This is a genomic window from Micromonospora terminaliae (assembly GCF_009671205.1).
GTDB classification, from domain to species: domain Bacteria; phylum Actinomycetota; class Actinomycetes; order Mycobacteriales; family Micromonosporaceae; genus Micromonospora; species Micromonospora terminaliae.
The window spans coordinates 4,141,665-4,197,124 of record NZ_CP045309.1; the positions used below are offsets into that span (position 1 = coordinate 4,141,665).

The 55,460-nt window shown below is 74.0% G+C and carries 58 protein-coding genes (2 of these 58 cut by a window edge); 11 read left to right on the forward strand and 47 right to left on the reverse strand.

Translation table 11 applies throughout. The annotated features are described in order from the left end of the window. From GCE86_RS18815 to GCE86_RS18835, 5 genes are all read right to left on the reverse strand, one after another. Nucleotides 1-269, reverse strand: partial view of a hemolysin family protein gene (locus tag GCE86_RS18815; RefSeq protein WP_204342554.1) — the 5' portion only. Its footprint begins 1,141 nt before the window's first position; the window shows 269 of its 1,410 coding nt (coding positions 1-269); the start codon lies at nt 267-269; its stop codon lies beyond the left edge, outside the window. Further along, nucleotides 245-718, reverse strand: coding sequence for an rRNA maturation RNase YbeY (gene ybeY / locus GCE86_RS18820; protein WP_154228181.1), 474 nt, complete (start codon nt 716-718; stop codon nt 245-247). Before ybeY ends, GCE86_RS18815 begins: the two co-directional genes overlap by 25 nt. An 18-nt stretch (nt 719-736) precedes the next feature. Next, nucleotides 737-1,795: a PhoH family protein gene (locus tag GCE86_RS18825; RefSeq protein WP_091269927.1), complete on the reverse strand. Its 1,059-nt coding sequence runs from the start codon at nt 1,793-1,795 to the stop codon at nt 737-739. Nucleotides 1,796-1,924: 129 nt separating this feature from the next. Next, nucleotides 1,925-3,301, reverse strand: a complete 1,377-nt coding sequence (locus GCE86_RS18830) for a serine hydrolase domain-containing protein (protein ID WP_154228182.1) — start codon at nt 3,299-3,301, stop codon at nt 1,925-1,927. 21 nt (nt 3,302-3,322) lie between these two features. Then, on the reverse strand, nt 3,323-3,673 hold the full coding sequence (locus GCE86_RS18835) for a histidine triad nucleotide-binding protein (protein WP_091269925.1): 351 nt from the start codon (nt 3,671-3,673) through the stop codon (nt 3,323-3,325). Between the two features lie 47 nt (nt 3,674-3,720). Between GCE86_RS18835 and GCE86_RS18840 the strand changes: the two genes are divergently transcribed. Then, the gene (locus GCE86_RS18840; protein WP_154228183.1) at nt 3,721-4,482 is read left to right on the forward strand and encodes an SDR family NAD(P)-dependent oxidoreductase; all 762 of its coding nucleotides are present in this window, start codon (nt 3,721-3,723) and stop codon (nt 4,480-4,482) included. Between the two features lie 145 nt (nt 4,483-4,627). On the opposite strand, the gene GCE86_RS18845 is transcribed toward GCE86_RS18840, so the two are convergent. The 3 genes from GCE86_RS18845 to hrcA all read right to left on the reverse strand — a co-directional run bounded on the left by GCE86_RS18845 (nt 4,628) and on the right by hrcA (nt 7,603). After that, nucleotides 4,628-5,362, reverse strand: a complete 735-nt coding sequence (locus tag GCE86_RS18845; protein ID WP_154228184.1) for a 16S rRNA (uracil(1498)-N(3))-methyltransferase — start codon at nt 5,360-5,362, stop codon at nt 4,628-4,630. A 1-nt stretch (nt 5,363) separates the two neighbouring features. Continuing rightward, entirely contained in the window at nt 5,364-6,506 is a 1,143-nt protein-coding gene (gene dnaJ, locus GCE86_RS18850; protein WP_208818134.1) for a molecular chaperone DnaJ, read from the reverse strand. A gap of 74 nt (nt 6,507-6,580) precedes the next feature. Continuing rightward, nucleotides 6,581-7,603 (reverse strand): heat-inducible transcriptional repressor HrcA, encoded by a 1,023-nt coding sequence (gene hrcA / locus GCE86_RS18855; protein ID WP_154228186.1) that lies wholly within the window; start codon nt 7,601-7,603, stop codon nt 6,581-6,583. Nucleotides 7,604-7,833: 230 nt separating this feature from the next. Between hrcA and GCE86_RS18860 the strand changes: the two genes are divergently transcribed. Next, entirely contained in the window at nt 7,834-8,475 is a 642-nt protein-coding gene (locus tag GCE86_RS18860) for a DUF4870 domain-containing protein (RefSeq protein ID WP_154228187.1), read from the forward strand. Nucleotides 8,476-8,520: 45 nt separating this feature from the next. Here GCE86_RS18860 and hemW read toward each other — a convergent pair whose 3' ends face one another. Then, a complete protein-coding gene (gene hemW, locus GCE86_RS18865; protein ID WP_204342519.1) occupies nt 8,521-9,744 on the reverse strand; it encodes a radical SAM family heme chaperone HemW in 1,224 nt (407 codons plus the stop codon). A gap of 19 nt (nt 9,745-9,763) precedes the next feature. Between hemW and GCE86_RS18870 the strand changes: the two genes are divergently transcribed. After that, nucleotides 9,764-10,549: an enoyl-CoA hydratase-related protein gene (locus tag GCE86_RS18870; RefSeq protein WP_154228189.1), complete on the forward strand. Its 786-nt coding sequence runs from the start codon at nt 9,764-9,766 to the stop codon at nt 10,547-10,549. A 121-nt stretch (nt 10,550-10,670) separates the two neighbouring features. Continuing rightward, complete coding sequence (locus GCE86_RS18875; protein ID WP_208818025.1) at nt 10,671-11,531, forward strand: hypothetical protein; 861 nt, start codon at nt 10,671-10,673, stop codon at nt 11,529-11,531. Between the two features lie 8 nt (nt 11,532-11,539). Here the strand turns inward: GCE86_RS18875 and GCE86_RS18880 are convergent, their stop codons facing one another. The 8 genes from GCE86_RS18880 to GCE86_RS18915 form a co-directional block, all read right to left on the reverse strand. Continuing rightward, the gene (locus GCE86_RS18880; RefSeq protein WP_154228191.1) at nt 11,540-12,181 is read right to left on the reverse strand and encodes an MOSC domain-containing protein; all 642 of its coding nucleotides are present in this window, start codon (nt 12,179-12,181) and stop codon (nt 11,540-11,542) included. A gap of 70 nt (nt 12,182-12,251) precedes the next feature. After that, complete coding sequence (locus GCE86_RS18885; protein ID WP_091269917.1) at nt 12,252-13,082, reverse strand: carbohydrate ABC transporter permease; 831 nt, start codon at nt 13,080-13,082, stop codon at nt 12,252-12,254. After that, the gene (locus GCE86_RS18890) at nt 13,079-14,065 is read right to left on the reverse strand and encodes a carbohydrate ABC transporter permease (RefSeq protein ID WP_154228192.1); all 987 of its coding nucleotides are present in this window, start codon (nt 14,063-14,065) and stop codon (nt 13,079-13,081) included. The genes GCE86_RS18885 and GCE86_RS18890 overlap by 4 nt, the downstream gene beginning before the upstream one ends. Continuing rightward, nucleotides 14,062-15,354 carry a sugar ABC transporter substrate-binding protein gene (locus GCE86_RS18895; RefSeq protein WP_154228193.1) on the reverse strand — a complete coding sequence of 431 codons (1,293 nt, stop codon included), beginning with the start codon at nt 15,352-15,354 and terminating at the stop codon, nt 14,062-14,064. Before GCE86_RS18895 ends, GCE86_RS18890 begins: the two co-directional genes overlap by 4 nt. Nucleotides 15,355-15,573: 219 nt before the next feature. Beyond that, a complete protein-coding gene (locus GCE86_RS18900; RefSeq protein ID WP_091269914.1) occupies nt 15,574-15,858 on the reverse strand; it encodes a GlsB/YeaQ/YmgE family stress response membrane protein in 285 nt (94 codons plus the stop codon). A gap of 258 nt (nt 15,859-16,116) precedes the next feature. Further along, nucleotides 16,117-16,404, reverse strand: coding sequence for a GlsB/YeaQ/YmgE family stress response membrane protein (locus GCE86_RS18905; RefSeq protein WP_091269913.1), 288 nt, complete (start codon nt 16,402-16,404; stop codon nt 16,117-16,119). Nucleotides 16,405-16,630: 226 nt separating this feature from the next. Then, nucleotides 16,631-18,508 carry a translation elongation factor 4 gene (gene lepA / locus GCE86_RS18910; RefSeq protein WP_154228194.1) on the reverse strand — a complete coding sequence of 626 codons (1,878 nt, stop codon included), beginning with the start codon at nt 18,506-18,508 and terminating at the stop codon, nt 16,631-16,633. Between the two features lie 109 nt (nt 18,509-18,617). After that, nucleotides 18,618-19,154 carry a DUF4240 domain-containing protein gene (locus tag GCE86_RS18915; protein ID WP_154228195.1) on the reverse strand — a complete coding sequence of 179 codons (537 nt, stop codon included), beginning with the start codon at nt 19,152-19,154 and terminating at the stop codon, nt 18,618-18,620. 53 nt (nt 19,155-19,207) lie between these two features. On the opposite strand from GCE86_RS18915, the gene GCE86_RS18920 reads away from it, so the two are divergent. Both GCE86_RS18920 and rpsT read left to right on the forward strand, forming a co-directional pair. Continuing rightward, entirely contained in the window at nt 19,208-20,188 is a 981-nt protein-coding gene (locus GCE86_RS18920) for a phosphotransferase family protein (RefSeq protein WP_244317017.1), read from the forward strand. A 141-nt stretch (nt 20,189-20,329) separates the two neighbouring features. Then, nucleotides 20,330-20,596: a 30S ribosomal protein S20 gene (rpsT, locus tag GCE86_RS18925; RefSeq protein WP_154228197.1), complete on the forward strand. Its 267-nt coding sequence runs from the start codon at nt 20,330-20,332 to the stop codon at nt 20,594-20,596. A gap of 255 nt (nt 20,597-20,851) precedes the next feature. Here rpsT and GCE86_RS18930 read toward each other — a convergent pair whose 3' ends face one another. From GCE86_RS18930 to pepN, 11 genes are all read right to left on the reverse strand, one after another. Then, nucleotides 20,852-21,313: a hypothetical protein gene (locus tag GCE86_RS18930; RefSeq protein WP_244317018.1), complete on the reverse strand. Its 462-nt coding sequence runs from the start codon at nt 21,311-21,313 to the stop codon at nt 20,852-20,854. Further along, nucleotides 21,310-22,290, reverse strand: coding sequence for a DNA polymerase III subunit delta (gene holA / locus GCE86_RS18935; protein ID WP_154228198.1), 981 nt, complete (start codon nt 22,288-22,290; stop codon nt 21,310-21,312). Before holA ends, GCE86_RS18930 begins: the two co-directional genes overlap by 4 nt. Before the next feature lie 145 nt (nt 22,291-22,435). After that, a complete protein-coding gene (locus tag GCE86_RS18940) occupies nt 22,436-24,787 on the reverse strand; it encodes a ComEC/Rec2 family competence protein (RefSeq protein ID WP_154230583.1) in 2,352 nt (783 codons plus the stop codon). Between the two features lie 77 nt (nt 24,788-24,864). Beyond that, a complete protein-coding gene (locus GCE86_RS18945; protein WP_420846472.1) occupies nt 24,865-25,890 on the reverse strand; it encodes a ComEA family DNA-binding protein in 1,026 nt (341 codons plus the stop codon). Between the two features lie 303 nt (nt 25,891-26,193). Continuing rightward, nucleotides 26,194-26,916, reverse strand: a complete 723-nt coding sequence (locus GCE86_RS18950; RefSeq protein ID WP_204342518.1) for an alpha/beta fold hydrolase — start codon at nt 26,914-26,916, stop codon at nt 26,194-26,196. Between the two features lie 53 nt (nt 26,917-26,969). Further along, a complete protein-coding gene (locus tag GCE86_RS18955) occupies nt 26,970-27,746 on the reverse strand; it encodes an SDR family NAD(P)-dependent oxidoreductase (protein WP_154228200.1) in 777 nt (258 codons plus the stop codon). Between the two features lie 172 nt (nt 27,747-27,918). Beyond that, nucleotides 27,919-28,770: a DegV family protein gene (locus GCE86_RS18960; protein ID WP_154228201.1), complete on the reverse strand. Its 852-nt coding sequence runs from the start codon at nt 28,768-28,770 to the stop codon at nt 27,919-27,921. Between the two features lie 48 nt (nt 28,771-28,818). After that, nucleotides 28,819-29,448, reverse strand: a complete 630-nt coding sequence (locus GCE86_RS18965; protein ID WP_154228202.1) for a histidine phosphatase family protein — start codon at nt 29,446-29,448, stop codon at nt 28,819-28,821. Further along, a complete protein-coding gene (gene rsfS, locus GCE86_RS18970) occupies nt 29,445-29,849 on the reverse strand; it encodes a ribosome silencing factor (RefSeq protein ID WP_030503099.1) in 405 nt (134 codons plus the stop codon). The genes GCE86_RS18965 and rsfS overlap by 4 nt, the downstream gene beginning before the upstream one ends. A 110-nt stretch (nt 29,850-29,959) precedes the next feature. Further along, nucleotides 29,960-30,556 carry a nicotinate-nucleotide adenylyltransferase gene (nadD, locus tag GCE86_RS18975; RefSeq protein WP_154228203.1) on the reverse strand — a complete coding sequence of 199 codons (597 nt, stop codon included), beginning with the start codon at nt 30,554-30,556 and terminating at the stop codon, nt 29,960-29,962. 101 nt (nt 30,557-30,657) lie between these two features. Continuing rightward, nucleotides 30,658-33,174 carry an aminopeptidase N gene (gene pepN / locus GCE86_RS18980; protein ID WP_154228204.1) on the reverse strand — a complete coding sequence of 839 codons (2,517 nt, stop codon included), beginning with the start codon at nt 33,172-33,174 and terminating at the stop codon, nt 30,658-30,660. Nucleotides 33,175-33,240: 66 nt separating this feature from the next. Between pepN and GCE86_RS18985 the strand changes: the two genes are divergently transcribed. Beyond that, on the forward strand, nt 33,241-33,459 hold the full coding sequence (locus GCE86_RS18985; protein ID WP_091269900.1) for a DUF397 domain-containing protein: 219 nt from the start codon (nt 33,241-33,243) through the stop codon (nt 33,457-33,459). A 10-nt stretch (nt 33,460-33,469) separates the two neighbouring features. Here GCE86_RS18985 and GCE86_RS18990 read toward each other — a convergent pair whose 3' ends face one another. Then, on the reverse strand, nt 33,470-33,859 hold the full coding sequence (locus GCE86_RS18990; protein WP_154228205.1) for a hypothetical protein: 390 nt from the start codon (nt 33,857-33,859) through the stop codon (nt 33,470-33,472). Between the two features lie 237 nt (nt 33,860-34,096). On the opposite strand from GCE86_RS18990, the gene GCE86_RS18995 reads away from it, so the two are divergent. Continuing rightward, a complete protein-coding gene (locus GCE86_RS18995; protein ID WP_154228206.1) occupies nt 34,097-35,344 on the forward strand; it encodes a cytochrome P450 in 1,248 nt (415 codons plus the stop codon). Here GCE86_RS18995 and GCE86_RS19000 read toward each other — a convergent pair whose 3' ends face one another. The 6 genes from GCE86_RS19000 to GCE86_RS19025 form a co-directional block, all read right to left on the reverse strand. Next, nucleotides 35,345-35,881 carry a dihydrofolate reductase family protein gene (locus tag GCE86_RS19000; protein WP_154228207.1) on the reverse strand — a complete coding sequence of 179 codons (537 nt, stop codon included), beginning with the start codon at nt 35,879-35,881 and terminating at the stop codon, nt 35,345-35,347. Between the two features lie 73 nt (nt 35,882-35,954). Next, a complete protein-coding gene (locus tag GCE86_RS19005) occupies nt 35,955-36,413 on the reverse strand; it encodes a hypothetical protein (RefSeq protein ID WP_154228208.1) in 459 nt (152 codons plus the stop codon). A gap of 2 nt (nt 36,414-36,415) precedes the next feature. After that, nucleotides 36,416-38,863, reverse strand: coding sequence for a molybdopterin oxidoreductase family protein (locus GCE86_RS19010; protein ID WP_154228209.1), 2,448 nt, complete (start codon nt 38,861-38,863; stop codon nt 36,416-36,418). A gap of 3 nt (nt 38,864-38,866) precedes the next feature. Further along, a complete protein-coding gene (locus tag GCE86_RS19015; protein WP_154228210.1) occupies nt 38,867-39,397 on the reverse strand; it encodes an HPP family protein in 531 nt (176 codons plus the stop codon). 63 nt (nt 39,398-39,460) lie between these two features. Continuing rightward, nucleotides 39,461-40,639, reverse strand: a complete 1,179-nt coding sequence (locus tag GCE86_RS19020; RefSeq protein ID WP_154228211.1) for a zinc-dependent alcohol dehydrogenase — start codon at nt 40,637-40,639, stop codon at nt 39,461-39,463. Beyond that, a complete protein-coding gene (locus GCE86_RS19025) occupies nt 40,636-41,277 on the reverse strand; it encodes an SRPBCC family protein (protein WP_154228212.1) in 642 nt (213 codons plus the stop codon). The genes GCE86_RS19020 and GCE86_RS19025 overlap by 4 nt, the downstream gene beginning before the upstream one ends. A 140-nt stretch (nt 41,278-41,417) precedes the next feature. On the opposite strand from GCE86_RS19025, the gene GCE86_RS19030 reads away from it, so the two are divergent. Continuing rightward, the gene (locus tag GCE86_RS19030) at nt 41,418-42,524 is read left to right on the forward strand and encodes a glycosyltransferase family 2 protein (RefSeq protein ID WP_239542882.1); all 1,107 of its coding nucleotides are present in this window, start codon (nt 41,418-41,420) and stop codon (nt 42,522-42,524) included. Between the two features lie 88 nt (nt 42,525-42,612). Here the strand turns inward: GCE86_RS19030 and GCE86_RS19035 are convergent, their stop codons facing one another. From GCE86_RS19035 to GCE86_RS19045, 3 genes are read right to left on the reverse strand one after another with little or no spacing between them, the layout of a single operon-like run. Further along, nucleotides 42,613-43,263 carry a DUF3618 domain-containing protein gene (locus tag GCE86_RS19035; protein ID WP_154228213.1) on the reverse strand — a complete coding sequence of 217 codons (651 nt, stop codon included), beginning with the start codon at nt 43,261-43,263 and terminating at the stop codon, nt 42,613-42,615. Continuing rightward, nucleotides 43,260-43,724: a phage holin family protein gene (locus tag GCE86_RS19040; RefSeq protein WP_154228214.1), complete on the reverse strand. Its 465-nt coding sequence runs from the start codon at nt 43,722-43,724 to the stop codon at nt 43,260-43,262. The genes GCE86_RS19035 and GCE86_RS19040 overlap by 4 nt, the downstream gene beginning before the upstream one ends. Nucleotides 43,725-43,755: 31 nt before the next feature. Next, entirely contained in the window at nt 43,756-44,538 is a 783-nt protein-coding gene (locus GCE86_RS19045; protein ID WP_154228215.1) for a hypothetical protein, read from the reverse strand. 198 nt (nt 44,539-44,736) lie between these two features. On the opposite strand from GCE86_RS19045, the gene GCE86_RS19050 reads away from it, so the two are divergent. Together GCE86_RS19050 and GCE86_RS19055 are read left to right on the forward strand one after the other, a co-directional pair. Beyond that, entirely contained in the window at nt 44,737-45,219 is a 483-nt protein-coding gene (locus GCE86_RS19050; protein ID WP_154228216.1) for a DUF4383 domain-containing protein, read from the forward strand. A gap of 124 nt (nt 45,220-45,343) precedes the next feature. After that, on the forward strand, nt 45,344-46,003 hold the full coding sequence (locus GCE86_RS19055; RefSeq protein WP_154228217.1) for a DUF6766 family protein: 660 nt from the start codon (nt 45,344-45,346) through the stop codon (nt 46,001-46,003). Nucleotides 46,004-46,012: 9 nt separating this feature from the next. Here the strand turns inward: GCE86_RS19055 and GCE86_RS19060 are convergent, their stop codons facing one another. The 9 genes from GCE86_RS19060 to GCE86_RS19100 form a co-directional block, all read right to left on the reverse strand. Further along, entirely contained in the window at nt 46,013-46,462 is a 450-nt protein-coding gene (locus GCE86_RS19060; RefSeq protein ID WP_154228218.1) for a GNAT family N-acetyltransferase, read from the reverse strand. A 70-nt stretch (nt 46,463-46,532) separates the two neighbouring features. Continuing rightward, on the reverse strand, nt 46,533-47,996 hold the full coding sequence (gene obgE, locus GCE86_RS19065; protein WP_154228219.1) for a GTPase ObgE: 1,464 nt from the start codon (nt 47,994-47,996) through the stop codon (nt 46,533-46,535). A gap of 88 nt (nt 47,997-48,084) precedes the next feature. Then, a complete protein-coding gene (gene rpmA, locus GCE86_RS19070) occupies nt 48,085-48,339 on the reverse strand; it encodes a 50S ribosomal protein L27 (protein WP_013288010.1) in 255 nt (84 codons plus the stop codon). Nucleotides 48,340-48,350: 11 nt separating this feature from the next. Then, on the reverse strand, nt 48,351-48,665 hold the full coding sequence (gene rplU / locus GCE86_RS19075) for a 50S ribosomal protein L21 (RefSeq protein WP_067312477.1): 315 nt from the start codon (nt 48,663-48,665) through the stop codon (nt 48,351-48,353). A 187-nt stretch (nt 48,666-48,852) separates the two neighbouring features. Further along, nucleotides 48,853-49,326: a hypothetical protein gene (locus GCE86_RS19080; RefSeq protein WP_154228220.1), complete on the reverse strand. Its 474-nt coding sequence runs from the start codon at nt 49,324-49,326 to the stop codon at nt 48,853-48,855. A 117-nt stretch (nt 49,327-49,443) separates the two neighbouring features. Continuing rightward, on the reverse strand, nt 49,444-52,455 hold the full coding sequence (locus GCE86_RS19085; RefSeq protein ID WP_154228221.1) for an Rne/Rng family ribonuclease: 3,012 nt from the start codon (nt 52,453-52,455) through the stop codon (nt 49,444-49,446). A gap of 131 nt (nt 52,456-52,586) precedes the next feature. Beyond that, a complete protein-coding gene (locus GCE86_RS19090) occupies nt 52,587-53,282 on the reverse strand; it encodes a TIGR03936 family radical SAM-associated protein (RefSeq protein WP_239542889.1) in 696 nt (231 codons plus the stop codon). A gap of 269 nt (nt 53,283-53,551) precedes the next feature. Beyond that, complete coding sequence (mycP, locus tag GCE86_RS19095) at nt 53,552-54,910, reverse strand: type VII secretion-associated serine protease mycosin (protein WP_154228222.1); 1,359 nt, start codon at nt 54,908-54,910, stop codon at nt 53,552-53,554. A 10-nt stretch (nt 54,911-54,920) separates the two neighbouring features. After that, nucleotides 54,921-55,460 carry the 3' portion of a hypothetical protein gene (locus GCE86_RS19100; RefSeq protein WP_154228223.1) on the reverse strand. Its footprint extends 924 nt past the window's final position, so the window shows 540 of its 1,464 coding nt (coding positions 925-1,464); its start codon lies off the right edge, out of view — the gene reads right to left on this strand; it ends in the stop codon at nt 54,921-54,923.

The following is a 55,460-nucleotide window of genomic DNA, read 5'->3' on the forward strand; positions in this document are numbered from 1 at the left end:
GCCAGCAGCCGGAGCAGGAGCAGCAGGTTGAGGTGGCGCACCACGTCGCCGGCGACGGCCTGGAGGGTACGCGCGCCGCGCGCGCCGTCCCGGGCCAGCTCGGCGGCGCGGGCCGGCGAGACGGCGGCCAGCGCCGCCTCGGTCATGGCGATGAGGCCGGCGAGCACCACCAGCCCCGCCGCGACGGCGAGGAGGGTGAGATCGGGCAGACCGGCGGGCGCACCGCCGGCCGCCAGGGTGGTCATCACTGCGACCGGGTCGACCGCCAGCTGGCCAGCAGTCGGGCCTGGAGACCGAACATCTCCCGCTCCTCCTCCGGCTCGGCGTGGTCGTAGCCGAGCAGGTGCAGCACGCCGTGCACGGTGAGCAGGTGCAGCTCGTCGGCCGTGGAGTGCCCGGCGGTCGCAGCCTGCTTGGCCGCCACCTCCGGGCAGAGCACGATGTCGCCGAGCAGGGCCGGCTCACCGCCGGCCGGGGCGCTCTCGCCCGGGCCGTGGTCGACGCTGCCCTCGTCCATGGGGAAGGCGAGCACGTCGGTCGGGCCGTCGCCACCCATCCAGCGGTGGTTCAGCTCCGACATGTAGTCGATGTCGACCAGCAGCACGGAGAGCTCGGCGAGGGGGTTGACCCCCATCTCGTCGAGGGCGTGCCGGGCGACGGCGAGCACGGCGTCGGTGTCGACGTCGGCGCCGGACTCGTTGGCGATCTCGATGGACAACTGTCTTCCTCTGGTGGGTTAGCGGCGCCGGCCGGCCCGGCCGCCCTGGGCGGTCCGCCCGGGCACGGCGTGCACGCTCTGCGCCTGCTGGTTCTCCCGCTCGGCGTCCCAGCGGGCGTACGCGTCGACGATCTCGCCCACCAGCTTGTGGCGGACCACGTCGGAGCTGGAGAGCTGGGCGAAGTGCACGTCCTCGACGTTGCCCAGGATCTCCCGGACCACCCGCAGGCCGCTCGTCGTGCCGCCGGGGAGGTCTACCTGGGTCACGTCACCGGTGACCACGATCTTGGAGTTGAAGCCGAGCCGGGTGAGGAACATCTTCATCTGCTCGGGCGTCGTGTTCTGCGCCTCGTCGAGGATGATGAACGCGTCGTTGAGGGTGCGGCCGCGCATGTACGCCAGCGGCGCCACCTCGATCGTGCCGGCGGCCATCAGCTTCGGGATCGACTCCGGGTCGAGCATGTCGTGCAGCGCGTCGTAGAGCGGGCGCAGGTAGGGGTCGATCTTCTCGTTCAGGGTGCCGGGCAGGAAGCCCAGCCGCTCCCCCGCCTCGACCGCCGGCCGGGTCAGGATGATCCGGTTGACCTGCTTGGCCTGGAGCGCCTGGACGGCCTTGGCCATGGCCAGGTAGGTCTTACCCGTGCCGGCCGGGCCGATGCCGAAGACGATGGTGTGCGCGTCGATGGCGTCGACGTAGCGCTTCTGGCCCAGGGTCTTGGGACGGATGGTGCGGCCGCGCCGGGAGAGGATGTTGAGCGTCAGGACCTCGGCGGGCCGCTCGCTGCCGCCCTGCTCGAGCATGCCGACGGTACGCCGGACGGCGTCAGTGGTCAGGGTCTCGCCTTTCTCGATCAGTTCGAGCAGCTCGCTGAAGAGGCGCTCGGCGAGGGCGTTGTCGGCGGGCGCGCCGGTGATGGTGATCTCATTGCCCCGCACGTGGACGTCACTGTTGACCGAGCGTTCGACGAGCCGCAGGATCTCGTCGCCCGCGCCGAGCAGATTCACCATGATCTTCTGGTCGGGGACCGTGATCCTGGTCTGCACCCGGGGCGGGCCGGGAGGTGGGGTGCCGGTCATAGGTCGGGCCGTCGGGCCCTACGCCACCTGCTCTCGAACTCGGCGCCGGGCCCTGCTGGCGCGGCGGTCGTGACTCCCATCGTATCGGGTCAACACCCGCGGCACCGCGCCCATTTCCGCGCCGGGAGATCAGTCACCGGCGCGGAAGTCGTACCCCTCGAAGGTCTCCTGGTGCCGGGTGAAGCGGTAGGTGGCCCAGTGCATCCGCACCACCGCGCCGCGCTCGTCCCGGGTCAGCCGGAGCAGCTCGCCCACCTCCCGGCCGGCGACCGTGCGGAACACGTCCGGCCGGTCCGGCAGCGGCGCGAACACCGCGGACGGCTTGCCGGCCGGGTCGTCCGCGCCCCGGGCGCGCAGCGCCCCGTCGTGCCAGGAGAAGACGTACTCGAAGCCCTCGCCCCACCACCGGCCGAGCAGGCCGCGCAGGTGCTCCGGGGCGGGCGCGCCGGGCTGCCACGGCTCGATGTCGGCCGGGTCGTGCTCGGCGGCGGCGGCGAGCAGCCGGTGCGGCAGCTCGAAGACCTCCACGCCGGTGCCGGAGGAACCCAGCACGGCGCAGCCCATCGCGCCGGCCGTGCCGTCCCCGCCGCGCCGGCCGTAGACGGCGGCCAGGAAGCCGGGCATCGCGCCGTCGTGCCCCACGTGCAACACCCGCGCCGGCTGCGGCACCAGGATCAGCCCCAGGCCGAACCCGCCGGACCAGAGGGTCTCGTCGGTGGTGGTCAGCGGCCAGCGCATCTCGTCGAGGGTGGCCGGCGCGAGCACGGCGCCGGCCGGGTCCAGCGCGGCCGGGTCGGCCAGGAAGGCCGCCCAGCGCGCCATGTCCGGCGCGGTGCTCCAGAGCTGCGCGGCGGGGGCCACCGCGCCGAAGTCGGTCGGCGGCTCCGGCCGGGCCTCGTCGGAGTACGCGTCGACCAGGAACCCGGTGGCCGCCCGGTCGCCGGGCGTGGGGCCGGTGGCGTTCAGCCCCAGCGGGGCGAGCACCCGCTCGGCCAGCACCTCGGCCCAGGTGCCGCCGCGCAACCGGGCGACCAGCTCGCCGAGCAGGGCCATGCCGAGGTTGGAGTAGTGGTAGCGCCGCCCCGTGGGCAGCACCCGCTCCACCCGGGCCAGGTCGGCGAGCAGCTCGTCGACGCCGGGCGCGCGCAGGCTGTCCCAGACGTCGCCGTGCGGCTCACGCTGCAGGCCCGCGGTGTGCGACAGCAGCCGGCGTACGGTCAGCTCGCCGTGCGCCGGCAGGTCGAGGTGCCGCCCGATCGGGTCGTCCAGGTCGAGCAGCCCCTCGTCCCGGCACTGCATGACCAGCACCGAGGTGAAGGTCTTCGTGACCGAGCCGATCCGGAAGACCGTCTCCGGCGTGAGCGGGGTGTCGTTGCCGGTCCCGCCGACCGCGCAGGTCCAGAGCGGCCGGTCGGCCCGGTGCAGGGCGACCGAGACCGCCGGGATCCGCCCGTGGGCCTGCGCCTGCCGCACCATCCGGCCGAGCCGGTCCTGCACCGTGATCATGGGGCCAGTCTAGGCAGCGGGTCAGCGGCAGAGCATCGGGCCGAGCGGCGCACCGCCGAGCAGGTGCGCGTGCACGTGGAAGACCTCCTGGCCGCCGTACGGGCCGGTGTTGAACATCAGCCGGAAGCCGTCCACCGTCAGCCCCTCCTCCTCGGCCACCACGGCGGCCGTGCCCAGCAGCTCACCGGCCAGCCCCGGGTCACCCTGAGCCAGGGTGGCCACGTCCGCGTAGTGCTCCTTCGTAATCACCAGCACGTGGGTGGGCGCCTTCGGGTCGATGTCCCGGAAGGCCAGCGTGGTGGCGGTCTCGCGGACGATGGTGGCCGGGATCTCCCCGGCGACGATCCGGCAGAACAGGCAGTCGGTTCCCATCGGGGCATGGTAAGTCGTCCCGTACCGGCTGAGGCATGATGTGCCGCGTGACTTCTCGGGCGGTGCTGGTGACGGGAGCCTCGCGGGGCATCGGGCGCGCGGTGGCGCGGGCGTTCGCGGAGGGCGGTGATCGGGTGGCGATCCACCACCGGGACTCCGCCGAGCTGGCCGAGGCGCTGCGGGCGGAACTGCCCGGCGACGGCCACGTCGTGGTCCGCGCCGACCTGGCCGACCCGGACGCGGTCCGGGCCATGGTGGACGAGGCGGCGCAGCTCCTGAGCGGCCTCGACGTGCTGGTCAACAACGCCGGTGTCTACGGCCCGCGGGACCTGCCGCACCCGGTCTTCGGCAACACCTACGACCAGTGGCAGGAGCAGTGGCGCCTGGTGCTGGAGACCAACCTGACCGGCGCCGCGAACGCCACCTGGTGCGCCGCCCAGCACATGCGCGAGCGGGGTGGCCGGATCGTGAACGTGTCGTCCCGGGGCGCCTTCCGGGGCGAGCCGGAGCAGCCCGCGTACGGGGCCAGCAAGGCCGGGCTCAACGCGCTCGGCCAGTCGCTGGCGCTGGCCCTGGCGCCGTACGGCATCGCGGTGGCGACCGTCGCGCCGGGCTTCGTGGCGACCGACATGACCACCACCCACCTCAGCGGCGAGCGGGGCGACGCGATCCGCGCCCAGTCCCCGTTCAACCGGGTGGCCCGCCCCGAGGAGATCGCCGCGGCGGTGCACTGGCTGGCCAGCCCCGAAGCGGAGTGGGCGTCAGGAACGATCGTCGACCTGAACGGCGCCTCCTACCTCCGCACCTGACGAGCCTCCCCCACCCCACCCCACCCCGCCCCGTCGATCATGGAGTTGTGGCGCCCGGTTCGACCCCTTTGCGACCTTCGAGAGCTGCCACAACTCCATGATCGTCCGGCGGAGGGGCGGGGGCGGGGGCGGGGGCGGGGGCGGGTTACCAGCGGGACAGGCGGGTCGACAGGACGCTCAGGGCGGCTACGCCCGCTGTTGAGGTGCGGAGCACTGACGGGCCCAGGCGGACCGGGTGGGCGCCGGCCGCCTCGAAGGCCGTGAGTTCGGTGTCGGTGATGCCGCCCTCGGGGCCCACCACCAGGACGATCTCGCCGGTGTCGGGCAGGGCGGCCGTGGTCAGCCGGTCGCCGGCCTCCTCGTGCAGGACGAACGCGGCGGCCGCACCGGCGATCCGCCGGGTCACCGTGGTGGTGGACTCGTCGGGCGTACCGGCCACCACCGGCAGCCACGGGCGGCGGGCCTGCTTGGCCGCCTCCCGGGCGGTCGCCGACCACTTCTCCCGGGCCCGTACGCCCCGGTCACCGCGCCACTGCGTCACCGAGCGGGACGCCGCCCAGGGGACGATCTCGTCCACCCCGACCTCGGTCATCGCCTGCACGGCCAGCTCGCCCCGGTCGCCCTTGGCGATGCCCTGCACCACGACGAGCCGGGGGACGGGCGCGTCGGCGTACCCCCGGGAGGTGACCCGGAGGTCGAGGGTGCCCCGGCCGACGGCCGTGACCACGGCGCCGGCCGTGCCGCCCCGCCCGTCGGCGAGCAGCAGCTCCTCGCCGACGCGCAGCCGCTGCACGGTGGCCGCGTGGTGCCCCTCCGGGCCGTCCAGCGTCAGCGTGTCACCGGTCGGCAGCGCCTCGACCAGGAACAGCGGCGCCGACACCTCAGGCGTGCCCGTTGAAGGCGTCGCGCATCCGGGAGAAGAAGCCGCCCTGCTTGGTCAGCTCGGCGACCTCCTCGCCACGGGTCTTGGCGAAGTCGCGCAGCATCCGCTCCTGGTCGGCGTCGAGCTTCGTGGGGGTCCGCACGTCGAGGTGGACGTAGAGGTCGCCCCGGCCGGTGCCGCGCAGGTGCGGCACGCCCCGGGCGCGCAGCCGCAGCGTGCTGCCCGGCTGGGTGCCCGCCTTGACGTCGACCGTCTCCTCGCTGTCGAGCGTCTTGATGGTGAGCCGGGTGCCGAGCGCGGCCGCCGTCATGGGCACGGTGACCCGGCAGTGCAGGTCGTCGCCCTTGCGGGAGTAGACGTCGTGCGGCCGCTCGTGGATCTCGACGTAGAGGTCGCCGGCGGTGCCGCCGCCCGGGCCGACCTCGCCCTGCTGGGCCAGCCGGATCCGCATGCCGTCCTCGACGCCCGCCGGGATCTTGACGGTGAGTGAGCGGCGGGTGCGCACCCGGCCGTCGCCCGCGCAGGTCGGGCAGGGGTGCGGGATGGTGGTGCCGTAGCCCTGGCAGACGGTGCACGGCCGGGCGGAGACCACCTGGCCGAGGAAGGTCCGCTGCACCGACTGCACCTCGCCCCGGCCGCCGCACGCCTCGCAGGTGGCCAGGTGGGTGCCGGCCGCGGTGCCCGCGCCGGAGCAGGTGGTGCAGAGCACCGCCGTGTCGACGGTGATCGGCGCCTCGACGCCGAACGCCGTCTCGTTCAGGTCCAGCTCCAGCCGCAGGATCGCGTCGGCGCCCGGCCGGGTGCGCGGCCGGGGACCCCGGCTGCCGCCCGCGGCCCCGCCGAAGAAGGCGTCCATGATGTCCTGGAAGCCGACGAACGGGCCGGCGCCGCCCGGGCCACCCGCACCCGCGCCCCCGCCGCCCGGGGCGAGCGGGTCGCCGCCCAGGTCGACGATCTGCCGTTTCCGATCGTCCGACAGGACCTCGTACGCGGCGTTGATGTCCTTGAACTTCTCCTGTGCCTCCGGGTCCGGATTCACGTCCGGGTGGAACTGCCGCGCCAGCTTGCGGTAGGCGCGCTTGATCTCGTCGTCGGAGGCGTCCCGGCTCACGCCGAGAATGCCGTAGTAGTCCCTGGCCACTGCGTTCGGTGTCCTCATGTTTCGTCTCGCGTTGCGCCGGTCGTCGGCCGGAGCCGGCCGTCGGCCCTGACTGGTCAGTTCTGGGCCAGCAGTTCGCCCACGTAGCGTGCCACGGCCCGCACCGTGGCGATGGTGCCGGGGTAGTCCATCCGGGTCGGGCCGAGCACGCCGAGACCACCCACGATCGTGCTGCCCGGGCCGTACCCGGTGCTGACCACCGAGGCGGCGCGCAGGTTGTCGATCTCGTTCTCGTCGCCGATGAGCACCCGGGTGGTGCTCGGCTCGGCCTCGCCGATCAGCTTGAGCAGCACGACCTCCTCCTCGAGCGCCTCGAGGATCGGACGCAGCGAGCCCTGGAAGTCGAGCAGGCCGCCCCGGGTCAGGTTGGCCGTGCCGGCCAGCGCGATGCGCTCCTCGTGCCGCTCGACCAGCGTCTCGAGCAGGACGCTGGAGAGGGTGGCCATGGCCGGGCGCAGCTGCGGGGTGGACTCGTCGACGAGGGCCTGCACCAGCGGCGGGGTGTCGGACAGCCGGCTGCCGACCAGCTTCTCGTTGACCACCCGGCGCAGGTCGGTCACGTCGTCGGCGGCGACCGGGCCGGGCAGCTCGACCAGCCGCTGCTCGACCCGGCCGGTGTCGGCGATCATGACGACCATCAGCCGGGTGGTGGAGATCGGCACAAGCTCCAGGTGGCGCACCTTGGAGCGGGCCAGGCTCGGGTACTGCACCACGGCGACCTGCCGGGTGAGCTGGGCGAGCAGCCGGACCGTGCGGTGCACCACGTCGTCGAGGTCGACAGCGCCGACCAGGAAGCGCTCGATGGCCCGGCGCTCGGCCGGGCTGAGCGGCTTGACCCGGGACAGCCGGTCGACGAAGAGCCGGTAGCCGCGGTCGGTGGGCACCCGGCCGGCGCTCGTGTGCGGCTGCCGGATGTAGCCCTCCTCCTCCAGCACCGCCATGTCGTTGCGCACGGTCGCCGGGGAGACGCCCAGCTGGTGGCGCTCGACCAGGGCCTTGCTGCCGACCGGCTCCTGCGTGGCGACGTAGTCCTCGACGATCGCGCGCAGCACGGCGAGCTTGCGGTCGTCGAGACCCATCTCCCCACCTCCTGACGCACCTCGTCGCACCGGCGCGGGGCGTCCGCCGGGCGTCTGGCACTCGACTGTAGCGAGTGCCAGTCTACGTCGGCGGGCCCGCCGACGCGATGATCAGCGACGCACCCCCGGTGCGGGCCGCCGCACAGCCGGTCCGCCACGGCCGAACAGCCGGACATCCCGGGCGATCTCGCTCTGGTGCGCCCTTGCCCCCGGGACCTACCGTGACGACCATGACTGAACCTCCTCGCCCTCCCGGAGCGGGGGACTCCGGCGCACCGCCGCCGGAGCCGACCCCGCCGTCGGCGCCGTACGGCTCGCCGTCGGCCGCCGAGCCACCCACCGCACCACTGTCCGGGGCACCGGCGGGGGGCGACTATCCCCCGCCCGGTGGCTATCCGCCGCCTCCCGGCGGCCAGCCGCCGTCGGGCGGCTACCCACCCCCGGGCGGCTACCCCCCGCCGGGCGGCTACGCCCCCACGGGCGCCGGCTACCCGGGCGGCGGCGCCTACGGGCCGCCCGTCGGCTACGCCAACAACGACGACAAGACCTGGGCCCTCGTCGCGCACTTCGGCGGCGCGGCCGGGATGTTCGTCGGCGGCGGCGTGCTGGGCTGGGTCGCCCCGCTGGTCGCCCTGCTCGCCCGCGGCAACCAGTCGCCGACCGTCCGCGCGCACGCGATCGCCGCGCTCAACTTCCAGCTCATCTGGTCGATCATCGCGCTGGTGGGCTGGATCCTCGCCTGCATCCTGATCGGCTTCGTGATCGGTTTCGGCGCGATGATCGTCGGCATCATCTTCGGCATCCTGGCCGGGGTGAAGGCCAACGAGGGGCAGCTCTACCGCTACCCGATGTCGGCCAGCCTGATCAAGTGACCCGCCCCCGGCCGGCTCCCCTTCCCGGGGGGCCGGCCGGTCCGGTCAGGGCAGCAGGTCGCGGACGACCGCGTCGGCGAGCAGCCGGCCGCGCAGGGTGAGCACCGCCCGGCCGGCGGCGTACGCCTCGGCGTCCAGCAGGCCGTCGGCCCGGGCCCGCTCGGCGCCCGCCCGGCCCGCCTCGTCGAGCCCGGACAGGGGCAGGCCGGTGGCGAGCCGCAGCCGCAGCATCACGTCCTCCATGTGCGCCTCGTCCCGCGTGAGCACCTCCCGGGCCAGGCCGGGCGACTCCCCGGCGGCCAGCCGCTGGGCGTACGCCGTCGGGTGCTTGACGTTCCACCAGCGCACCCCGCCGACGTGGCTGTGCGCCCCCGGGCCCAGGCCCCACCAGTCGGCGCCGGTCCAGTAGAGCAGGTTGTGCCGGCACCGGGCCGCGTCGGAGCGGGCCCAGTTGGAGACCTCGTACCAGGAGAAGCCGGCCGCGCCGAGGGCCGCCTCCGCCGCGAGGTAGCGGTCCGCCGCCACGTCGTCACTGGGGTACGGCAGCTCGCCGCGCCGCATCCGGGCGGCCAGCCGGGTGCCGTCCTCCACGATGAGGGCGTACGCGCTGACGTGGTCCACGCCCGCGGCGACCACCTGGTCCAGCGAGGCGGCGAAGTCCTCGGCGCTCTCCCCCGGCGTGCCGTAGATCAGGTCCAGGTTCACGTGGTCGAACCCGGCGTCCCGCGCCTCCAGCGCGGCGGCGGTGGCCCGGCCGGCGCTGTGCTGCCGGTCGAGGATCGCCAGCACCCCGGGCGACGCCGACTGCATGCCCAGCGAGATCCGGGTGTAGCCGGCGGCCCGCAGCGTCTTGAGCGACTCCGGGGTGACCGTCTCGGGGTTGGCCTCGGTGGTCACCTCGGCGCCGGCGGCCAGCCCCCAGGTGCGGTCGATGCCGTCGAGGATCCGGGCCAGGTCGTCGGCCGGGAGCAGGGTGGGGGTGCCCCCGCCCACGAAGACGGTGTCGACGCGGGGCGGCGGGGTGTCGCCCAGCACCCGGCCGGCGAGGGCCAGCTCGGCCAGCACCGTGTCGGCGTACGTCTCGCGGCCGGCACCGCCGCCCAGCTCAGCGGCCGTGTAGGTGTTGAAGTCGCAGTAGCCGCACCGGCTGGCGCAGAACGGGACGTGCACGTACACGCCGAAGCCGCGCGCGCCGACGGCGCGGCGGGCGGCAGCGGGCAGCGCCCCGTCGCGCGGGACGGGTTCGCCTTCTGGAAGGACGCCGGGCATGGCCACTAGTGTGCCCGGCATGACCTCTCCGGACGCTCTCGTGCGGGTCGCCACGGCCCGCGGGGTGACCACCCTCACCCTGGACAGCCCGCACAACCGCAACGCGCTCTCCACCCCGCTGATGACCCAGCTGCTGGCCGGGCTGGCCGCGGCGGTCGCCGACGACGCGGTCCGGGCGATCGTGCTGGACCACACCGGCCCGGTGTTCTGCTCCGGGGCGGACCTCAAGGAGACCGCCGCTGCGTACGCCAGCGGGTCGGTGCCGGCCGGGATGCTGGGCGACGTGCTGGTCGCGGTCCGGGAGTGCCCGAAGCCGGTGCTCGCGCGGGTGGCCGGGCCGGCGCGGGCCGGCGGCCTGGGCCTGATTGCCGCCGCCGACCTGGCGGTCTGCGCCGAGGAGGCCACGTTCGCCTTCACCGAGGTCCGGATCGGGGTGATCCCCGCGGTGATCTCGGCGACCGTGCTGCCGCGGCTGCACCCCCGGGCCGCCGCCGAGCTGTACCTGACCGGCGACACCTTCGACGGCCGGCGGGCCGCCGAGATCGGCCTGGTCACCGCCGCCGTGCCGGCGGACGCGCTGGACGCCGCGGTCGAGCGCTACTGCGCCTCGCTCGTGAAGGGCGCGCCGAAGGCCCTCGCCGGGACCAAGGCGCTGCTGCGCCGGCCGGCCGCCACCGATCTGCGCGCCGAGATCACCGAGTTGGCCGCCCTCTCCACCGGGTACTTCCTGTCCGAGGAGGGCCGGGAGGGCGTCCTCGCGTTCCGGGAGAAGCGGCCCGCGGCCTGGGTACCCGCCGCAGACTGAGGCCGAGGGGCGTCCCCGGACGCGGCGCGTGGCGGGGCGGTGACGGAGCGGGAGCCGTCCGGTCGGCCGACCCGGACACGGGAGTGGGCGACGTACGCTTGGCGGGCTGTCGGGACAGGGGGTGCGGGTGCGAACGCGAGCGGCGATCGTGGCATCGGGTGTGGTGGTGGCGGTGCTGGCCCTGCTCGGCGTGTGGTTCGTCGCGAAGCAGTTCGGGCACCACCTGCGGCTGCCGACGGCCACCCGCACCTGCACCGTCCAGGCCGACGGCGAGGTCGTGCTCGGCGCCGACCAGATGGCCAACGCGGCCACCATCGCGGCCATCGGGGTGCAGCGCGGGATGCCCGAACGGGCCGTCGTGGTGGCGCTGGCGACGGCGTACCAGGAGTCGCACCTGCGCAACATCGCCCACGGCGACCGGGACTCGCTCGGCCTGTTCCAGCAGCGCCCGAGCCAGGGCTGGGGCACCCCCGAGGAGATCCGCGACCCGCGCTACGCGGCGACGAAGTTCTACGCCGCGCTGAAGAAGGTCAGGGGCTGGGAGAAGCTGCGGGTCACCGAGGCCGCCCAGCGGGTGCAGCGGTCGGCCTACCCCGAGGCGTACGAGAAGTGGGCCGACGAGTCGCAGGTGCTCACCCGCGCGCTGCTCGGCAACGCGACCGGAGCGGTGGCGTGCACGGTCGGCCCGACGCCGACGATGCGCGGCCCGGCCGCCGCCAGCGCCCTCATGCAGAGCCTCGCCCTGGACTGGGGGCTGCCGGAGCTGAGCTCGGGCACCGACCTGACCGGGCTCACCGTGCCGGCGGCCGACAGCCGCAACGGCTGGCGGTACGCCCACTGGCTGGTCTCGCACGCCGACGACCACGGCGTGAAGCGGGTCCGCTTCGGCAGCCTGGAATGGACGGCCGAGCAGGGCACCTGGGGCCGGGTGAAGGGTGATCCGACGACCCAGGTGCTGGCCGAGGTCTTCGCCGCGACCTGACCCGCCGATCAGGCGACGGTGCCGAGCCGGCGGCGGACCTTCGCCTGCACCGACTCGGGCAGGTCCGGCACGTCGAGCAGGCGCGGCAGCAGCTCCGGCTCCAGCGTGGTCGCCCGGAACACCTCGCCGATCGTCACCCCGTGCGCCGGCCGGTCGACCACCTCGACGGGATCGCCCGCGCCCACGTCGCCCTCGCGCAGCACCCGCAGGTACGCCCCGGGCGCCCCGTGGACGGTGAACCGCTTGATCAGGTCGGGCATGCCCCAGAACCCGGCGAAGGTGCGGCACGGCGTGCGCGGCTTGGTCACCTGGAGGACGGCGGAGCCGACCGCCCAGCTCTCGCCGATCACGGCGCCCGTCACGTCCACCGCCCAGGTGGTGAGGTTCTCGCCGAAGGCGCCCGGCCGCAGCGTCCGGCCCAGCTCGGCGGCCCACCAGCCGGCGTCCTCCTCGGCGTACGCGTAGACCGCCTGGTCGGGGCCGCCGTGGTGGGCCCGCTCGCCGATGAAGTCGCCGGTGACCCCGCCGAACCGGATCGCCACCCGGCCGTCGACCGGCCGCTTGTCGATGCCGCTGCGTCCGCTCGGGTCGCCCGCCCACTCCGCCTCGGTCACCCCGCCGATGTTCACCGCCGCCAGCCTGCCCGTCATGGCGGCCAGCCTAGGGGCCGCCACCGGGCGCGCGGAAACGGGTTCCTCCCCCCGGCGCCCGGCGGACCGCTCAGCCCTTGACCGCCCCGGCGACCAGGCCGGAGACCATCCGGCGCTGGACCAGCAGGAAGAAGACGACCACCGGCAGCGTGAACAGCGTCGAGGCGGCCATCACCGAACCCCAGGCGGTGTCGTCGCGCCCGAAGAAGAACGTCATGGCCACCGGAAGCGTGTACTTGTGCTGGTCGTTGACGAAGGTCAACGCGAAGATCAGCTCGTTCCAGGCGGTGATGAAGGAGAAGATGCTGGTGGCCACCAGGCCGGGGGCGACCAGCGGGAAGAGCACCTTGCGGAAGGTCTGGGCGCGGCTGGCCCCGTCGATGGCCGCCGCCTCCTCCAGTTCCTTGGGCACCGCGGCCACGAAGCCGCGCAGCATCCACACCGCGAACGGCAGCGAGAAGCCGAGGTACGTCAGGATCAGGCTGGGCAGCGTGTTGTAGAGCCCGAGCCGCTGGATCATCAGGAACAGCGGGATGACCAGCGCCTCCAGCGGGATCATCTGCACCACGAGCAGCAGGATCAGGAAGGTCGTACGGAGCTTGAAGCGGAACCGGGCCACCGCGGTCGCGGCGAGCAGCGCGACCAGCCCGCTCAGCAGCACGGTGGCCACCGCCACCAGGGCGCTGTTCAGGAAGAAGTCCGTGAAGGTCACGCCCGGGATCAGGTTGCCGGTGAGGATCTCCCGGTAGTGCTCCAGGGTCGGCTCCGCCGGCACCGGGCGCGGCGTGGCCGAGAAGATCTCCTTGTTGGGCTTCAGCGAGGTGGCGACCATCCAGTAGACCGGGAAGGCCGCGAAGAGCGCGACCAGCAGGCCGGCGCCGTTGAGGGCGATCTTCTTCACGACTCGTCCTCCTGCCGGAGCACCATGCGGACGTACACGCCGGTCACCACCAGCAGGATCAGGGTGAGGATGACGGCGATCGAGGAGCCCAGGCCGTACTTCGGCGGCGGCGAGAACGCCTCCGCGTACGAGTAGATCGACAGCATGAACGTCGACCGGTCCTGGGTGCCGCCGGCCAGCACGAACTGCTGGGTGAAGACCTTGAAGTCCCAGATCGTGGAGAGCACCACGAGGATGCCGAAGACCGGCCGCAGCATCGGGAAGGTGACGGACCAGAAGACCCGCCACGGGCCGGCCCCGTCCACCCGGGCGGCCTCCTGGAGCTCGCTCGGCACGCTCTTCAGCCCGGCCAGCACGCTGACGGCGATGAACGGGAACGAGTGCCAGACCACCACGAGGGTGAGGATGCCGAAGAAGAGCAGCGGGTCGTTGAACCAGCCGTAGCCGGTCCAGTCGCTGCGCCCGAACAGGGTCGTCGAGAGCCCGTCCGGAAGCTTGTTGAACAGCCAGGTCACCAGGCCGCTGGTGTCGTCGAAGATCCACTTCCAGACGATGGTGCCGGTCAGCGCCGGGGTGGCCCAGGCCAGCATCACGCAGCTCGCCACGAACGTGGCCATCTTCCTGCCGAGCCGGTTGAGCAGCAGCCCGACCAGGGTGCCGAGGATCATGGTGAGCACCACGTTGGCCACGGCGAAGAGCACGGTGTTGCGCAGCACCGTACGGAAGAACGGGTCGCCGAGGATCTGCGCGTAGTTGGCCAGGCCCACCCACGGCCACTCGCGGTCCCCCCGCAACTGCCGGACGCTGTCCAGCTTGTAGAAGGACATCATCACGACCTGGCCGAGCGGCCAGAGCAGCAGCACTCCGATGATGGCCAGGCAGGGCAGGAGCAACAGGTACGGGAGGCGGTCCACGCGGCGGCGCCGCCGCGCGGGGGTCTCCCGCGCGGCGGCCTCGCCGGTGACCTCGGTCAGCGTGGTCACTTGGCGTTGAGGATGCTTTCCATCTCGGTGGCCGCGTCGGCGGTGGCCTTCTCGACCGTCTTCTGGCCCTTGATGACCGAGCTGTTCATGGCCTGGGTGACCGTCTTGGTCCGGCTGACCTCGACCCACTTCGGGGTGAGCGGGGTCAGCTTGGTGTTCTGCATGGTGGTGGCGAACGCGGCCATCACCTTGTCGTTGGCGTAGTTGCCGCCGCCGACCAGGTCCTTGTAGACCGGGAAGAAGTTCAGGCTGCTCGCGAACTCCTGGTCCTTCTGCTTGCTCAGCAGCACGGTCAGGTAGTCCCAGGCCAGGGCCTGCCGCTTGCTGTCCTTCCAGAGGGCGATGTCGGAGCCGCCCGCGAAGGCCGGGGCCGGCTTGCCGTCCGGGCCGGGGATGGGGAACGTGCCCCACACCTTCTCGATATCCGGGTTGTCCTTCTTCATGGCGCCGCCCTGCCAGCTACCGGCGAACGCCATGGCGGCCTTGCCGGTGGCGAACTGGGTGCGGGCGTCGACCTCGTTCCACGCGGCGGCGGCCGGCGGGGCCACCTTGTGCACGGTCACCAGGTCGGTCCAGAACTTGACCGCCTTCTGCGCCTCCGGCGTGTTGTAGCCGGACTTCCAGCTGTCGCCGTCCTTGGTGGCGATCTCCGCGCCGGCCGCCCAGAGGAACGAGTAGAACGGCAGCTCGGAGTTGCCGGGCAGGGCGATGCCGTAGGTGCCCGGCTTCTTGGCCTGGACGGTCTTCGCGGCGGCGACCAGCTCGTCCCAGGTGGTCGGCGGCTTCACGCCCGCCTCGGCGAACCAGTCGGTGCGGTAGTAGATGGCGCGCACGCCGGCGTACCACGGGACGCCGTACTGCTTGCCGTCGAGCTGGGCGTTCTTCACGAGGTCGGGAAGGATGTCCTTGCCCTCGGACCAGCCGTTGAACTTGTCGGTGACGTCGGCGAGGGCCTCCTGCGCCGCCCAGCCCTGCGTCTCGGTGTTGCCCAGCTCGGTGACGTCGGGGCCCTCCCCGCCGGCGAGGGCGGCCTGGAACTTCTTCGGCGCCTCGAGCCAGGGGATGTACTGCACCACGACGTCGGTCTCGGGGTGCTTCTTCTTGAACTCCGCCTCGACGCCGTCGAGGAACTTGGTCTGGGCGTCGCCGCCCTCACCCATCATCCAGACCGTCAGCTTGCTGTTGTCCGCGGCCTTTTCGTCGTCGCCGGAGCCACCGCACCCGGACAGCACCATCGCGGCCGAGGCCACGATGGCGGTGACCGGGGCCAGCCGCTTCCACCTGTTCACGCCATATCTCCCTCGGGGCCGTTTGGCACTAACCTTCTCCGCCGCACCTTAGTAGGAAAATTTCCTTTACAACAGGGGGTACTCGCGGCGGGCGGCCGTGGCGACCGTATCGCAGCCGGAGGCCCGGGCGGCAGGGGTGCCGTCCGGGCAGCTCAGGGAGACGGAAGCGGGCGCCCGACCGGCCGGTCGGGCGCCCGCTTCAGTGCTTCGGCGATGGGGTCAGTAGCGCGAGACGCCGCGGCGGCGACCCACACCGGCCACCAGGGCCACGCCGATGGCGGCGAACAGCACCTGCAGCAGCAGCTCACGCCAGTCGATGCCGGCGGTGTCGGCGAAGCCCGAGGCCCGCGCGACGATGGTGCCCAGCAGCGCGGCGCCGACGCCGATCAGCATGTGCAGCCACATCGGCATGTTCTGGCGGCCCGGGACGACCAGGCGGCCCAGAGCGCCGACGATCAGACCAACGATGAGCGCGGTGATGATGCCCCAAACGGTGAGCTCCACGGTCGCCCTCCTTCTTCTGAATGAGTCACACGATGTCGTGTGGTTCCTGTCGTGACCGCTAAGTGCCCGACCCGCCGAAAATCCAAACCGACTTCGGTGACGAATTGCTCGCAGTGGCCTGAGCTGGGATTTCGGGCCGGATCCGGGCACGCGGAAAGCGGCCGACCGGCCATTTGGCGGCTGACCGCGTTCAATGCCACGAACGCCGGCGGGCGCCCGACCGACCGGTCGGGCGCCCGCCGAGGCGCGAGGAGTGCGTCAGTAGCGCGAGACGCTGCGGCGGCGACCCACGCCGGCCACCAGGGCCACGGCGATGGCGGCCAGCACGACCTGGACCAGCAGCTCCATCCAGTCGATGCCGGAGGTCTCGGTGGCGATGCCCATGGCGCGGGCCAGGACGGTGCCCAGCAGCGCGGCGCCGACGCCGATCAGCATGTGCAGCCAGATCGGCATGTTCTGGCGGCCCGGCACGACCAGGCGGCCCAGCGCGCCCACGATCAGACCAACGACGAGCGCGGTGATGATGCCCCAGACGGTGAGGTCCACGGTCTTCTCCTTCTAAGAGGTTTCACACGGTCTGTGTGGTTCCTGTCGTGACCGGTAAGTTCCCGACCCGCTGAAAACCCAAACCGCACCGCTCGCCGGGGTGCCGCTCGTCCGCCGGTGATCACGCAGGTGGGAGCGGTTCCGGCCGACGCGGAAAAATCTTCCGGAGTACGCGGAACGGCCGGCGCCCGCGCGAGCGGGACGCCGGCCGTTCCGACCGATGGGGCTACTTCTTACCGGGGGCCTTGCCGTCGCCGGAGTCGGAGGAGAGCGCCGCGATGAAGGCCTCCTGCGGGACCTCCACCCGGCCCACCATCTTCATCCGCTTCTTGCCCTCCTTCTGCTTCTCCAGCAGCTTGCGCTTCCGGCTGATGTCACCGCCGTAGCACTTGGCGAGCACGTCCTTGCGGATGGCGCGGATGGTCTCCCGGGCGATCACCCGGCTGCCGATGGCGGCCTGGATGGGCACCTCGAACTGCTGGCGCGGGATGAGCGTGCGCAGCTTCGCCGCGATCGTCGTGCCGTACGTGTAGGCCTTGTCCTTGTGCACGATGGCGCTGAACGCGTCCACCGGCTCGCCGTGCAGCAGGATGTCGACCTTCACGAGGTCGGACGCCTGCTCCCCGGAGGGCTCGTAGTCCAGCGAGGCGTAGCCCTTGGTACGGCTCTTGAGCTGGTCGAAGAAGTCGAAGATGATCTCGGCCAGCGGCAGGGTGTAGCGCAGCTCCACCCGGTCGGCGGAGAGGTAGTCCATGCCGAGCAGGCTGCCCCGGCGGCCCTGGCACAGCTCCATCACCGCGCCCACGTAGTCGTTCGGGGTGAGCACCGTGGCCCGCACCGTCGGCTCGTGCACCTCGGCGATCTTGCCGGTCGGGTACTCGCTCGGGTTGGTCACCACGATCTCCTCGCCGTCCTCCTGGACGGCCCGGTAGACCACGTTCGGCGCCGTCGAGATGAGGTCGAGGTTGAACTCGCGCTCCAGCCGCTCCCGGATGATCTCCAGGTGCAGCAGGCCGAGGAAGCCGCAGCGGAAGCCGAAGCCGAGCGCGCCCGACGTCTCCGGCTCGTAGACCAGGGCGGCGTCGTTGAGCTTGAGCTTGTCCAGCGCCTCACGGAGGTTCGGGTAGTCGGACCCGTCGATCGGGTAGAGGCCCGAGTAGACCATGGGCTTCGGGTCCTTGTAGCCGCCCAGCGCCTCGGTGGCCGGGTTGGCGTTGATGGTGACCGTGTCGCCGACCCGGGACTGGCGGACGTCCTTCACGCCGGTGATCAGGTAGCCCACCTCGCCGACGCCCAGCGCGTCGGCCTTCACCATCTCCGGCGAGATGACACCGATCTCCAGCAGCTCGTGGACGGCGCCCGTGGACATCATCTTGATCCGGTCCCGGGCGCTGATCTTCCCGTCGATCACCCGGACGTAGGTGACCACGCCCCGGTAGACGTCGTAGACCGAGTCGAAGATCATGGCGCGGGCCGGGGCGTCGGCCTTGCCGACCGGCGGCACGAACTGCCGGACGATCTCGTCGAGCAGGTGCGGCACGCCCTCGCCGGTCTTGCCGGAGACCCGGATGCAGTCCGCCGGGTCGCCACCGATCAGGTGGGCCAGCTCCTCGGCGTACTTCTCGGGCTGGGCGGCCGGCAGGTCGATCTTGTTGAGCACCGGGATGATGTGCAGGTCGTTCTCGAGCGCCAGGTAGAGGTTGGCCAGCGTCTGCGCCTCGATGCCCTGCGCGGCGTCGACCAGCAGGATGGCGCCCTCGCAGGCAGCCAGAGAACGGGACACCTCGTAGGTGAAGTCCACGTGGCCCGGGGTGTCGATCATGTTGAGGACCGCGCTCTCGCCGGCCCGGTCGCCCTCGCGGATCGTCCACGGCATCCGGACGGCCTGGCTCTTGATGGTGATGCCGCGCTCGCGCTCGATGTCCATCCGGTCCAGGTACTGCGCGCGCATCTGCCGGGGGTCGACCACGCCGGTGAGCTGCAGCATCCGGTCGGCCAGGGTCGACTTCCCGTGGTCGATGTGAGCGATGATGCAGAAGTTCCTGATGCGCGCCGGGTCGGTGGCACCAGGAGCGTTCGCGCCGGGATCGAGCGTCGGTGGCACAGCGGTCCGTTCTGGTCGGCTGACGTGAGCGGGCCGGCGCGCCGCCGGCCCCCTCTATGCTCCCACGTCGTCCGGGGCGCGCCGGTGCTCCCCCATCACTGCGCGGGCGTCACTCCTCGGGCGGCTCGGTGAAGAGCGCGGCGAGCTTCGGCAGGTGCCGCCGCGCCTCGTCCTCGTCGTCGAAGTCCCAGAAGTCGTTCAGGTCGGGTGCCCGCACCGGATCCCGGTCCGCCGGCAGGTCGGCCGCGGTGGCCTTCCGGTAGGCCTCCCAAGGCACCGCCAGCATGTCCTCGCACTCGAACTCCTCGCCGCTGAGCGCGGCGGCCCGCACCTGCGGCAGCTCGGCCAGGGAGTCCGGGTCGGCGACGGCCCGGGCGAACACCGCCCGGCCCTGGGTCATGAGCCAGCCCCGGAAGTATTCGAAGCCGTCGTCCGAGGCGCCCCCGTTGATCAGGTACGCCGCGCCCCAGAGGTCGACCTTGTAGGAGGCGGCAAGCACCCGCTGCTGGTGGTGGGCGTACCCGACGATCTCCTCCGGGTCCCGCTCGGCGAGCAGGGCGACCGCGCGGGCGGCGACCGCCGCGGGCTCGCCCCCGCCCCCGGCCCGGGCGCTGTCGATCAACTGCCAGAACTCGTCGGTCCTCATGGCCTCGCAGTCTGGCAGAGCACACCGACGTCCCGGTGCGGCAGCATGGGCGGGTGCGCGCGATTTCCCTGCCCCCGGTGCCGTACGAGGCGACGGCGCTCCGGCCCGGCTGGGCCGAGCTGCCGGCCGGGCTGCGGGACGCGCTGGCCGCCCGGCTCGGCGGCGCCCCGGTGACGGTGCGGCCGGCCGGGGCGGGCTTCACCCGGGGCTTCGCCGCCGTCCTCCACGGCCCGGCCGGCGAGCCGGTCTTCGTGAAGGCGGCGCCGCTGGCCGAGCAGCGGCACCTGGTCGACTGGTACGCGCACGAGGCCGCCGTCCTGGCCCGCCTCCCGGCCGGCCTGCCGGTCCCCCGCCCGCGCTGGGCGCTCACCGAGGCCGGCTGGTACGCGCTCGCCCTGGACGCGGTCGACGGGCACACGCCCCGGCTCCCCTGGGAGCCGGCCGAGCTGCACGCCGCCCTCACCGCGTACGCCGAGGTGGCCGCCGCGCTCGCCACGCCGCCCGCGGAGCTCGTCGCGCTCGGGCTCCCGCGCCTCGGTGACCTGGCCCGGGAGGACATCCTCTGGTGGGGCGAGGTGGTCGCGGGCTGCGAACCGGCGCCGGCGCTGCCGCCCTGGGCCCCGCTGCCCGAGCTGGCCGCGCTGGAGTCCCGCCTGCCCGGCTACGCCGACGCCGCTCCCGGCCTGGCCCACTGCGACCTGCGGGTCGACAACCTGCTGCTGGACACCGCCGGCCGGGCCTGGATCTGCGACTGGAACTGGCTGTGCCACGGGCCGGCCTGGTTCGACCTGGTCACCCTGCTGATCACCGGGTACGCCAGCGGCCTCGACGCGGACACCGCCTTCGGCGGTCACCCGGCCGCCGCGGGCGCCCCCGCAGACGCGCTGGACGTGACCCTCGCCGCACTGTCCGGCTACTTCCTCACGAGCGCCGCCGCGGGCCCGTCCACCGCCTCCCCGCACATCCGGGCGCACCAGCGCTGGAGCGGTGAGCAGGCCCTGGCCTGGCTCGCCGCCCGCCAGGGCTGGGCCTGACCCTCCCCTGGCCCTGCCGGCGGATGAGGCGTTTTGGCTCGTCCCGGGGCGACCTGGTAACCTGGCTTTTCGCGCGGCGATGACGCATGCTCGTCGTGCGCGGAAGCAGACCAACCCGAGCTATCAAGACGAGGCTGTCGCGTGGCGAACATCAAGTCCCAGATCAAGCGCAACCGGCAGAACGAGAAGCGCCGGCTGCGTAACAAGTCGGTCAAGTCGTCGCTGAAGACCGCCATCCGGAAGTTCCACGAGGCTGCCGAGGCGGGCGACGCCGAGAAGGCCACCACCCTCATGCGTGAGGCCACCCGCAAGCTGGACAAGGCTGCCAGCAAGGGTGTCATCCACGCCAACCAGGCGGCCAACCGGAAGTCGGCGATCGCCAAGCGCGTCGCCTCGTTCTCTGCCTGACGAGCGCCCTCAGACCTGACCGGAAGCCCCGGGGTACCGCCCCGGGGCTTCCGGCTGTCTGCGTTTCCGTGCGCGGCGGCGGGGCTCCTGGCCGGCGCCTGTCGAGCTGACGTCACGGACGACTCAGGCCTTCGCCCCCGCTCTGAGGACGGGTGAGGTCTGCCGCTGACCCCCGTCGCTCCTGCTGCGGCCCGCTCCTGCGGTGTTCGCCCCTCCGACGGAGGTCACTTCTCCGACGGCCCGCTCCTGCGGTGGTCAGTGGAAGGGGTCGTGCCGGGTCGGGTCCGCCGGGTGCCCGATCTGCCCGGACGGGTCGACGGGGCGGGCAGCCCGCAGCGTCGGCTCGCCGGCCAGCGTCGCCCCGCCCGGCAGCGCCCGGGCCGTGGAGGGCACGCTGGCCCGGCCGACCACCGGCTCGATCTGCCGGCGGAAGCGGTCCCGCTCCTGCTCCGGCACCTGCGCCGCGGTGCGGATCACGATCTCGGCGACCATGTCATTGAGTTTCACCATTGCTGCCACCGCCGCCGGGAGCAGCAGCACCGCCCACCAGGTCACCAGCTCGGCTAGCGCGAGCAGCACGGCCAGCGCCACGGCGCCCTCGAAGAAGAGGAAGCAGAGCACCCCGCCCGGGTTGACGAAACGCAGACCGAGGACCCGGGCGTAGAGCGGCCGGTAGCGCTCCTCGTCCGCGGGGATCGTCGACCACGTTCGGGTCACCGGCCGCCACCCTGCCGCGCCGCGGCCACGGAGAACACCGCCCGCTCCAGCGCGTACGCCCGGTCGTCGGCACCGCCCTTGACCGCGGCGTTGCACTCGGCGGCCACCCGCATGGCCTCCACGAGGCCCTCCGGCGTCCAGCCCCGGCCCTGCCGCTGGGCCCGCTCGATCTTCCACGCCGGCATGCCCAGGCTGCTCGCCAACTGGTACGGGCTGCCCCGCCCGGCCGACGCCACCCGGGCCACGGTGCGCACCCCGTCGGCGAGCGCGTCGGCGATCGGTACGGGGTCGACACCCACGTGCAACGCCCAGCGCAGCGCCTCCAGCGCCCCCGGCACGTCGCCGACCATCGTCGCGTCGGCCACGGTGAAGCCGGACACCTCGACCCGCCCCCGGTAGTAGCGGGACACCGTGTCCGCCCCGATCCGCCCGTCGGTGTCGGCCACGAGCTGGGAGCAGGCGGCGGCCAGCTCGCGCAGGTCGGTGCCCACGGCGGCGATCAGCGTCTCGGCCGCGTCCTCGGTGCACTTGCCGCCGAGGCGGCGGATCTCGTCCCGGACGAAGGCGACCCGCTCCCGGTGGCCCTTGAGCTTCGCCGCCGGCACCACCGTCGCGCCCGCGGCCCGCAGCCCGTCGGCGAACGCCTTGCCCTTGGCGCCGCCCAGGTGCAGCACCACGAGCTGCACGTCCGGGTCCGGGTTCTTCGCGTATCCGAGCAGGGCGGTGACCAGGTCCTTGCGGGCGTCCTGGCCGGAGCGCAGCACGAGCACCCGCCGCCCGCCGAACAGCGACGGGCTGAGCATCTCGGCGATCTCCCCCACCATGAGCGAGCCCGCCTGGTACTCCCGCACGTCCACGTCCGGGTCGACACTGCGGGCCCGGGCGACGGCTTCGGCGACGGCTCGCGTGGCGAGCAGCTCCTCGTCGCCGAGAACGAGCAGAATGGGGGGCAGGCTGGCGGGGGTCACGTCGCCCATATTCGCACGGCCCCCGACCCGATCGTGCCTGCTCATCGAGGACTGTGACGGCGGAGCCCGCAGTCAACGCAAATCCCGACATTCGAGTCTATCTACTGCTATCCCCACAATCTTCTTGACCACCGGGCCGTCTTCCGAACCGCTCTCACGGCCGCCGCCCCGGACCGGTCCCGCGGGCCACCACGGCCAGCCCCGCGCCGGTGTGGACGGCGGCGAGGTCGCCGTCGGTGTCGGTGCGCAGGACCCGGGCGCCCGCCCGGGTCAGCCGGTCCAGCAGCCCAGGGTTGGGATGCCCGTAGTCGTTGCCCGCGCCCACGCAGACCAGCGCGACCGCCGGGCGGACCGCGGCCAGGAACTCCGGATCCTGGTACGCCGACCCGTGGTGGGCCACCTTCAGTACGTCGGCCCGGATGGCGGCGGCCGGCACCGTCTCCAGCAGCGCCCGCTGCTCCTCGGTCTCGGCGTCGCCGGGCAGCAGGATCCGCACCCCGCCCACGGTGGCGGTCAGCACCAGGGAGTTGTTGTTCGGGTCCGACCGGCTGCCGCGCAGCGGGTACGGCGGCCCGACGGCGACCAGCTCGACCGCCCCGGCCCGCCAGCGCCAGCCCGCCGGCACCGGCGTCAGTTCACTCCCGCCCCGGCGGGCCGCGTCGCGTACCTGGGCGACCCCGTAGGGCGGCTCGGACCACTGCGGGGTCGCCACCGCCGCCACCCGCCGGCCCCGGAACACCCCGGCGATCCCGCCCACATGGTCGACGTGGAAGTGGCTGACCACCAGCAGCGACACCTCGCGTACGCCGAGCCGGCGCAGGCAGCCGTCCACCCCGGACGGTTCGGGGCCGGCGTCGACCACCACCGCCCGGCCGGGGGCAACCGGCAGGATCACGGCGTCGCCCTGCCCGACCGCGCACGCCACGACCACCCAGTTGCGCGGGGGCCAGCCGGCCGCGAGCAGCCGGACGGGCAGCGTGCCGAGCACCACGCCGACCACGACGACTGCGACCAGCCGCCGGGCCACCGGCCGCCGAGCGGCCACCAGCAGCGCCACGCTGACGGCGGCCAGCAGCAGGGCACCGGTCACCCCGCCCGGCCAGGGCAGCGTGCCGGCGGGCAACCGGGCCCCCTGCGCGGCCACCGTCGCCAGCCAGCGGGCCGGCCAGCTCGCCAGCCAGGCGGCGAACTCGGCGCCGGCCGGCCAGACCGGCGACAGCACCGCCGCGATCACGCCCAGCACGGTCGCCGGCGCGACCACCGGAACGGCGAGCAGGTTCGCCGGCACCGCGACCAGGCTCACCGTCCCGGAGATCCCGGCGATGACCGGGCCGCAGGCGAGCTGCGCCGCGGCGGGCACGGCCAGCGCCTCGGCCAGCCCGGGCGGTACGCCCCGCCGGCGCAGCGCGTCCCGCCAGCCGGGGGCGAACAGCAGTAGCCCGCCGGTGGCGCAGACCGAGAGCGCGAACCCCGGGTCCCCGGCCAGCTCCGGGTCGACGAGCACCAGCACGGTCACCGCGGTGGCCAGGGCGGGCAGCGCGGCCCGGGACCGTCCGGTGGCGAGCGCGGCCAACCCGATCGCCCCCATCGCCGCGGCGCGGACCACGCTGGGCGACGGCCGGACCAGGATCACGAACCCGACCAGGGCGAGTACGCACAGCGCGGCGGCCGTCCGCGGACCGGCCCGGGCCCAGCGGGCGAGCAGCAGCACCGCCCCGACGACGATGGCCACGTTGGACCCAGACACCGCGTTGAGGTGGGTCATGCCGGTGGCGCGAAAGTCCTCCTCCACCTCCGGCGGCAGCCGGCTGGTGTCCCCCACCACCAGGCCCGGCAACAGCCCGCCCGGCGCGTCGGGAAGCGGCGCGCACGCCCGTTGCAGCCCGGCGCGCAGGGTGCCGGCCGCCCGTTGCGGCCACGGGGCCGGGCCGTGCCGGGCCGGTGGGCCGGTGGCCGACAGGACGGCGGCCGTCAGGTCCCCGCCGCGCGGGGCCGACAACCGCCCTCGCGCCGTCGCCCGCTGCCCCGGCAGCAGCGTCCGCCAGGCCGGGTCGCTCGCCAGCACCAGGCCCCGCACCGTACCGGTGACCCGGCGGCCTGCGGCATCGGTTAGGCGGACCAGGTCGGCGCGGACCAGCAGGGTGGCTGCACGGCCGGCGGCGCCGCGGATCGGGCGGGGGTCGTCGCGGACCACCAGGTCCGCGGTGACCAGGGCTCGGTCGGCGAGGAGCGCCCGCACGGGGGCGGCGTCGCGGACCGCGACGCGGGCGGCGGTGGCGGTCGCGCCGCAGACCACCCCGAGCAGCACGGCGACCGCGATCCAGCCGTAGCGGCGGACCGGGGCGGCCGGACGGCCGAGCAGGCCGCACAGGTGGGCGCCGGTGAGGAGCGCCAGGCCGGCGGCGACGGCGGCCACTGTGGCGCTCGCTGTCGCGGTGGCGTGCAGGCCGGCCAGGGCCGCGAGCCAGGCGGCCACGGCCAGCCCGGCCAGGCGCAGGTCGGGCACTCCCCCGTCGGTCACGCTGCCGTCCACGTCTTCGTCGGTCAGCCTGCCGTCGACGTCCCGGGGTGGCTCGGTGGGGTTCACACCGTCACCAGGTCCTTGAGCTGCTCGTAGCGGGCGTCGCCGATGCCGTCGACCTGGCGCAGGTCGGAGACCGACCGGAAGCCGCCGTGCTGGTCGCGGTGGTCGAGGATCCGCTGGGCGAGCACCGGGCCCACGCCGGGCAGCGCGTCGAGCTGGGCCAGGGTGGCCGTGTTCAGGTTGACCGGGCCGCCTCCCGGCGCGGCGCCACCGGCCGCGGGTCCACCGCCGCCCGCCGCCGGGCCGGGCGGGGCAGCCTGGCCGGGCGGGGCGCTGACGCCCACCAGGATCAGCTCGCCGTCGGTGACCTTGCGGGCGGGGTTGAGCAGGGCCACGTCGACGCCGGGCAGCGCCCCGCCCGCCGCCTGGATGGCGTCGGCCACCCGCGCGCCCGCCGGGAGCCGGACGAGGCCAGGCCGGCGGACCTTGCCGGCCAGCGCGACGACCACCTGCCCACTGGATCCGGTGGGCGCGGGCGCGGCGGTTTCCGGTGCGCCGACCGCGGCGACCGGGCGGACCGGCTCAGCCTGCGGCCGGGAGCGCCAGGCCCAGATACCGGCCACCAGGACCACGACTGCGGCCACCACGGCGAGGGCCCGCACGCCCCGCCGGCCGGGATCGAAGGCGCCCGGCCCGGGCAGCCGGGACACCAGCGAACGCTGCCCACCACCGGCGGCGTCGGCCGCTGCGGCTGAAGAACCCGGATGGACCTCGTCGGTAACTCCGTCCCCGCCATCCTCAGTCCGGCGCGCCAACGGCCACCTGTCGCCGGCTCCGGCCGCCGGGGACAGCAGATCCGGCTCCCGCCCGGAGCCGGACGCGCGCTCAGGCAGGGAAGCCCGGGCCACCACCGGTGGTCGAGGATCAGGAGAGGTCAGCGCGGGCCACGGCAGGTCGGGGTCGAGTTCCCGAGCTGGCCGGAGGGCCGCCGGCATGGCGGCACTGGCGGGCGAGGCGAGACCGTCGACCGGCTCGAACAGCCGGGACAACCGCCGCCGTACCGTCGTCTCCTCGTCGTCTGGCACGGTCGGAAGCTACGGCGAAGCAGGGCAGCCGGGCCGGACGGCAGAGCCCGCCTGTGGACGACGAGCTGCCCTGTGGACGAACCCCCGATCATGCCCCGACTGCGCTAGCGACGGTGACACTGCAGGGCGAGAGGCGATTGCGGCCACGGCGCCGGGCGGGCCGACCGGTCAAGCGCAACGAGTCGCACGGCCTGGCCGGTGCGTGCGGGTCGCTGCGGTGGGCGCGGAACCGGATGACGGCGCTCCGGATGAATGGCGATCCCCCCGGGGGCCGTTGGCCACCGAACGCTCCCGCACACGCCGCTAGCGGGACGGGGACAGTTCCCGGGCGAAGCGGCGTAGGGCGTCCGTGACCGCGGCCGGATTGTCGAAGTTGGCCAGGTGCGCGGCGCCCGGGATCAGCTCGATGCGGGTTCCCGGGCGGGCGGCGGCGAAGGCGTGCTCCCCCGAGCGGAACAGCCGGTCCCGCTCGCCGTTGAGGATGAGCACCGGGGCGTGCACCGCCGTCAGGCTCGACGCGTCGAACCGGCCCAGGACATCACGCCAGGCCACCGGCAGGGTGTGGAAGGCGTACCCGTCGGCGATGGTGGCGTCGACGACCTCGGCTGGGTAGAGACGGCGCAGCAGCCGGTCGTTCCAGCGGGTGAGCCGGGCGGCCGGCAGCCGGGCGACCAGCGACGCCACCAGCCGGTACGGGACGGTCAGCGGCCCGGTGGTGGCCAGGCTCGCGCCCATCAGCACCAGCCCGGCCAGCAGGTCCGGGTGACGGCGGGCGAAGTGCAGGGAGACGTACCCGCCGAGCGAGTGCCCCACCACCAGCGCCGGGCCGGCGTCGAGGTCGTGGATCGCCTCGGCCACGATGTCGGCGGCCCGGTCCAGGTTCCAGGGTTCGGCCGCGCGGCGGCCGTGACCGGGCAGGTCGACGGCTGCGACCGGGAACTCGGCGGCGAGGGCGGGCAGTTGCGGCTGCCACTGGCCGCGGGCGAAGCGGGTGCCGTGCACCAGGACGATCGCGGGACGAGCCACAGTGCTCAGTCTGCCTCCACGCCCCGGCCGAGCACCGCCGGCCCCCGTGCCGGCTATCGCGCCTCGGGATCCAGGCCGAGCGCCGCGCGGCCCCCGTCGACGGGCAGGGTCACCCCGTTGACGAAGGACGCTCCGGCCGACAGCAGGAAGGCCACCACCTCGGCGACTTCCCCGGCACGCCCGATCCGGCCCACCGGGTGCAGCCGGGCCAGCTCCGCCTCGACCCGGTCCGCCTCCACCGGCTCCAGGCCCGCCAGGAACACGGCGTGCCGCTCGGTGTGCACCGAGCCGAGCGCGACCGCGTTGGTGCGGATCCCCCGGCCGCCGTAGTCCACCGCGAGGGCCCGGGTCAGCCCCTCGACGGCGGCCTTGGCGGTGGCGTACGGCAGGGCGCCCGGCACCGCCCGCCGGGCCTGGTGGGAGGAGACGTTGACGATGGCTCCGCCGGTGCCGGCGGCGAGGAACCGGCGTACGGCGGTGCCGGCGCCGACCACGGCGGGGCGCAGGTTGGCGGCGATCAGGTCGAACACCTCCCCCGGCGGCGCGCGGTGCAGGGCGGCGTCCCGGAAAACGGCGACGTTGTTGACCCAGCCGGCCAGCGGGGCGGCTGCCTCGGCGACGTCGGCGGCCCGGGCGGCGACCTCCTCGTCGGCGGCGTCCCCGAGCACGGCACGCAGCCGGCCGGCGACCGGGTGCCCGGCCAGCCAGTCCAGCGCGCCCTCGTCCCGCTCGACCACGACCACCGTGTCACCGTCGGCCGCCAGCCGCTCGACGATCGCGCGCCCGACGCCCCGGCCCCCGCCGGTCACCACATGGGACACGGTGGTCATTCGGGCACCCGGAGGCACTGCCACGTCGGCGTGGTGGCGGCATCGGGAAGCCCGGGACACCGCCAGCTCGGCGAGCTGCCGCGGGCCGCCTCGCTCAGCGTGGTGGTGGCATCGGGAGGCCCGGGACAGCACCAGCTCGGCGAGCTGCCGCGGACCGCCCGCGCGGACGACATCACGGGCGCCGGTGGACGACCACGCAGGCCAGTCCGGGGCCCGCGTGCGCGGCGACGACCGCGCCCGCCTCGGAGACGTACGTGTCGTGCAGGCGGTCGCCCAGCCGCTCGGTCAGCGCGGCCAGCAACTGCTCGGCGCGCTGCGGGGCGGCGAGGTGGTGCACGGCGAGGTCGACCTGGGTGTCGCCGGCCGCCTCGACCGCCAGGTCGACGAGGCGCGCGATGCCCCGGCTGGCGGTACGGACCTTGTCCCGCACCACGATCGCGCCGTCCGGCATGTGCATGATCGGCTTGACCGAGAGGGCCGTACCGAGCAGCGCCTCGGCGGCGTTGATCCGGCCGCCCCGGCGGAGGAACTCCAACGTGTCGACGTAGAAGAAGATGGTGGTCCGGTCGACGCCGTCGAGCGCCGCCTCGCGTACCCCGGAGAGGTCCGTGCCCCGCGCGGCGGCCGCGGCGGCGGCGAGCACCGGGAAGCCCAGGCCCATGCCGGTGGAGCGGCTGTCGACCACGGTGACCCGGTCGTCGCCGACCTCGGTGGCGGCCAGCCGGGCCGCGTCGACCGTACCGGAGAGGCCGGCGGAGAGGTGCACCGAGACGACCCCGTCGGCGCCGGCGGCGAGCAGCTCCCGGTAGACCTGTGCGAACTGTTCCGGGGCGGGCCGCGACGTGCTCACCGTGACCCGCCGGCCGCTGAGCACGCGGGTGGCGTCCTCGGGGAACGTCTCGACGCCTTCCAGCCCCTCGGCGCCGTTGAGCACGACGGTCAGCGGGATGACGGTGAGCCGGTGCGCGCGCACCAGCTCGGGCGGCAGGTAGGCGGTGGAGTCGGTGACGACCGCGACGGGCATGCCCGGCACGCTAGCCGATGTCACGGCGGCGCGCCGGGGCCGAACGGCTCAGACCGCGTCGGTCAGTGCGGGCTGGGTGATCAGCCCGACGTTGTGCGCGCGCAGGTGCCAGCCCCGGACGTCGTCGTGACGCAGCTCGGTCCAGTGGCAGTTGGCCAGCGACCCGAGGCTGCGCAGCACCGTGTGGTCCCAGCCGAGCAGGTGGCCGACGCCCTGCCGGGCGCCGCCGCCGTGGGTGGTCACCACCACGGTGCCGCCGGTGGCCAGGTCCGCCGCCTCCTGGAACGCGGCGCCGAGCCGCTTGCCCAGGTCGTGGAGGCTCTCGATGCCGGCGCCGGGGTCGGGGTCGCCGGCCCGCCAGCGGGCGTACTCGTCGGGGAAGCGCTCGGCCGCCTCGGTGAGGGCGAGGCCCTGCCACTGGCCGAAGTGCCGCTCGCGCAGCCGCGCGTCGGTGCGGACCGGCAGCCCGGTCAGCGCGGCGAGCGCGGCGGCGGTGTCGGCGGCCCGGCGCAGGTCACTGGCGACGATGGCGTCCGGGCGCAGCGCGGCCAGCACCGGCGCGGCGGCGCGGGCCTGCTCCCGGCCGAGGTCGTTGAGCGGTACGTCGGTCTGCCCCTGGACCCGGCCGGTGGCGTTCCAGTCGGTGTTGCCGTGCCGCCAGATGATCAGACGGGTCATTCCGCGGTGGCGGTGCCGGCGGCCGAGTCGGCGAGGTCCCGGTCCACGAAGGGGATCTGCGGGCAGTCCTTCCACAGCCGGTCGAGGGCGTAGAACTCGCGCTCCTCGGTGTGCTGCACGTGTACCACGATGTCGACGTAGTCGAGCAGCACCCAGCGGCCGCCCCGCTCGCCCTCGCGGCGGACCGGCTTGGCCTTCTCCGGCAGCTCGAGCAGGCGCTCCTCGATGGCGTCGACGATGGCGAGCACCTGACGCTCGTTCGGAGCGGCGGCCAGCAGGAACGCGTCGGTGATCGCGAGCTGGTCGCCCACGTCGATGATGACGATGTCCTGCGCCTTCTTGTCGGCCGCGGCCTGGGCGGCGGCCATCGCCAGCTCGTGAGCGCGTTCGGAAACTGTCACCGTTCTCCTTCGATCAACCGTGCGACCCTCCAAGCCTCTCACACCCGGCCGGGCGGCGACTTGTCAGTTCTGGTCGATTACGCGGACAAAGGCACACGTTCCGGGCGGATTCAGCGCTGGTAGAGCCGCCGTTTGGCGATGTACTGCACCACACCGTCGGGCACCAGATACCAGACCGGCTCACCCCGGGCCACCCGCGCCCGGCAGTCCGTCGAGGAGATGGCCATGGCCGGGACCTGCACGAGGCTGACCGTGTCGGCGGGCAGGTGCTTGTCGGAGAGTTCGAAGCCGGGCCGGGTCACCCCGATGAAGTGGGCCAGCTCGAACATCCGGTCCACCTCCTTCCAGGACAGGATGCGTTCCAGGGCGTCGGCGCCGGTGATGAAGAAGAGCTGCACCTTCGGGCCGTACTCGTCGTGCAGGTCCTGGAGGGTGTCGACCGTGTAGGTGGGGCCGCCCCGGTCGATGTCGACCCGGCTGACCTGGAAGCGGGGGTTGGAGGCGGTGGCGATCACCGTCATGAGGTAGCGGTCCTCGGCCGAGCTGACCGGTTCGTCGGCCTTCTGCCACGGCTGCCCGGTGGGCACGAAGACCACCTCGTCCAGGCCGAACCGGTCCGCCACCTCGCTGGCGGCCACCAGGTGCCCGTGGTGGATGGGGTCGAACGTGCCACCCATGATCCCGATTCGCCGGATGTCTTCCTCCACCCCGCGATCGTAGGCCGGGGCGCGCGGGCGGTCCGGTGGGGCCGCCGGGCGTCCCACGGACCGCGCCGGGCGGGAGCACCCCGCCCGGCGCGGTCACCGGGTCAGGCGCCGGCGGCGGCCACCGCCGTCCGGGCGACCAGGGCGCGCCGCAGGTCGTCGTCCAGGTCGACGACCCGCCGGCGCAGCCCCGGCGTGAGGTCGTCGCGGGCCAGCAGCGCCGCGGCCAGCTCCCGGGTGGTCTGTCCCACGGCGAAGCGGGGGAAGGCCAGGGCGGCGACCCGGTCGGCCGTCCACGGGGTACGCAGCCGCGCGGCCGCCGGCATGTCGGCGAAGTACCGCTCGACGTAGCCCGCGGTCAACTCGGCCTGCTCCGGCTGCCAGAAGCTCTCCGCGGTCGCCTCCACGAGCCGGTTGGACAGCTCGGTGTTGTGGATGACGATCTCCCAGGCGGCCCGCTTGGCGTCGGCGTCGGGCAGAGCGGCCCGGCAGCTCGCGGCCCGCTCGGCCCCGGTGGCGCTGCGGTCGGTGGCCGCCTCGGCGGCGATCTCCGGCTCGCCGGCCGCACCCAGCACCACGAGCCGGTGCAGCAGCGCCCAGCGCAGGTCGGCGTCGACCGCCAGGCCCTCCGGCACGCCCGCGCCGGACAGCCAGCCGGTGAGCAGCCCGGTGTCGGTGGTGGCGCCGATGAGCCCGCGGGCCGCGGCGAGTTGCAGCGAGCCGCCGGCCGGGGCACCGGCCAGCAGGGTGGCGCACGCCCCGGCGATGCGGAGCAGGGCCGCGTCCCGCGTCAGCGGGTCGAGGTAGCGGTCGACCAGGTTGCGGCTGAGGCTGAGCACGTCCTCCGCGATGATCACCTCGGTCTCGGCCGGCAGGGCCGCCGCGATCAGCGCGACCACCGAGGTGACCGGCCGCTCGCCGTCGGTGGCCGCGTCCAGCGCCTCGCCCCACAGCAACGCGCGGGCCAAGGGGTCGGCCAGCCCCGGGAGCACCATGGGCACCGCGTCCGCCGAGGCGGGGTCGAGCCGGATCTTGGCGAAGGTGAGGTCACCGGCGTTGGGCAGCAGCAGGCCGGTGGCCGGCTGCCCGACCAGCTCGGCCAGCACGGTGCGGCCCCCGTCGGCGGCCGGGTCGAGATCGACCTCGAAGTGGTGCACCGGGGCGTCGGAGGCGTGCCGGGCCACACCGATGCGGTGCGGACGCAGCACCGGGTGGGCCTCCGGCGCGGTCTGCACCACCGCGGCCTCGGTCCACCGGCCGTCGGCGTCCACGGCGGTCTCCATGCGCAGCGTGTTGACCTGGGGCCGGCGCAGCCAGCGCTCGGCCCAGTCGGCCAGGTCGCGCCCGCTGGCGGCGCTGAGGCTCTCCAGCAGGTCGGTGAGGGTGGCGTTGCCGAACCGGTGCTTCGCGAAGTGGGCGTTCAGGCCGGCCAGGAACGGCTCGTCGCCGACCCAGGCGACCAGCTGCCGCAGCACACTGGCGCCCTTCGCGTAGGAGATGCCGTCGAAGTTGAGCAGCGCCTGGGCGGCGTCGGCCACCTCCTCCGGTGCCACCGGGTGGGTGGAGGGGCGCTGGTCGGCCGCGTAGCCCCAGGCCTTGCGGCGCATCGCGAAGGTGGTCCACGCCTGGGTGAAGCGGGTGGCCTCGGCCGTGACCCGGGTGCCCAGGTATTCGGCGAAGGACTCGTTGAGCCACAGGTCGTCCCACCAGCGCATGGTGACCAGGTCGCCGAACCACATGTGCGCCATCTCGTGCGCGATGGTGGTGGCCCGCAGCTCCCGCTGGCTGTCGGTGACCGCGGACCGGAAGATGTAGTCGTCGCGCAGGGTCACCAGGCCCGGGTTCTCCATGGCCCCGGCGTTGAACTCGGGGACGAACGCCTGGTCGTACTTGCCGAACGGGTAGCGCTCGGCGAAGAGCCGGTGGAACCGGTCAAGGCACTGGCGGGTGACCGTGAAGATCTCGTCGGCGTCGGCATCCAGGTGCGGGGCGAGCGACTTCCGGCAGTAGACGGCCAGCGGGATGCCGTCGTGCTCGTCCTGCCGGACGTGCCAGGGACCGGCGATCAGCGTGACGAAGTACGTCGCCAGCGGCGCGGTGGGCGCGAACTCCCAGCGCCCCGGCGCCGGCCGGTCGGCGACCTGGCCGTTGGCGGCCACCGTCCACTCCGGCGGTGCGGTCACCGAGAGCGTCACCGGCGCCTTGAGGTCCGGCTGGTCGAACGCGGCGAAGATGCGCTGCACGTCGTCCAGGAAGGACATGGCGTAGAGGTAGGTCTCGCCGTCGGCCGGGTCGACGAAGCGGTGCATGCCCTCGCCGGTGTTCGAGTAGGCCATCTCGGCGCTGACGGTCAGCGTGTTGGTGGCGGCCAGCCCGGTCAGCGGCAGGCGGTTGTCGTCGAGGAGGGCCGGGTCCAGGTCCTGGTCGTTGAGGCGTACCCCGAGCAGTCGCAGGGGCTTCACCTCGGCGAAGGTCTCGGCGCCGGGGGTCGCCCGGAACCGGATGGTGACGGTGGAGCGGAACCGCTCGGCGCCGCCGGTCAGGTCGAGGTCCACCTGGTAGGACTCGACGGTGATCGACGCGCCACGCGCGGTCGCCTCTGCACGGGTCAGGCTCGGCATCCGCTTATCCTGCCCGATGGGGCCCGTGCGGGCTCTCCCGATACGCGTGGCGATGGAGGAACAACGATGGGTCAGCACCCCAAGGGCGATTTCGACCTGTCTCGCGCGGTCTGGCAGCGGGCCGAGGGTGACACGTCGGACAGTGCGGTCGAGGTGGCCTTCGTCGGCGACCTGATCGGGATGCGCAACTCGGCCGAGCCGGACGGGCCCGTGCTCGTCTTCACTCAGGACGAGTGGGACGCCTTCGTGGCGGGCGCCCAGGACGGCGAGTTCGACCTGGACTGAGCCCGCGCGCTCAGTCACCGTCGCCCCAGCCGAGCCCGCCCGGGCCGGGCGCGTGGTGGAACCCGGGGTGGCCGGCCACGTCCGCGCAGCGCTCGCCGTCGGGGCCGACCGCACCGCAGAACAGCCGCTCCGCGCGGTGCCAGGCGTCGGCCGGGGACAGCGCCGCCGCGCCGAGCGCCACCTCCGGGCGGAGCAGGCCGAGCGCCTCGGCGTACGCGACCGCCAGCTCCCGCGCGGTGGCCGGGTCGGCCGCCTCGAAGCCGAGGTGCACGGTGAAGTGCCGGCGTGGCCGGGCCGTGGCACGCCGGGGCGGCCCGACCAGGGGCTCCGTCCGGTCGCCCGGCCGCAGCCCGGTCACCGCCCGCCGGTGCCGCCAGTGTGCCGCCGTGTTGTCCCGCATTTCCGTCCTCCCCGTCGCCGGTGGCCGCCCGCCGGACGTGACGCCGGCGGGTGCGGGGCCCGGCCGCCGCCGGCCCCGACCCGAAGAAAACCAGCTTTTCCGCGCCCTGGGAGGGGCCAGCTCGCGCGCTCGGCGCTGGCCCCTCCCCGGGGTCGCCGGGCGAGGATTCGCCGGCGTCGGCCCGGGTAGGTAGCGCAGCGACCGCGCAGGGTCACCGAACCGCGTCAGGAGCAGCCCATGAGCACCATCCCGAGCGACCGCAGCCCGGAGAGCACCCTGGCGTTCCTCCGCGAGGGCTACCGGTTCGTGGGCGCGCGGTGCGACCGCCTGGGCACCGACGTCTTCCAGACCCGGCTGCTGCTGGAACCGACGATCTGCCTGCGCGGTCGCCCGGCGGCGGAGCTGTTCTACGACACCGAACGCTTCGTGCGGCGCGGCGCCATGCCGATGCGCGTGCAGCGCACGCTGACCGGGGTGGGCGGCGTCCAGGGCCTCGACGGCGCCGAGCACCGGGGCCGCAAGGCGATGTTCATGTCGATCATGACGCCGGCGGCCGTCCGCCACCTGGGACAGCTCTTCGACGACGAGTGGCGGGCCCGCATCCCGGCGTGGGCGGAATCCGGGCCGGTGGTGCTCTACGACGAGGTGGGCCGGATGCTGACGCGGGCGGTCTGGGCGTGGGCCGGGGTGCCGCTGGCCGACGCCGACGTGCCGCGCCGGACCGCCGAGATGCACGCGATGATCGAGGGACCGGCCGTGGTGGGTCCCGGGCACTGGCGGGGCCGGCTCGCCCGCCGCCGCGCCGAGCGGTGGGCCGGCGAGGTGATCGAGCGGGTCCGTTCCGGCACGCTGCCCGCGCCGGAGGGCAGCGCGCTGCGGGTCGTCGCCGAGTACCGGGACGAGCAGGGCATCCGGCTGCCCCGCCGGATCGCCGCGGTGGAACTGCTCAACGTGCTCCGGCCGACCGTCGCGGTGGACCGCTTCGTGGTCTTCGCGGCGCTGGCGCTCCACGACCACCCGCAGTGGTGCGAGCGGGTCCGCGACGACGAGGCGGCCGCCGAGAGCTTCGTGCAGGAGGTACGGCGCTACTACCCGTTCTTCCCGGTCGCCGCGGCCCGGGTCCGGCGCCCGTTCGAGTGGCAGGGGTACGCCTTCCCGCAGGGCCGCCGGGTGCTGCTCGACCTCTACGGCACCAACCACCACCCGGCGCTCTGGCCGGAGCCGGAGCGGTTCCGGCCGGAGCGGTTCGACGGCTGGCGGGGCGACCCGTTCGGGCTGGTCCCGCAGGGCGGCGGCGACCACTTCACCGGCCACCGCTGCGCCGGCGAGTGGATCACGATCGAGCTGATGAAACGGGCCGTCGGCAACCTCACCGCGTCGATGAGCTACCGGGTGCCGCCGCAGGACCTGGCCCTGGACCTCGGCCGGATGCCCGCCCTGCCGCCCAGCGGCCTGGTCCTCGACGGGATACGCCGGACCGCGTGATCAGCGCACCACCTCGAACCGCAGGTCGGTGATCTGCCCCGGGTCGTCGCAGCGGGTCTTGCGGAGCGTCACCGGACCGAGGTCGGGGCTGTCGAAGAGGCGTACGCCGCCGCCGAGCAACACCGGCACGAGGTGCACGACCATCTCGTCGAGGAGCCCGGCTCGCAGGCACTGGCGGGCCACGTCCGCGCCGAACACGCCCACGTCGCGGTCGCCGGCCGCTTCCCGGGCGAGGTCGGCGGCCTTCCCGACGTCACCGGAGAGGAACGTGACCCCGTCGAGCGGCTCGGCGGGCCGGTGGGTCAGCACGAAGACCGGCCCGGACCAGGCCCCGCCGTAGATGGCGCGGGCCCCCTCGCCGGGCCGGTTGCCGAGCTCCAGGCCGCGCCGGCCGGAGAGGATCGCGCCGGTGCGGCGCATGGTCTCGGCCCCGAGCGGGCCAGCGGCGCCGAAGCCGAACATCCACTCCGCCGAGTCGTCCGGCGGGGCGATGAACCCGTCGAGCGACATGGTGACGTGCCAGATCATCCGCGCCATCGCGCCTCCTCGCGCCGCCCGCCCCCGGACGGGCGGGGCCGGCGCCAGTCTCACCCGGGGGTGTGACAGGCGGTCACTCGGCGACCACGAGCGCCTGCGGGGCGGCCTGCTTCATCCGGGTACGCAGCCACTTGAGCTGCATGGCGGTCTCCTGCTCGCACGCCTTGACCACGCCGAGCAGGTCCTCGTCCCGGGCCCCGTACGCGGCCTGCCCGACCACGGTCCAGCAGATGTCGCACTCGGCGGCCATGAGGTAGAGGTCCTGGAGGTCGCGGAGCAGCCCGATCGGCCCGGTACGCGTACCGGCGAACAACTCGGAGTGCAGCCGGTCCGGCTCGGCCGGCGCCTCCTCGGCGTACCGGCGGGCGAAGGGGGCCAGCTTCTCCGCGTGCGCGCGGCACTGGGTGGCGAGCTTCTCGCAGGTGTGGAAGACGTCCGGCTCCTCCGCGTGCGCCTTCCCCACCTCGGTGAACGCGTCGCCGAGCCGTTCCTGCGCCTTGTGCAGCAGGCCGAGATAGTGCGCGAGGTGCATGGTCACTCCCCCCTCGACGGCGCCTCGGCGGCCGGCCCGCCCACCGTGGCCGGGATCCCGGAGCCCTCCGGCGGGGCGGAACCGCCCACCGTGGGGGCGGGTGCGGGCCGGCCGTCCGAGTCGGCCTCCTTCACCACCCGCACCGCGGCCACCTTGAAGATCGGCTGTTTGGAGACCGGATCCCAGGCGGTGATGGTCAGCTCGTTGGCCGCCCGGTCGTGCCGCCCCTCGCCCGGGGCGGCACCGTCGGCGGCGTCCCAGTAGCCGTAGTGGAACGGCACGAAGAGCACGCCGGGACGTACCCCGCAGATCCGGGCCCGGGCGCGGACGGCGCCGCGCGGCGACTCGATCCGGAGCAGGTCCCCCTCGGCGACGCCGAGCCGGTCGGCGTCGGCCGGGTTGACCTCCACCCACGACTCCGGGGCGGCGTGCACGAGCTGGGTGGCCCGGCCGGTCTTGGTCCGGGTGTGGAACTGGTAGACCGTCCGGCCGGTGGTGAGCAGCAGCGGGAACTCGTCGCTCGGCACCTCGGGCGACGGCTGGTAGGGCGTGGCGTGCAGGAACGCCCGCCCGCCGGGCTGCTTGGCCCGGTACTCCCCGGGCAGCAGCTCGGCCCCGGTGGCCAGGTCGTGGCCGTACGACTCGCAGTAGTCCGGGTCGGTGTTGAACACCCCGTCGGTGTAGAGCCGCTCGGTGCCGTCCGGGTGCTCGTCGGTGCACGGCCACTGGACGCCGCCGGTGCGCAGCTTGTCGTAGGTGATCGCGGTGTAGTCGCAGGGCCGCCCGCGGGAGCACTCCTTCCACGCCTCGAACACCTCCTCCGGCCCGGTCCAGGTGATCAGCGGCTTCCCGTCCCTGTCCCGGAAGTCCATCCGGCGCGCGTAGTCGAGGAAGATGTCCAGGTCGGGCCGGGCCTCACCGGGCGGCTCGACCGCCTTGTCGGAGATGTGCACGGTGCGGTCGACGCTGGTGAAGGTGCCGGTCTTCTCGCCCCAGGTGGCGGCCGGCAGCACCACGTCGGCCAGCTCGGCGGTCTCGGTCAGGAAGAGGTCCTGCACCACCACGAACAGCTCCGGGTTCGCCAGGATCCGGCGGATCCGCGCCAGGTCGGGCAGGGAGACCGCCGGGTTGGTGGCCGAGATCCACAGCAGCTTGATCGAGCCCTGCTCGGCGTACCGGAAGATCTGCATGGCGTGCGTCGGCGGCGCCCAGTGCGGGATCTTGTCGACCTCCACGTTCCACAGCCGGGCCAGCTCCGCGATGTGCTCCTCGTTGGCCCAGTTGCGCAGGCCGGGAAGGTCGCCGTCGGCGCCGCACTCGCGGTTGTTCTGCGCGGTGGGCTGTCCGTTCATCTGGTAGAGCCCGGCGCCGGGCCGCCCGAGCATCCCGCGGATCAGGTGCAGGTTGTTCACCTGGCAGGAGGCCGCGGTGGCCTGGTTGGACTGGTAGAAGCCCTGCAGGACGGTGGAGAGCAGCCGCTCGGACCGCCCGAGCAGCTCGGCGGCGCGCTCGATGTCCGCGGCCTTCAGGTCGCAGATGTCGGCGACCTTCGCGACCGGGTAGTCCTCCACCACCTGGCACAGCTTCTCGAAGCCGAGCGTGTGCGCCTCGACGTAGTCCTCGTCGTACCAGCCGCGGTGGATCACCTCGCGGAGCAGGCCGTTGAGCAGCGCCTGGTTGGTGCCGTTGCGCAGCGCCAGGTGCACGTCGGCCTCCCGGGCCACCGGGGTGGCGCGCGGGTCGACCGCGAGCATGGCCGGCGGGTTCGGCCCGCGCCGCCGGTCCAGCATCCGCATCCACAGCACCGTCTGGGTCTCCGCGACGTTGTGCCCCCACAGCGCGATGGCGTCGCAGTGGTCCACATCGGTGTACGACCCGGGCTGCCCGTCGGTGCCGAAGGACGCCTTGAGCGCGGCCGCGGCCGTGGCGGTGCAGAGCCGGGTGTTGCCGTCCATGTGCGGGGTGCCGATCCCGGCCTTCCCGATCACGCCGAGCGTGTAGTACTCCTCCAGGAAGAGCTGGCCGCTGGTGTAGAAGCCGAAGTGCCCCCAGCCGCCCGGGCCGTCCAGCAGCTCCTTCGACCGGGCCACGATCCGGCCCATGGCGGTGTCCCAGTCGGTCTCGACCAGCCGGTCCCCCTCCCGGACCAGCGGCCGGCGCAGCCGGTCCGGGCTGTGGTTGGCCTGCCAGCCGTAGAGGTCCTTCGGGTCGACCCGGCCGTGGTTGATCCGGTCCCCGGCGCGGCCCCGGACACCGACGATCCGGTCGTCGACGACCGCGATGTCCATGGCGTCGCCGTTGGAGTGCAGGATCGAGGCGCTGGGCACCCAGCGGTGCACGTCGGCCTCGGTGTGCCCGTCGGCCAGGAAGGTGTCCACCCGCACCGGCCAGCGCTCCCCCGGCCCGTACGGCGTGCGCGGCCCCCAGGGGTCCGCGATCCGGTCCACCACCGCTCATCCCTCCTTCGGCGCCGCCCACAGCGGCATCGGCCGGCCGGTCGCCCGGTTGAACAGCAGGTCCACCGCGGTCACCAGCAGCACGGCGGCGAACGCCACGACGAGCTGGACCGGGGTGTGCAGCAGCCCGAGGCTCACGATCAGTGTGGTCGCGCCGGCCGGTGGGTGCGCGGCCTTCAGCAGCACCAGCACCGCGGCGGTGACCGCGAGCGAGCCGGCCGCGGCCACGATCCGCGCCCCGGACACCCCCTCCTGCAGCGCCGACGGGCGGTGGGCCAGCCCGGTGACCACCAGGAACGCGTACCCGGCGAGCAGTGCCACCAGGTGCCCGATGACGGTGTTCCGCGGCGAGGACTCCGGCTTGCCGGGCTGCTCGACGTGCAGCATGATCGCCGGTCCGAGGCTGGGGAACAGCCACGGCTGCCGGGTCAGCAGGGCGACCGCGCCGGCCACCACCACGGCGACCGCGCTGCCGCCGAAGGCCCGCACGGCGGGCCGGGACGGCGTCTCATCGATCTGGGCGGGCATGTGTCGTGCTGTACCCCGCCGTGCAATTTCGAATCGACGCACGTCCCGGCGATCCCCGCCCGGTCAGGCCGCCTGCGGGTGCAGCACGGTGCGCAGGCAGCCCTCCTCCTTCTTCTGGAAGATCTCGTAGCCCCGGGCGCCCTGCTCCAGCGACATGGGGTGGGTGGCCAGGTAGCCGGGGTCGATCTCGCCGATCGCGATCCGGTCCAGCAGCATGGGGATGTAGCGCTGGGCGTGCATCTGCCCCATCCGCAGCACGAGCGCCTTGTTCATGGCCGCGCCGAGCGGGAACTTGTCCACCAGGCCGCCGTACACGCCGACGATGCTCACGGTGCCGCCCTTGCGGCACGCCATGATCGCCTGCCGGACCGAGGTGGGCCGGTCGCTCTGCAGCCGGGCGCTCTGCTTCGCCTTGTCGTACGCGTAGACCGGCCCGACGTCGTGGGCCTCCATGCCGACCGCCTCGATGCAGGCGTCCGGTCCGCGCCCGGCGGTCATCTCCCGCAGCGCCTCCAGCACGTCGGTCTCCGCGTAGTTGATCGTCTCGACGCCGAGCCGCTGCGCGGCCGTGGCCAGCCGCTCCGGCAGCCGGTCGATGACGATCACCCGCTCGGCGCCGAGGATCTGCGCGGACCGGGCGGCCATCTGGCCCACCCCGCCCGCGCCCCACACGGCCACCACCTCGCCGCCCTTCAGGCCGCAGAAGTCGGCGGCCATCCAGCCGGTCGGCATGGCGTCGGAGGCGAACACCACGGAGTCGTCCGGCACCCCGGCCGGCACGGTGAACGCGCCGACGTCGCCGAACGGCACCCGGATGTACTCCGCGTGGCTGCCCGAGTAGCCGCCGGCCGCGTGCGAGTAGCCGAGGATCCCGGCCGGCGAGTGCCCCCAGAGCTTCTCGGTGAAGACGGGCTGCGGGTTGGAGTTGTCGCAGAGCGAGTACTGCTCGGTGCGGCAGTACCAGCAGCCGCCGCAGGCCACCACGGAGCCGACCACCACCCGGTCGCCGACCTTGATCCGCTGCACGTCGGGGCCGGTTTCCACCACCTCGCCCATGAACTCGTGGCCGAGGATGTCCCCCTCCCGCATCGCCGGCAGGTACCCGTTGATCAGGTGCAGGTCGGAGCCGCACACGCTGCTGGCCCGCACCTTGACGATGATGTCGCCGCCCGACCGGATGGCCGGGTCCGGCACGTCGCGTACGGCCAGCCTGCCGACGCCCTCCCAGCACAGCGCCCTCACGGCCGGCCTCCCGCCATCAGCTTCTCCCGCACCCGGTCGGTCGCCTGCTCCTGCTTCGGGCTCCGCCCCGACGGGTCGTGCCGGGTGTCCAGCACCTGGCCGGTCTCGATGAGGGACTTGATCCGGCGCAGACCGCTGCGCAGCGCGACGTCCGGGTCGTCCCCGCCGGCCAGGCCGAGGGCCCGGCGCACCGGGCCGGACCGCCAGCGCAGCTCGGCGCGGATCTCGGTGCCCCGGTCCTGCGGCGCGGGCACCAGCTCGACCCGCCCCTGCTGGGCCACCGGCCCGTGGGTGACCCGCCAGCTCAGCCGGCCCGGGCCGTCGACGGTGATCTCGGCCCGCCACTCGGTGCCGCCTCCGGCCGGGTCGCTCGCCACGCAGCGCCACCGGTTGTCGCCGACCTGCTCCAGGGTCGCCCACTCGGCGAGCCCCCGGTCCAGCCGCTCCCGGTCGGTCCAGAAACCGATCACCGCCTCCACCGGCCGGTCCACGGTGATCCCCCGGTGGACGACGTACCAGCCGTCCACCCGGTCGGGTTGGTGCCGGCGGCGGCGCCGGGCCACCACCCGGCCGACCCCGAGCGCGGTCACCGTGGCGGCGCCGGCCAGCGCCCACCTCGTCGCGTTGCTGCTGCTCATCACGTCTCCTCCACCGGGGCGCCTCGGACCACCCGCATTCCGGTGCGCTACCCGGCCCGGAGGCGTCGAAACGGTGAAACCGTTTGATCACCGAAATTTCGGGCACGCTGCCGGCCCCGCCAGACCGAGAGGGGCGCCCCGTGGCCATCGATCCGAGCCAGTCCGACCGGCGCCGTCCGGCCGCGGCCGAGCAGGCGGTCTTCCGCCGCGGGACCGGCGCGGCCTCCGCGCCGGACCGGCTCCCGCTGGCGTACGTCCTGCCGCTGCCCGCGGAGGCCGACGCCGACGAGCTCACCGAATACCTGCGCGACCTGAGCCGGTGGGTGGACGTGATCGTCGTGGACGGGTCGCCGCCCGAGCGGTTCGCCCGGCACGCGGCCGCGTGGCGGGGGCTGGTGCGGCACGTCCCGCCCGATCCCGCCCTGCGCGGGCGCAACCGCCGGGCGCTCGGCGTGCTGACCGGCGTCGCCCTGGCCCGCCACGAGCACGTGGTGATCGCCGGTGACGACGTCCGCTACGACCTGGCGGGGCTCCGCGCCGTGCACGGGCTGCTGGACCGGGTGGACCTGGTCCGGCCGCAGCACCATGTCGCACCGCTGCCCTGGCCCGCCTGGCGGGACACCGGCGGGACGCTGCTGCGCCGGGCGCTCGGCGGGGACTCGGCGGGCACGCTCGCGGTGCGCCGGAGCACCTTCCTGGCCATGGGCGGCTACGACCCGGACGTGCTCGCCGGGAACCTGGAGCTGGTCCGGACGGTCCGCGCCTACGGCGGGGCCACGGCGAACCCGGCCTGGCTCTACGTCCGCCGGCTCCCGCCGGCCGCGGGGCGGCCGGTCGAGCCGGCGTACGACGAGCCGGCCCGGCCGGGGTGGCTGCTGGCCGCGCTGGCGGTGCTGCCGGCGGCGGCCGCGCTCGCCGCCCGCCGGCCGGGGCTGCTGCTGCACGCCGGTGTGGCGACGGTGGCCCTGGCGGAGCTCGGCCGGCGACGGGCGGGCGGAGCCCGGGTCTTCCCGGCGCACACCACGCTCGCGGCGCCGCTCTGGCTGCTGGGCCGCGGGGCCGGCGCCTGGTTCGCCGTGGGCCGGCGGCTGCGCGGCGGCGCGCCCGCCGGGCCGGCCGGTCAGGCCGCGCACTCCGTCCGGGCGCTGCGCCGGCGGCACACCGAACGCCGGCCCGACGACCTGGTGCTCTGGGTGGAGACCGGCGCCGCGCCGGCACCGGTCCGGGCGGACCGGCTGCCGCACTGAGCCGGGGAGCCCGCACACGACAGCTCGCGGCCACTCCCCGGCGTGCTGCCGGGAGTGGCCGCGAGCTGCGGCGTACGGATGCCGGCGGTCAGTACCGCACCTGGTCGCGGGACTGCTGCGCAGTGTCCTTGACGTCCTGCGCGGCCGACTTGGTGTCGTCCTTGACCGCGTGCACGGCGTCCTGGGCGGTGGCCTTCACCGACTCGGTGGCGTGCTGCGCGGGCTCCCGCAGCTCCTCCTTCAGCTCGCCGGCGACCTCGGTGAGCTTCTCCTTCACCACGCCGCCGTGCTCGGCCGCCTTCTCCTTGACCTGCGCGGCGACCTGCTGCTCGCGGCGGGTGGCCGGGATCAGCGAGGAGACCAGCATGCCGACGCCGAAGGCGATCACGCCGGCGGCGATCGGGTTGCCCTCGGACTTCTCCCGCAGCACCTGCGGCGCCCGCTGGGCGGCGTCGCCGACGGTGGAGGCGGCGGCGTGCGCCTTGTCGCCGACCGTGGACGCCGCCGAGGAGGCGTGGTCGCCCACCGAGTGGGCGGCGTGGCCGGTGCTGTGGCCGAGGTCCGATGCGGTTCCCATCACCTTGTCCTTCACATTCGTCAGCGCGCTGCGAACGCGCTGCTTGCGGTCGTCGACGATGCGGCTCGGGCTGACCTTGTACGCCAGGGCGTCCACGTCCGAGCTCAGGTTGGTGCGCGTGGCTTCGATCTCGCGGCGGATCTGGTCGGGATCGGTGCTCATCGGTTGACTCCCTCCGGGTGCGGCTTGAGCGCGTCGGGGATGCGCTGCACGCTGTCGTTGGTCTGCTTGAGGCCGCGGATCCGCTCGGCGTTCTTCTTGCCCATCGAGTAGAGGACCGCGGCGACCACGGCCCAGATCACGGCCACGATCAGCGCGGCCAGGCCCGAATCCATCACGTTGTCGAGGAACTGCCAGATCGCGATGGAGACGAAGAGCGCCACCATGTAGCCGCCGAAGCCGGCGCCGCCGAAGAGGCCGGCGGCCTTGCCCGCCTTCTTCCCCTCCTGGCGGATCTCGGCCTTGGCCAGCTCGACCTCCTGGCGCATCAGCGTGGAGAGGTCCGTGGTCACCTGGCGCATCAGCTCGCCGATGGAGCTGCTCCGGACCTCGTCCGCGGTGTGCTGCGCGCCCGGCGCGGTGTAGCCGGAGTCCAGTCCGGACCCCTGCGTCGGCATGCTCATGCCGTCGCCTCCCTTCTGCCGGTCAGGCCGTTCACGGACGGTTGACGCCGCTCGACGGCACGCCCGGCAGCGGGTCGGTCCGGCTCGGCGGGGGCAGCGGCTGGCCGGTGCCACCCTCCGGGTCGGCCCAGGTGTTCGGGGCGCCGCCACCCGGGTAGGTCGCGCCCGGCGCGGAGTAACCCGGGTCCGGCTCGGCGTACGTGCCGGGGGTCGGGTCGAGGTAGCCGCCCGGCGGCACCTGCTCCGGCACCGCCCGCGAGGTCGGGATGACCGCGGTCCGGTCCGGGTCGTACGACGGCTGCACGCCGTTGCCGTCGCCGATGGCCGCGATGTTGCGGGTCAGCCGGCCGGCCACCACGCCCAGGAGGGCGGCGCCGACCAGGAAGGTGCCCGGGTTGCGGCGGGCGTAGTTCTTCACCTCGTTGAGGAGGTCGCCCGGCTCGCGCTGCTCCAGCCAGCCGGCCACGCCGTGCACGCGGTCGGCGGCCTGGTGGGCCAGTTCGGTGACCGGGCCCGCGCTGCCGCCGTTCTGCGCCATCGAGCGCATCTCGTCGGCCAGCGAGCGCAGCCCGCTCGCCGCGCGCTGCTGCTGCTGGCTGGTCTGGGCGGTGACCTGGTTGCGGGCCTCGCCGTAGAGGTTGCGGGCCTGGCGCTTGGCCTCGCCCACCACCTCCTGGCCCTGCTCCTTGGCGGTCTGCGCGACAGCGCCGCCCGCGTTGGCGGCCTCGTTGCCGACCTGGCGGGCCTGGTCACGGACCCCACCACCGTTGGTCGACTCGTACGTGCCGGAGGAGGATGGCAGATCGTAAGTCATGATGTCCCTTCCGCTCGGAACTCGTAGCGGTTGTGCTCGGGGGATCACGCCGGCGTTGCTGCCGGCGTGTCGGAATCCCTACCCCCGGTGGCCGGGTCCATGCCTGATTCGTCATTTCTCTGCGGAGCTGCCCCGCGCCGGTCACACAATGGAGGGTCTGCCCGCCCGGGCGGCGGTGAGCTCACGGAGGTGACAGCGATGGCACGTGACGTGCGCGGACGCGCCGCGGCCCGGTCCCGGCCGCCGATCCAGAAGGTCGCCCTCGCGGTGGCCGCCGTCTTCGTGCTGATCGGTGTGCTCGGCTTCGTCCCCGGCTTCACCACCCACTACGGCGACCTGAGGTTCGCCGGCCACCACTCCGAGGCCAAGCTGATCGGCCTGTTCCAGGTGTCGATCCTGCACAACCTGCTGCACCTGCTCTTCGGCCTGGCCGGCCTCGTGCTGGCCCGCCGGGTCGCCGGGGCGCGGCTGTTCCTGGCCGGTGGCGGCGCCGCCTACCTGGGCCTCTGGCTGTACGGCTTCGGCATCGACCGGGAGACCGCCGCGAACTTCGTGCCGTTCAACGACGCCGACAACTGGCTGCACCTCTTCCTCGGCTTCGGCATGCTGGCGCTGGGTCTGCTGCTCAACAACCAGGTGGGCACCGGCGGGCGGCTGGACAGCCCCCTCGACCGGCCCTGACCAGCACCGTCACCCGTTCGAGCGGCGTCGGCCGCGACACACCGGGCCCGCGTTTGCCCGCTCCGCGCCTGGGGCACCAGGACCACCACGGGGAGTGACCCCGGTGGGACGAGGAGGTCCGGCGATGCCACGGTGGTTGCGGGACAACGCGCTCACGGTCGCCATGCTCGGCGCGTTCGCGATCTTTTTGGTGTTACAGAGCGTGTTCGGCTGGCACGTGCACAACGAGGAGCTGGCCGAGAACGGCGCCGCGCCGCTGAGCTGGTGGGCGTACCTGGGCACCGGGCACTTCGCCGAGGCCGTCTTCGAGAACTGGGAGTCGGAGTTCCTCCAGATGGGCGGCTACGTGCTGCTCACCGCGTACCTGGTGCAGAGGGGCTCGGCCGAGTCGAAGCCGGAGGGCCAGACGGACCGGCCCGAGGACGACCCGCGGCACGCGAAGCCGGACTCCCCGTGGCCGGTGCGGGCCGGCGGCCTGCCGCTGGTGGTCTACCGGAACAGCCTCTCCATCGCACTGCTCATGATCTTCGCGGGCTCGTTCCTGGGGCACCTGTTCGGCGGCGTGGCCGCCTACAACGAGGAGCAGGCACTGCAGAGCGGGGCCGCCCCGATCGGCGCCTGGCAGTTCCTCGGCACCAGCGACTTCTGGTTCCAGTCGATGCAGAACTGGCAGAGCGAGTTCCTCGCCGTGGGCGTGCTCATCCTGCTCAGCATCGTGCTGCGCCAGCACGCCAGCCCCGAGTCCAAGCCGGTCACCGCGGCACACGCCGAGACCGGCGCGTAGGGGCCGGCCTCAGGCGGCGACCGGGAGCCGCTTGGCGAAGCAGACGCTGTACGGGTTGTCGACGTACTCGCCGTACACCGGGATCGGCTGGTAGCCGCAGGACCGGTAGAGGCCGATGGCGGCCGGGAGGTAGGTGCCGGTCTCCAGGCAGACGGTGGTGTGCCCCTGCCGGAACGCCAGCTCCTCCAGGGCGGCCAGCAGCTGCCGGGCGATGCCCCGCCCCCGGTACGCCGGGCGGACGTACATCCGCTTCAGCTCGCCGGTGTCGGCGTCGAGCGCCTGGAGGCCGCCGCAGGCGACCGCCCGGCCACCCTCGACCACCGCCAGGTAGCGGATGTCGTCGTGGGTGACCGTGGCCTGCCCGTCCAGGCCGCCGTCGGCCTCGCGCAGCTCGCGCTGCTGGGCGACGACCAGGGCGGCGATCTCGGGATCGGTGGCGGGACGGGATTCGATCAGCATCCCGTCACGGTAGGTCGACCGGATTTCACGGAGGTTTCCGGCCAACGTCCCGAACACGGATGGAGCGGAACTAGTCCCAGTCCTCGTCGTCGGCGTCGTCCTGCGGGGCGGCCGCCTCCAGCTCGTCCTCCGGGCGCACCCGGCGCGCCTTGCGGGCGGCCAGCCGCTCGGCGGCGGAGGCCCGGGCCGACTTGTCCTCCAACCGGACGTCGGTGCCCCGGTTGCCGGGGACGAAGTCGACCCCGGCGTAGAGGGTCGGCTGCCAGTCGAACTCCCGGTCGCCGATCCGGACCAGGTCGCCCGCCTGCGCGCCGGCCTTGGCCAGCTTCTCCTCCACGCCGAGCCGGGCCAGCCGGTCGGCCAGGTAGCCCACGGCCTCGTCGTTGTCGAAGTTGGTCTGCTTGACCCAGCGCTCCGGGCGGTTGCCCCGGACGGTGAAGGACCCGTCCTCCTCGGCCTCGATGGTGAAGCCGGTGTCGTCGACCGCCCTGGGGCGGAGCACGATCCGGGTCGGCTCGGCCGGCGGCGCGGCGCGGCGCGACTCGTCGACCAGCTCGGCCATCGCGTACGTCAGCTCCCGCAGCCCCTCACGGGTGGCCGTGGAGACGTCGAACACCCGGAAGCCGCGGGCCTCCAGGTCGGGCCGGACGATGTCGGCGAGGTCCCGTCCGTCCGGCACGTCGATCTTGTTGAGCGCCACGAGTCGGGGGCGGTCGGCCAGACCGCCGTACTGCGACAGCTCGGACTCGATGGCGTCGATGTCGGCGAGCGGGTCCCGGCCCGGCTCCAGCGTCGCCGTGTCGACCACGTGCACCAGCACGGCGCACCGCTCGACGTGGCGGAGGAACTCCAGGCCCAGGCCCCTGCCGGTGGCCGCGCCCGGGATGAGCCCCGGCACGTCGGCGACCGTGAAGGTGTGGTTGTCCACCCGGACGACGCCCAGGTTGGGCACGAGCGTGGTGAACGGGTAGTCGGCGATCTTCGGCTTGGCCGCGGAGATCACCGAGATCAGCGAGGACTTGCCCGCCGACGGGAAGCCCACCAGGCCGACGTCGGCGACGCTCTTCAGCTCCAGCACCACGTCGAGCCGGTCGCCGGGCTCACCCAGCTCGGCGAAGCCGGGAGCCTTGCGCCGGGCGTTGGCCAGCGAGGCGTTGCCCCGGCCGCCGCGGCCGCCCCGGGCCGCCTCGAAGGTCGTGCCCACACCCACCAGGTCGGCCAGCACCTCACCGTCGAGGGTCTGCACCACGGTGCCGTTCGGCACCTTGATGACCAGGTCGCGGCCGTTGGCCCCGTCCCGGTTCGAGCCGGCGCCGCCCTTGCCGTTCTCGGCCTTCATGTGCGGCCGGAAGTGGAAGTCGAGCAGCGTGGTCACCTGCGGGTCGACGACCAGCGAGACGCTGCCGCCGTGGCCGCCGTTGCCGCCGTCGGGGCCGCCGAAGGGCTTGAACTTCTCCCGGTGGATGGAGACACAGCCGTGCCCGCCGTCGCCGGCCTGCATGTGCAGGACGACCCGGTCAACGAACGTCGTCACGACGCAATCCTTCCAGCGGGCACGCCCGCGCGTGAGAAAAGACGAAGCGGGCCGGGACACGAGGTCCGCGGCCCGCTTCGCCGGAAAACTACTGCTGCGGCACGATGCTGACGGTCTTGCGACCGCGCTTGGTGCCGAACTGGACCGAGCCGGCGGCCAGCGCGAACAGCGTGTCGTCGCCGCCACGGCCGACCAGGTCACCGGGGTGGAACTTGGTGCCACGCTGACGGATGAGGATCTCACCCGCGCTGACGACCTGACCACCGAAGCGCTTCACGCCGAGCCGCTGGGCCGCGGAGTCGCGACCGTTACGCGAGCTGGACGCACCCTTTTTGTGAGCCATTGGAGGACGACCTACTTCCCGCTGGAGATGCCGGTCACCTTGACCTGGGTCAGCGGCTGGCGGTGACCCTGGCGCTTGTGGTAGCCGGTCTTGTTCTTGAACTTGTGGATCCGGATCTTCGGGCCCTTGGTGTGCGCGGCGATCTCGCCGGACACCGCGACCTTGGCAAGCTTCGCCGCGTCGGTCACCAGGTCGTCACCGTCGACGAGGAGCACCGCGGTGAGCTTCACCGCGTCACCGGGGGCACCGGTGAGCTTCTCGACCTCGATCACGTCGCCCTCGGCGACCTTGTACTGCTTGCCGCCGGTCTTGACGATCGCGTACATCGGAGGCGGACTCCCTGTCGTTGAGGCTGCTGGCGTCTTCACCCACCGTTACCGGTCGGTCGTTCCCACGGCGTCTCGCCGGGAGCCGTGACACCGGCGGCGCGGGCACGCGGGAACTCGGCACACCAAAGTGCGCCGCAGGCAAGCGTACGCCATACCCGGCCCGCCACCCAAACCGGGCCGCCCGTCAGGCCGGACAGAGCTCGTCGAGCCGCCCCTGGAGGCGGTCGAACTCCGCCTCGTCGATCGCCTGCACGTCGGTGCCGAGCCCGCCCACCTCGGTGGCCAGGTCCGCCAGCAGCGTACGCAGCCGCGGGTCGGTCGCCTGCCCGGACTGCTCCCGCAGCGTGTCCCGCCAGCCCGCGAGGGCCGTCTCCGCGTCCTTCCGGGCGGCGTCCGCGGTCTTACGGTCACCGCGGCCCGTGGCGCGCAGCATCTCGGCCAGCTTGAACACGTACGTCTGCACGGCGGCGGAGCCGGCCTGCTTCGCACGCGCGCAGACACCCGGGTCCCCGGTGGCCGTCGGGGCCGGTGTGGCCGCCGTGGGCGGTGGGGCCGGTGAGGCAAAGCCCACCGCGAAGGGGTCCTCGCCCCGGTCGGCGCAGCCCGCGCCGGCCAGCAGGACCCCGGTCAGCGCGGTGACCACGAACACCCGACGCATGTCTCCTCCCTCCGGAGCCGGCCGTCCCGACCGGGGGTCGACGGAGACGGCAGGGCCCCTGCCCCGGACTCTGTTGCCGGTGCAGGGGCCCTGTCAAACGCCGTGCAGGTCAGCGGCTCACGGCCGGGTACGCCGCCGGGCGCCGCCACGCCGGGAACGCCGGCGGGCCGTGCCGTTCTCGGCGCCCTCCTCGTCCCCGTCCCCGATGGCGTCCGGGTCGTCCGCGGCGGCCAGCCGGGCCGAGTCGCCCTGCTGGCTGTCCGCCACCGCCGGGGCGGCCGCCGTGTCCGCCTCGTACCGGGACAGGTCGTAGCCCTGGGTGTCGAAGTAGTCGTCGGTGCTGTCGACCACCTCGGCGACGGCCTTCTCCGGCGCGGCCGGGGTGGGCTGCTCCGCGGCCTCCGCGGCGGGCTTCTCGGCGGCGCCCTTGCGGCCCCGGCGCCGGCCCTTCTCCTCGGTGGCGGGGCTGGTGACGGCCGAGGCCACGGCCTTGACCTTCTCCCCCGCGCCGCCGCGCGGCTTCTCCGGCACCGGCTCGGTGTGGATGATGACGCCCCGGCCCTTGCAGCACTCGCAGGTCTCGCTGAACGCCTCCAGCAGGCCCGCGCCGATCCGCTTGCGCGTCATCTGCACCAGGCCGAGCGAGGTGATCTCGGTGACCTGGTGCTTGGTGCGGTCCCGGCCGAGGCATTCGGTGAGGCGGCGCAGCACCAGCTCCCGGTTCGACTCCAGCACCATGTCGATGAAGTCGATCACCACGATGCCGCCGAGGTCGCGCAGCCGGAGCTGGCGCACGATCTCCTCGGCCGCCTCCAGGTTGTTCCGGGTGACCGTCTCCTCCAGGTTGCCCCCGGAGCCCGTGTACTTGCCGGTGTTGACGTCGATGACGGTCATCGCCTCGGTCCGGTCGATCACCAGCGAGCCGCCGGAGGGCAGGAAGACCTTCCGGTCCAGGCCCTTGAGGATCTGCTCGTCGATCCGGTACTCGGCGAAGACGTCGGTGGTGCCGGCGTGCCGGCGCAGCCGGGCCACCAGGTCCGGCGAGACGTGCGACAGGTAGGACTCGACCAGGTCGTACGCCGGCTCGCCCTCGATGACCAGCTCGCGGAAGTCCTCGTTGAACAGGTCCCGGACCACCCGGATCACCAGGTCGGGCTCCTCGTAGAGCAGCACCGGGGCGCCGCCCTCGGCCGCCTTGGCCTGGATCTCCTCCCACTGCGCCTGGAGCCGCTTGACGTCCCGGGCCAGCTCGTCCTCGCTGGCGCCCTCGGCGGCCGTCCGGACGATCACGCCGGCGCCGTCCGGCACCAGCTTCTTGAGGATGTCCCGCAGCCGCTTGCGCTCGGTGTCCGGCAGCTTGCGGCTGATGCCGGAGGCGTTGCCGTTCGGCACGTACACCAGGTGCCGGCCGGACAGCGCGATGTGGCTGGTCAACCGGGCGCCCTTGTGCCCGATCGGGTCCTTGGTGACCTGCACCAGCACCGAGTCGCCGGACCGGAGCGCCTGCTCGATCGAGCGGGCCCGGCCCTCCAGGCCGGTGGTGTCCCAGTTGACCTCACCGGCGTAGAGCACCGCGTTGCGGCCGCGCCCGATGTCGACGAAGGCCGCCTCCATGCTGGGCAGCACGTTCTGGACCTTGCCCAGGTAGACGTTGCCGGCCATGGTGCCGGACGAGTTGCGGGTCACGTAGTGCTCGACCAGCACGCCGTCCTCGAGGACCGCGATCTGGGTGCGGTCGCCCCGCTGCCGGACGGCCATCACCCGGTCGACCGCCTCCCGGCGGGCCAGGAACTCCGACTCGCTGAGGATCGGCGGGCGGGTACGCCGCTGCTCGCGACCGTCCCGGCGGCGCTGCCGCTTGGCCTCCAGCCGGGTCGAGCCCGAGACACCCTGCACCTCGTCGACGGCCCGGCGCGGCTCGCGGATCTTGACGACGGTGGGGACGCCGTCCTCGGCGGCGGTCTCCGCCTCGCCCGCGCCCCGGCGGCGGCGACGACGGCGGCGACGGGTCATCCCCTCGCCCTCGCCCTCGGCCTCCTCCTCGTCCTCGCTCTCCTCGGCCTCGGCCTCGGCGGACTCGGCCCGGACGGCCTCCTCGGCCTCCTCCTCCTCGGCCTCCTCGACGCCCCGGCCACGGCCCCGGCCCCGGCGGCCCCGACGACGGCGGCGGCGAATGGCCGCCTCGTCCTCGTCCTCCTCCGCCTCGGCGACCTCGTCGGTCTCGGCGGTGGGCTCCTCCTCGGCCTCGACCTCGACCGGCTCGGGCTCGCGGCGGCCGCGCCGGCGGCGCCGGCCGGTCTCCGCCGGCTCCTCGACCGGCTCCTCAGCGACCGGGTAGGTGACCCGGACGACCGGGGCCTCCTCGGGCTGCGGGGGCATGAACAGGACGGTGGGCGCGGAGAGTGCCGCGCGGCGCCGGCGGCCGGTCGGCGCGGGCTCCTCGGCCGGCTCCTCGACCGGACCCGGCACCGCGGCGCCCGGCGACACCTCACCGGTCCGGTCCTCCGGCCCCCCGGCCCGGGCCAGGACCGACTCGTCGGCGCGCCGATCGTCGGGGGTCGGCTCCTCCTCGGCGTCCTCACCGACCGCGTCCTCGTCCTCACCCTCGGCGGTCGCCGGGGGCTCCGAAGCGGCGGGCGCGGCGGGCGGCTCGGTGTCGGCCTGCGGCTCGGCGATCGCGTGCGGCTCGGCGGCCTCGGCGGGCGCCTCCTCCGCGGCGGCCTCCACCGGCGGCGGGGTGCTCTTGCGGCGGCGGGTGCGGGTCACCTTGACCGGCGGCACCACCTCGTCCGAGGCGGCCTCCACCCCGGCCGCGGCCACCGGCTCCTCGACCGCCTTGGCAGGGGTCGCCTTGCGCCGCCGCCGGGTCTTCGGCGCGGCCTCCAACTCCCCGGCGATCGGGGCGAACACCTCGGCCTGCGGCGACTCGCCGCTGCCGGTGACCGCGGTCGGCGCCTCGGCCGGCGCGTCGGTCTGCTCCGGCTGGTTCAGCGGGGCGGCCTTGCGGCGGCTGGCCCGCTTGCGGGCCGGCGGCTTGACCTCGGCGGTGCTGTCGGTGCTGCTGGCGGCGGTTGCCTCGGCCGGCTCCGCGCCGGTCCGTTCGCCGCCCTCGGGCTCGTTCTCGAGCATGGACGTTCTCCAGTTCTGGCTGCCCCGGGCGCGGGTGAGCGCTGCCACGCAGGGTCGCCGCAAAAGGTGTTTCCGCCGGGCGCGCAGGTGCGCGACCGCCGAAGTCTGCCTGCCAGAACGCTGACCGTCGGTCAGCGCTCTCCGATGGCTGCCCCGTCGCGATCCGCGTCCAACGGATCGACGATCTCGCCCTGCGCGGTCAGCGTGCCCTGTGCCAGCCGGATCACCCTCGGGGAGACCGGCGGCTCCAGGTCGGCCACCACGCGGAGGCCGGAAAGGACGTCATCGGGTCGTACGGAGGGGGTGACCTGCCGCACGACCAGTTCGAGTATCGCACACGGTACGGCCGTCGCCCCGGAAGGCGTCTCGGACGGCGGCAGCGCATCGATCGACATGACGGCGGCGCGGGCGTCGAAGGTGCGCCGCCCCTGCTTGGTCATCCGCTCGACCTGGATCTCCCCGGCGGCGGTGAACGCGCTCACGGCCCGCTCCAGCACGGCCGGGTCGACCTCGGGCAGCTCGATCCGCCACCGGGAGGCCTCGATCCGGTCGGCCAGGCTGCCGCCGGTGGCCTCCACGGCGTCCAGCACGTCCAGCCCGGGCGACAGGGCGGCGTCCAGGGCTGCCCGCAGCTGCGCCGGGTCGACCGGCTCGCGCAGGCCGATCTCCAGGTACTCCGCCTCGCTGGCCACACCGGTCGGCGCGGCGGAGGCGTACGAGATCTTCGGGTGCGGGGTGAAACCCTGGGAGAAGGCGATCGGTACGCCGGCCCGGCGCAGCGCGCGCTCGAAGGCCCGGGCGAAGTCCCGGTGCGAGGTGAACCGCAGCGGTCCACGCTTGGCGTACCGGATCCGGACCCGCTGGACGACCGGCGCCTGGCCGCCCTCGGGTTGAGGCTTTCTGGCGATCGTGAGCTCCTCGGCTGTGCCTGCGTGTCGGTTCCATCCTGGCGCAGCGGCCGCCACGGCCCGCAGCCGGGGCGGCGGAAGCGGCCGGACGAACCGGTGGGAACCGGTCAGCGAGGAATTCCCGCCCCGGCGCGGAGACGACGGTGGCCGGCCGGCGACACCCAGGTCGCCCGGCCGGCCACCACCCGTCAGGTCCGGTTCCCGCCCGGCGGCGGGTACGTCCCCGGCGGCGGCGGGACGTGGCCGGGCGGCGGGGCGTAGGGGTTGGGACCCGGCGGGACCGGGCCACCGGGCGGTGCGTGGTACCCGGCCGGCACGGGTGGGTAGCCGCCCCCGGGGCCCTGGTCGAGCAGGTCGTCCGGGACCGCGGCGGCCCGGGCCGCCTCCCGGCGGTAGCGGCGCCGGTTCCAGATCAGGAAGACCACCAGCGCCACCAGCACCAGCAGCACCACGGCGATGCCGATGCCGATGACCATGACCTGCTGGTCGCTGGGGCCGCCCCGGTCGCCGTACTTCGTCACGTCGAAGTCGTCGTCCTCGGCCGCCTGCGGCGGGGCCGGGCTGGCCGCGGCCGGTTCCAGCAGCGGGTTCGCCGAGACCGCCGGCACCCGGGCGGTCAGCGCCGCCACCGGGTCGATCCGGCCGAAGCCGAACTGCGGGTCGCGGCCGGGCGGGCCGGCGTCCCGGGCGGTGCGGATGATCCGGTTGATCACGTCGGGCGCGGAGAGGTCCGGGTATTTCGACCGGATCAGCGCCGCGACGCCGGAGACGATCGCGGTGGCGTCGGAGGTGCCGTCACCCCAGCCGTAGCCGTGGTCCCGGCCGGCGTTGTAGATGCTGTCGCCGGGAGCGGCCACCACGGCCTCGGGCCCCTGGGCCGAGCCGGACCAGAACCGCCCGCCCCGGGTGGTGCCCGTCACCGCGATCACCCCCGGGACGTTGGCCGGGCTGGTCACGTCGACCTCGCCCTTGGCGGTGTTGCCCGCCGCGGCCACCAGCACCACGTCCCGGTCCAGGGCGTACCTGATCGCGGACTCCTCGTCGTCGGAGGCCACGCCCACACCGCCGTAGGACAGGTTGATCACCTTGGCGCCGCCGTCGACGGCCATCCGGATGCCCTGGGCCGAGGCCGCATCACTGATCTGACCCTTGCCCGGCTTCGTCTTGATCGGCAGGATCCGCGCGCCGGGCGCGATGCCGGTCACCCCGTCCGAGCCGGCGTTCTTCGACGCGATGATGCCGGCCATGTGGGTGCCGTGGCCCTCCACGTCGGAGCGTCCGTCGCCGGGGGCGCCGTAGCTGCGGCCGCCGGGGAGCACCTGGCCGGCCAGCTCCGGGTGGGTGGCGTCGACGCCGCTGTCCACCACGGCGACGGTCACCCCGCGCCCGGTGGACAGCTTGTGCGCCTGATCGATCCGCAGCTCGTCCAGGTACCACTGCTCGGCCCGTCGCGGCGCGGCGGCCGCCGGTTGGGCGACCCCCAGCACCATGAGCCCGGCCACCAGGCCGGCCGCGACCGGCCGGAGCTTGCCCACGTGCAACCTCATCCGTCCGTCCTCAGCGCAGGATGCCCGGGGACGCGGCGTCACCGCTGCCCCACGGATCGTCGTCCTCAGTCAACCACGACGAGTGCTCGCTCCCGGCGCCACCGTGCCCGGCGCCACCGTGCCCGCCCATCATGCCGCCGCCCATCATGCCGGCGCCGCCGCGCAGGCCGCCCGCACCCGCACCCGCGCCAGCCGCGTTGCGCAACGCGCTGGCCGCACTGGTCATCGGGGGCACCTTGCCGTTGCCGCCGCCGACCATGCCGGGGATGCCGCCCATGCCGATCCCGCCGGCCGCGCCGAGACCGCCGCCACCGATGCCGCCGGCGGAGCCGAGACCCGCACCGCCGCCACCCGCACCGCCGAGCCCCGCCGAGCCGACGCCGCCACCGAGACCGCCGGTGCCGCCGTAGCCACCACCGATGCCGCTCGGCCCGCCGGCGCCGGCGAGGCCGCTGCCGTACTCGTGGTCGCCGGTCCCGACGCCCGGGTAGCCGGCGCCGGTCGACGGCGGGGTGTAGGTGCCGGCGCCACCGCCGCTGCCGCCGCCGAA

Coding starts and splice junctions, on each gene's coding strand:
- GCE86_RS18870 (WP_154228189.1), top strand. CDS start 9,764: ATGACCTCTCCGGACGCTCTCGTGCGGGTCGCCACGGCCCGCGGGGTG.
- GCE86_RS18985 (WP_091269900.1), top strand. CDS start 33,241: ATGGGTCAGCACCCCAAGGGCGATTTCGACCTGTCTCGCGCGGTCTGG.
- GCE86_RS18995 (WP_154228206.1), top strand. CDS start 34,097: ATGAGCACCATCCCGAGCGACCGCAGCCCGGAGAGCACCCTGGCGTTC.
- GCE86_RS19085 (WP_154228221.1), bottom strand. CDS start 52,455: ATGCTCGAGAACGAGCCCGAGGGCGGCGAACGGACCGGCGCGGAGCCG.
- GCE86_RS18960 (WP_154228201.1), bottom strand. CDS start 28,770: ATGCCCGTCGCGGTCGTCACCGACTCCACCGCCTACCTGCCGCCCGAG.
- GCE86_RS19005 (WP_154228208.1), bottom strand. CDS start 36,413: ATGCACCTCGCGCACTATCTCGGCCTGCTGCACAAGGCGCAGGAACGG.
- GCE86_RS19015 (WP_154228210.1), bottom strand. CDS start 39,397: ATGCCCGCCCAGATCGATGAGACGCCGTCCCGGCCCGCCGTGCGGGCC.
- GCE86_RS18915 (WP_154228195.1), bottom strand. CDS start 19,154: ATGAGGACCGACGAGTTCTGGCAGTTGATCGACAGCGCCCGGGCCGGG.
- GCE86_RS19050 (WP_154228216.1), top strand. CDS start 44,737: ATGGCACGTGACGTGCGCGGACGCGCCGCGGCCCGGTCCCGGCCGCCG.
- GCE86_RS18825 (WP_091269927.1), bottom strand. CDS start 1,795: ATGACCGGCACCCCACCTCCCGGCCCGCCCCGGGTGCAGACCAGGATC.
- GCE86_RS19045 (WP_154228215.1), bottom strand. CDS start 44,538: ATGACTTACGATCTGCCATCCTCCTCCGGCACGTACGAGTCGACCAAC.
- GCE86_RS18955 (WP_154228200.1), bottom strand. CDS start 27,746: ATGACCACCGTGTCCCATGTGGTGACCGGCGGGGGCCGGGGCGTCGGG.
- GCE86_RS19080 (WP_154228220.1), bottom strand. CDS start 49,326: ATGCGTCGGGTGTTCGTGGTCACCGCGCTGACCGGGGTCCTGCTGGCC.
- GCE86_RS18830 (WP_154228182.1), bottom strand. CDS start 3,301: ATGATCACGGTGCAGGACCGGCTCGGCCGGATGGTGCGGCAGGCGCAG.
- mycP (WP_154228222.1), bottom strand. CDS start 54,910: ATGAGGTTGCACGTGGGCAAGCTCCGGCCGGTCGCGGCCGGCCTGGTG.
- GCE86_RS18990 (WP_154228205.1), bottom strand. CDS start 33,859: ATGCGGGACAACACGGCGGCACACTGGCGGCACCGGCGGGCGGTGACC.
- GCE86_RS19035 (WP_154228213.1), bottom strand. CDS start 43,263: ATGAGCACCGATCCCGACCAGATCCGCCGCGAGATCGAAGCCACGCGC.
- holA (WP_154228198.1), bottom strand. CDS start 22,290: ATGGGCGACGTGACCCCCGCCAGCCTGCCCCCCATTCTGCTCGTTCTC.
- GCE86_RS19060 (WP_154228218.1), bottom strand. CDS start 46,462: ATGCTGATCGAATCCCGTCCCGCCACCGATCCCGAGATCGCCGCCCTG.
- hrcA (WP_154228186.1), bottom strand. CDS start 7,603: ATGGGTCTCGACGACCGCAAGCTCGCCGTGCTGCGCGCGATCGTCGAG.
- GCE86_RS18860 (WP_154228187.1), top strand. CDS start 7,834: ATGACTGAACCTCCTCGCCCTCCCGGAGCGGGGGACTCCGGCGCACCG.
- rpmA (WP_013288010.1), bottom strand. CDS start 48,339: ATGGCTCACAAAAAGGGTGCGTCCAGCTCGCGTAACGGTCGCGACTCC.
- pepN (WP_154228204.1), bottom strand. CDS start 33,174: ATGCCGAGCCTGACCCGTGCAGAGGCGACCGCGCGTGGCGCGTCGATC.
- GCE86_RS19000 (WP_154228207.1), bottom strand. CDS start 35,881: ATGGCGCGGATGATCTGGCACGTCACCATGTCGCTCGACGGGTTCATC.
- GCE86_RS19025 (WP_154228212.1), bottom strand. CDS start 41,277: ATGAGCAGCAGCAACGCGACGAGGTGGGCGCTGGCCGGCGCCGCCACG.
- rplU (WP_067312477.1), bottom strand. CDS start 48,665: ATGTACGCGATCGTCAAGACCGGCGGCAAGCAGTACAAGGTCGCCGAG.
- GCE86_RS18880 (WP_154228191.1), bottom strand. CDS start 12,181: ATGACGGGCAGGCTGGCGGCGGTGAACATCGGCGGGGTGACCGAGGCG.
- GCE86_RS19055 (WP_154228217.1), top strand. CDS start 45,344: ATGCCACGGTGGTTGCGGGACAACGCGCTCACGGTCGCCATGCTCGGC.
- hemW (WP_204342519.1), bottom strand. CDS start 9,744: ATGCCCGGCGTCCTTCCAGAAGGCGAACCCGTCCCGCGCGACGGGGCG.
- GCE86_RS18965 (WP_154228202.1), bottom strand. CDS start 29,448: ATGACCCGTCTGATCATCTGGCGGCACGGCAACACCGACTGGAACGCC.
- GCE86_RS19040 (WP_154228214.1), bottom strand. CDS start 43,724: ATGAGCATGCCGACGCAGGGGTCCGGACTGGACTCCGGCTACACCGCG.
- GCE86_RS18835 (WP_091269925.1), bottom strand. CDS start 3,673: ATGGGAACCGACTGCCTGTTCTGCCGGATCGTCGCCGGGGAGATCCCG.